Consider the following 57,671-nt stretch of genomic DNA (forward strand, 5'->3'; position numbering starts at 1 on the left):
GCGACAAAATTGCTGACGTAAGCAGCAAGTCGCAGGAAATTAGAACGAAGGCAGACTCCGTTGCGCAGGTATTCAAAGCCAACTATGAGGTTATCGAGGCTTTGGTGGAAATCAATCATCGCAGCGAGTCGGAGGTGCGCAACATTTCCGAGGTCACCGCGCAGCTAGCGGAAAGCTCATCGGGCATCCGCCAAATTACTGGAGCAATTTCCGATATTGCGACTCAGACGCAGCTGCTTGCATTAAATGCCTCGATTGAAGCAGCAAGAGCTGGAGAGCAGGGCCGCGGCTTTGCAGTCGTCGCCTCGGAAATTCGCAAGCTGGCGGAGCAGACCTCGCTGCAATCCCAAGATATTAATAAAATCGTCGCCCAGACGATTGAATACGTAGAGCGAAGCGATCGCAGCGTGAAGGCGATAGAGTCCATCTCGGAGCAGCACAACAGCAGTGTGCAGCAGACGCAGCAGACCTTTGGCTACATTACCGATAATATTCGCGAAATTATTGAGCAGGTATCCGCTTCCGTGGAGGAAGTAACAGCAACGGTACAGGAGCAATCGGCAATGGTACAGAACCTTGCGGAGATGGTTGAAACGATCGAAAGCTTGAGCAATGAGCTGGCGCAAGCAGCTGGCGAATTTAAAGTAGAATAACGATACAGCCCCCTAAACACCCCTGTTCTATTAGTAGAACAGGGGTGTTTAGTTCGCCTAAATAAAGGAACTCATAGAGCGTGAAAATAAGCTATAATATAACAATAATCGATAAATATCGGGTTGAAGCGTGTGCGCTAGTTGCCTGCCAGGCAGGAAAACAGTTTGTTGCGAAAAGGAGATTGCGGCGGTGGATCACTTCAAAAATTTATTTGAGCTATCTTTTGACATGCTTGTGGTCATGGACTGCAACGGCCGCGTTGTGCACTATAACAGTGGCTTGCAGAAGATGCTGGGCTATCCTGTCTTATTGAATAGTATGAAAGATTTTTATTCGTATATGCATCCCGACGATATAGCTTCAATGGATGCTTTGGTCCCACAATTAATACAGGGTAGAGAGCTGAGCGGATACTTGAATCGATTCCGCTGCGCAGACGGCTCTTATAAATGGCTGCAATGGAATGTCTCGCTGGATCAAATCAATATGTATTTTTATGTCATAGGTCGCGATGTGCATCATCAGAAAAGCTTCGAGCAGCATCTGGCGGCACAGGAGCTTTGGTATCGTTCCTGCCTCGACAATTTGCTGGATGGCTTCAGCTATTACAAGACAATCCGGGATGAATTCGGCGATATTATTGATTATCGGTCGGAGTACATGAATGATACCTTTTGCCGCATGATGAATTATTCGAAAGATGAAGCTGTGGGCCGGCTGTGGTCGCAGCTTTTTCCTGATTTTACAGAAGAGATCAGGGCGGTTCTGAAGCAGGTGACGAGCAGCGGCAAACCCGTTTTAAGGCAGGAGCGGGTATACAATAAGTGGCTGACGGATGAGGAAAGCTATGATGTGCTCTATTATAAAATGGGGGATGGCTTCGCCTGCAGCTGGCGCAATGTGACGGAATACCGCCGGGCGCAGGAGCATCTGGAGCTTTCGAACCTAAAATTTACGAGTGCCTTTCACACGAATGCAACAATGAACTTTCTAATAGATTTGGAAACAGCGACGATTATAGAGATGAATCAGAAGTTCTCGCAGACGATTCGGCGGGGGCATTATTCCCATTTTGTAAGCAGTATTATGCAAGCGATTCCAGCTCAGGGGTTATTAGAGAATATTGAGCTTCCCTTCCTGCGGCAGTCTGGAGATACGGGCTATGGCGTTATATCGGGCGAGGTGCTGGAGCTGAAGGATAAGCGTTATTTTCTCGCCTTTGCTATCGATATTACGGAGCTGCGCAAAGCCAAAAAGCATCTTCTACTCATGGACAAGCTGAATTTGCTGAGCTCTATGGCGGCAAGCATTGCCCATGAGGTACGCAACCCGATGACGACGATTAAAGGATTTTTACAGCTGATGCAGAAAAATACGACGCTCGCCTCTTACCGCGATACGTTGAATTTAATGATTAGCGAGCTCGATCGCGCTAACGGCATTATTTCAGAATATTTATCGCTGGCGAATACCCGTTTTGTGCAAAAAGAACAGAAGCAGCTGGATGTTCTCGTTTCGAATATACTGCCGCTGCTGGAAGCGGATGCGGCCTACTCCAACATTTTAATTGTGCTTGATCTGCATGCTACGTCTCCGGTTAACGTGGAAGAAAAGGAAATTCGCCAGCTGCTGCTGAATTTGACGCGTAATGCGATAGAGGCGATGGAAAGCGGCGGCGAGCTTACCATTCGGACGAGAATGAATCAAGGCAGCGTTATACTGGAAGTGGCCGATCAAGGCCATGGCATCCCGAAGGAGCATATTGAAGCGATTTTCACTCCCTTTTATACGACGAAAGAAACGGGAACCGGGCTTGGACTTGCGGTGTGCCGCAGCATTGCGGAGCATCATGGCGCCGATATCGAGATTGAATCAAGCGAGGAGGGGACGACATTCCGGGTCGTATTCTAGCGGCCCCGCCAAGCAGCGTACAATCTCATGATAAGCAGCCAATCGTTTGGGTGGATTAGGATATTTTCCCACACTAACGTTTTTTTGCTGATGAATGGTTTCGTCTTAGCCTATATATAGAAGAAATCCCCCTGATTACGCGAAAGCGTCCAGGGGGATTTCTTGATTTGACGTAATACGGGCTATAGAGACGAATCAGCCTTAACCCTCTTTCATAATCTCAGCAATTAATTCAAAAGAGCGAAGACGCGCTTGATGCTCATAAGCAGAGCCAGTTATCATCAACTCATCAGCGCCTGTTTTTTCAATAATGTCGGCGATTCTACTGCGAACCGTTTCCTTGCTTCCGGCTGCGCCGAAGCTGAATTTGCTGCGGACGACAACCTTCTCCTGCTCATTCCACAGCTCATCCATATTCGCAACGGGCGGTTTCAGCTTGCTCGTCTGGCCGCGGATGAGGTGCAGGAACTGCTGCTCCTGCGAGGAAGCGAGGAAGCGAGCTTCTTCATCTGTATCGGCGGCGAGAATATTTACGCCAATCATGACATGAGGCTGCTCCAGCGCCGCCGAAGGGCGGAAGCTGCTGCGGTACAAATGCAACGCCTGCATTAAATAGTCTGGCGCAAAATGGCTGGCGAAAGCAAACGGCAATCCCAGCTGCCCCGCTAGCTGAGCGCTAAAACCGCTGGAGCCTAGCAGCCAGATCGGAATATCGAGCCCTTCGCCGGGGAACGCGCGAACCGCAGGAACTCCTTCTTCTATAGAAGGGTTTAGAAAATGGCGAAGCTCGCCAAGCAGCTCAGGGAAGTCTTGGCCGTTATTGCTATTAAGTCCACGGCGCAGCGCGCGGGCAGTGGCCTGGTCTGAGCCTGGCGCACGCCCGAGTCCAAGATCAATGCGTCCCGGATACATTGAGGCGAGTGTGCCGAATTGCTCGGCTATCATAAGCGGCGCATGGTTGGGCAGCATAATACCACCGGAGCCGACGCGGATCGTGCTCGTGCCTTCGGCCACATAGCCGATGAGTACAGAGGTAGCAGCGCTGGCAATGCCTTGCATATTGTGATGCTCAGCCAGCCAATAGCGCTGATAGCCCCAACGCTCAGCATGCTGGGCGAGATCGCGTGTATTTTTGAAAGCGTCGGTTGCATTGCCGCCTTCAACAACGGGAGCGAGATCAAGGATAGAAAGAGGAACGGTATGTGAATGGGTCATAATAACAACAACCTCCTATACTGTAAATTGACTTGTAGGTCATACTCTCCATTATATCATAATGAACGCCAAGGATAGAGCAGACAGGCTGGTGTGAAAAAGGGGATGAAAAAAGTTACGACAAAAGCTTGCAATTTATCTTTAATTGTAGTATCTTAAATTTAAGATAATAAATGCAAGGAGGTGAGGGCAATGAAAGAGGCAGCCAGCAAGATGAAAGTGTCACAGCAGGAAGCCGAAGACAGTGCTTTGAAGCTCTACATTGCGCTCAACCGGGCCAGCCAATGGATTAACGCCCACGGCGACCGGGACATTCGCAAGCATGGCTTGAATCGTACGGAATTCGGCGTACTGGAAATGCTGTATCACAAAGGTCCACAGCCTTTGCAGCAAATTGGCGGCAAGGTGCTGATGAGCAGCGGCAACATTACCTACGTCATAGATAAGCTTGAGAAGAAGCAGCTTGTGCAGCGTAGAGCTTCAGCTGATGATCGCCGGCTCATCTTCGCAGAAATAACGAGCCAAGGGACGCAATTTATTGAGGAAGTATTCCCGGCACATGCAACCATTATTACAGAAGCGGTTAGCGGCTTGACGACAGAGGAACAGAAGCTGGCAAGCGAGCTGCTCAAGAAGCTCGGCAGACACGCGCAGGATGCTTTTAAGTAGAAGAGGCTTGGTATCCTGTATCGTCACTTCTTTCTATCACTCAGCCCCAATATCTTAATTTAAAGATTCTCAAATCCATGATATAATAGAGGAGTGTTTATAATGACACAACAAACAGCAGGCATTCACCACATTACAGCTTTCGTATCGAACGCACAGGCAACGGTTACTTTCTATGCGGGCGTACTTGCCCAACGGCTCGTGAAAAAAACAATCAACTTCGATGCTCCAGAAGTGTATCATCTGTATTTCGGAGATCAAGCCGGCAGCCCAGGCACGATCATGACCTTCTTCCCTTTTGCACACGGTCGTAAAGGTGTGATTGGCGGAGGACAGGTTGGGGTAACCACTTATGTTGTTCCTGCGGGGGCGCTTGATTTTTGGAAAGAGCGTTTGGCAAAATATGAGGTTCCGTTCACCGAAACGGAGCGGTTCGGCGAGTCGTATGTACAGTTCGTTGACCCAGATGGCTTGCAGCTTGAGCTTGTAGCCCGGGAGGAAGGCCCGCTAAGCGATTGGTCTTACGCAGGAGTGCCGACAGATAAAGCCATTAAAGGCTTTGGCGGAGCGATTTTGTACAGCTCGGCTCCAGAGAAAACGTTCCGTTTGCTGGAACAGGTGATGGGACTAAGCAAAATCGGTGAGGATGCTGGTTATGCGCGTTTCAGATCATCCGCAGATATCGGCAATATCATTGATCTTCCGATTGAGCGTGTGGAGCCCGGACACGGCGGCTCCGGTACGGTCCATCATATTGCATGGCGTGCGAAAGACGATGTAGAGCATGCGCTGTGGAGAAGCCATGTGGAGACTAATGGCTACCATCCTACACCAATAATCGACAGACAATATTTCCATGCGATTTATTTCCGCGAAGAAGGCGGCATATTATTCGAGATTGCAACTGATCCTCCAGGCTTTGCACGTGACGAGGAGCCGGAACATCTCGGTGAAAAACTGATGCTGCCAGAATGGTTTGAACAGCATCGCGAGGATATTGTGCGGCTGCTTCCGCCTATCCAAGTACCGTGAATGAGAGGAGAATGGACAATGAAACATATTTATCAGCAAGGCACGAACGCAGCAGCGCCAGTTTTGGTGCTGCTGCACGGTACCGGAGGAACGGAGCGCGATTTGCTGCCGCTGGCTGGCCGAATTGACCCTACAGCATCGGTGCTAAGCATTAGAGGCAATGTACTGGAAAATGGGTTGTCCCGTTATTTCCGCAGACTAGCCGAAGGAGTTTTTGACGAGGAGGACTTGGTGCTCCGCACGAAGGAGCTCCATGATTTTCTGGACCAGGCGGCAGTCGACTATGGCTTCGATCGTGAAAATCTCGTTGCTATCGGCTACTCCAATGGAGCCAACATTGCGGGCAGCCTGATGTTCCATTACAAGGATGCTTTCCGCGGAGCGATTTTGCATCATCCGATGGTTCCGCTTCGCAGCGTAGAGCTTCCCGATATGACCGGCATTTCCTGCTTCATCGGAGCTGGCCGCAATGACCAGATGTGCCCGCCGCAAGAGACGGAAGAGCTGCAAGCGATGCTGTCCGGCGCGGGAGCTGCGGTTAGCGTACATTGGGAAAACTACGGCCATCAGTTGACGGGCAGCGAAGTTGAAGCAGCCGCAGCTTGGTATGCCGAGGTCATTTGCCCATGATGGTAACGATTGATCCGTCTGAACGCTCGGCCCGCGACAATTATAAGCTGCTTTCGGGCAGCATTATACCACGGCCAATTGCTTTCGTGACGACGCTGTCTTCAGGCGGCGTACTCAATGCTGCGCCATACAGCTATTTCAATATCGTATCGTCCAATCCGCCGCTGCTATCGGTTTCGGTACAGCGGAAGCAGGGCGGACAGCAGAAGGATACTGCCCGCAATGCAATAGAGGCAGGGGCGTTCGTCGTGCATATTGCCGACCAATCGTATATTGAACAGCTGAATGTAACGGCGGCTAATTTGCCGCCAGAGGAAAGCGAGGTTGCAGCAGCAGGGCTTACGCCGGTTCCGAGCGTGAGGATTGCCGTGCCTGGTGTAGCTGAAGCGAAAATCCGGATGGAATGCGTCTTGGAGAAGGCCATTCCGCTCGGCGGAACGGACGATGCGCCTGCCTGCGATTTATTGATAGGCAAGGTCGTATTTTATCATCTCGACGAGACGGTTTACGATGAGCGCGGTTATATTGACGCCGACCAGCTTGCGCCTATTGCCAGACTTGCAGGCAGCGATTATGCAGGGCTCGGCGCACGTTTTTCCATTGACCGTCCAACCTCGTGATGGAATACACATATGCAGATATTCGTTGTATCTGTTTGACCAAAAATGGCAGCAGATGAGAGCTGCAAGCTTGACACTTGAAACTGCAAAGTAAAAGAACCCTCGACTACACCGTATCGGTGTAGAGCGAAGGTTCTTTTACTTTTGAAATTGTAAGCTAATGCTGCAGGAGCTCTATTAAGCTTCTGCTTCCGCAAGCTTAGCAATTTCCACGATGACCTGAACGGCTTTCAGCATATTGTCGACCGAAGCGTATTCGTAGCGGCCATGATAATTTTCCCCACCGGTGAACACATTAGGCGTAGGAAGCCCCATGTAGGAAAGCTGCGAGCCATCGGTGCCGCCGCGAATCGGTTTAATATCCGGCTTAATGCCGAGATTCTCCATGGCCAGCTTCGCTTGATTTACGATGCCGATAACCGGTTCAATTTTATCGCGCATATTAAAATATTGATCCCGAATGTTCAGTTCTATGCTCGACTCGCCATATTTAAGCTTTAGCCCGCTGACGATGTCCGCCAGCTTCTGCTTGCGTCCCGCAAAGCCTTCTTGGTCAAAATCGCGGATAATATAGCGCAGCTCGGACTTCTCCACATCGCCGCTCATTTGAATCAAATGATAGAAGCCTTCGTAGCCTTCGGTGAACTCCGGCGCTTCATCGGCAGGAAGCTGACCGTGCAATTCCATGGCGATTTTCGCCGAATGGACCATTTTGCCCTTGGCCGTGCCAGGGTGCACGTTCGTGCCTTTGCAAATAATGTGGGCGGCAGCTGCATTAAAGCTCTCGTATTGCAGCTCGCCAAGCGGCCCGCCATCCATCGTATAGGCATAATCTGCACCGAATGCGGCAACGTCGAAACGATGCGGCCCACGGCCGATTTCCTCATCCGGGGTAAAGGCGACGCGGATTTTTCCATGCTTCACTTCAGGATGCTGAATCAAATACACCATCGCTGTCATAATTTCGGCAATGCCCGCTTTATTGTCTGCGCCCAGCAGCGTCGTGCCATCGGTCGTAATTAGCGTATGTCCCACATATTGACTCAGCTCAGGCGAAGCGGACGGAGACAATACGATAGACAACGCTTCGTTCAGTACAATGTCGCCGCCGTCGTAATTATCGACCACTTGCGGCTTTACATTTTCACCGGTGAAATCCAGCGCAGTATCGATATGGGCGAGAAAGCCAATCGTCGGCACCGTTTTGTCCGTATTGGCAGGCAGTGTAGCCATCACATACCCGTTCTCATCCACAGTTACCTCCTCCATGCCGATCTTCATCAGCTCTTCCACCAACTGGTCGGCAAGTACCAGCTGACCCGGGGTCGTCGGACAAGTCTCGCTGCGGTCATCCGATTGCGTGTTCACTTTAACATAAGAAATAAAGCGTTCCATCAGTTCCTGTTTCATGCTTCCATGCTCCTTTTTCCTCTATTTCAAAATATAAGAATTTATAAGTTTACACGTATAAATAGGCTTATATTTCACCCGCGAAACGGAAGCTTTGCCGCCAAAAGACGGCTTCAGCCGTTTACGCTTGAAATATAAGAAAGTATAAGTTTTCTCTTTATACTTAGCTTATATTTCTCGGACTGAAACGCGCCGCGCCGCCAGAGGACGGCGACAGCCGTTTCACCTTGTCTGTATGTATCTCTAGGTTTATTTCTATTTTATCACAATTACAGCAGCGTTCGCGCGCGGGGCCGTACATGCTATACTTAGGATTATTGAGAAGAGGGCAGGTGCTGTTGGATGGCCATTTATATAGCGTTGCTTCGTGGCATTAATGTCGGCGGGCATAAATTGATTAAAATGCAGGATTTGCAGCGGATGTTCGAGCAGCTTGGCTTGCAGCTGGTCAAAACGTATATTCAAAGCGGCAATGTGCTGTTCGAATCAGATGCTCCAGCAGCTCAGCTGCGCCTGCAAATCCAGCAGGAAATTACGGCTGTATTCGGATTTGACGTTCCAGTCGTCTTGCGTACCCATACAGAGCTGGCCGCGATTGTCGCAAACAGCCCTTTTGATGCCGATCAGCAACAGGTGGGTGAAAATATTTATGTAGCGCTGCTCGCGGACACGCCTACGGAAGAAGGAAAGCAGCGGCTGCTCGCATGCAGCAGCGAGGTGGACGACTATCGGTTGCAGGATAGCGAAGTGTATATTTATTGCCGCCAAAGCGTGCGCAAATCGATGTTTTCGAACAATTTGCTGGAAAAAAAGCTGGGCGTAGCTGCCACTTCGCGGAATTGGCAGACGATGAACAAGCTGCTCAGCCTCGCTGCAGGCATGCAGAAGCTGCTCAAAGGCGAATAAGCCTGGGTAGCGTTACGATAGACTTTCCTATATTTCAATAAGAAACCGCCAGCTTGGCAGCAAGGAAGCATAAAGCTTCCCTGTCCAAGCTGGCGGTTCGTTGTATGAGTTGAATAATAAGTGCTAAGCGTGCTGTTTCAGCCATTTGGCGATATCGGAAATGACGGGTTCAGCAAAGCTGCCTGGATGGTTGTATTCGGCTAACGTGCCTTCTCCTTCACCGCTGTAATCGACGAAAAAGTGGTTAAGGCCTGGGTACAGCTTGAAGGAAGCATTCGATTTCCCTTTGAACAGCTCCTCCCACAGCACATAGTCTTTATTCGCAAATACTTGGAAATCATCCTTGCCCTGCAGGACAAGCACTGGTTTCGTCAGTTTTGCGGCATATCCGCTCGCGGGATGATTGTCCATTTCCTTAAAGTAATAGGCGGGCAGGGAGAAAACCGTCGTCGCCTGCGCCTGCGCATCGGTCAACGTACCTAGCGCTTGCGCCTTCTTGTATTCGGCTTCTATAAGCTGAGCATTTGCCGCTTTGGCGGGATCTTTATCATCCATGGCAGCGATAAAAGCTTGGTTCTGGTCATAGACGATTTCCCACAGCGAGCGTGGCGAGCCCGCAAGCAGCACGAGCCCGGCAAAGTCGCCGCCTTCTGCATCAATGCGCGGGGCAAGCATGCCGCCAAGGCTATGTCCAATTACATACACTTTGGAGGCGTCAATCCGTTTATCCGCCTTTAGCAGCTTGGCTGCGACAATGGCGTCATCAATGGTTTCTTCCTTCACCGTCATTTTCATAAAAGCTTCTGTCGTCATGCTGCTGCCGTAAACAAATGTGCGTTTATCATAGCGCAGCACGGCAATTCCTTGCTCAGCTAGTCCCCAAGCGATGTCGCGAAATGGCGTATAGCCGCTTACCGTCTCATCGCGATCGGATGCGCCCGAGCCTTGGACCAATACGACCGCTGTCAGCGGGCCAGTGGCATTTTTCGGAAGAGTCAACGTTCCGCCGAGCGCATAAGGAGTACCCTCGCCAACGGTAACCTCTTCTTCAACAATCGTAGCTGGAGCTTCTTTGTCGATGGGCTTTGGCGTAATCAGCATGCCTTCGAGCAGCCCGCTCTTTGTATTAACGTAAAGGGTGAAATTAAAGCTGGTTTTTTTGAAAACGGCGGTTGCCGTAATAATCGTCATGCCGCTATCGTCACTGGCTGCGGCAATTTCCTCCGCACGAACGAAGCTGTCAGCCTGTGCAGTCGTGCTTTTCCACACGCTGCCTAGCGCCTCGACAGAAACTTGTGCTTTTAGGTTATTCGAGAAATAGTCGTCAGACAGCTTCTGATAATCTCCTTTGTTCAGCAGCGAGATGACGCGATTAATCCAGCTTTCAGCTTCGTACAAGGGGCTTGCGATTGCGATCTCCTTCTTCGTGCTGTCATAGCCGGCCTGATATCCTAGTGCCTTGCTGAAAAAAGCGAGCGGGACATAAAGGCGTCCTTGCCGCTGAACCGAAGCGGTGTCGAAGGTGCGCTTCTCCCCGTTCACTAGTGCTTCGGAGCTGCCGGAGCTGAACGTGACCTTGAGGTCTTGTCCTTCAAGCAGAACGTTGCTGCTCGCTTTATTGTAGCTGACCTTTAAGCCAAGTCCTTCGGCTGCACCTCGGAGTGGAATCATGACGGCGTTTTTGCTCGTGTAAGGCTGGTTGTCGTTAGACGTCGTGATGACTTTGCCATTAACGAGCAGCTTGAGAGTTTCTGCGGCAGCTGTCATAGCGGGAAATGCAGCCATGAGCAGCAAGGAAAATACGATCGTAGATGCCAAATGCTTTTTCAAAATAAATTCAGTCCTCCTTTAGAGTGTGCCTGTCCCATCGAGGGAATCAGGCATAAGATGCTGTAGAAAAATAGCTGGATGCATGGGGTGAATTATGTAGGGCGGTTAAATAACCGCAGCTCTATTTCATACGAATGGAGCTTGTTCATGGTTTCCTAATTGTTGGACATCTTAGTTTGGGGGCTTAATCGGATTCAAGCACAGTTTCCGTGCGATTATGGAAAAAAGAGAGCGCCAGCCGATCGCCGCCGCATTCCGCCGAAGCTGACACGACGCCAGACGGCTGTTCATGGCGGAATGCTGGCTGACATTAAATCGTGTGCGCGGCTTTATTTCGCGAGCAGTTTCCGCGTAATGGCGTCCGCTGCCGCCGCTGGCGGAAGCGTGCTGGATAGCGCATAAATATGAGCCAGCCTGTCGCTGATGCGCTCCACCTGGCTGCGGGCATAGGTAGCGGAGCTGCCGTCAAGTTCAGCCGCCGTAACAATAATGCCGCCCGCATTGATGGCATAGTCCGGCGCATACAAAATGCCAGCCTGCTGCAAGGCGGCATCATGCTTGGCATTCGCCAGCTGATTGTTGGCGGCGCCCGCAATGATGGGGCACTTCAGCTCCGGAAGAGTCACGTCGGTCAATATGCCGCCGAGTGCGCAAGGCGAAAAAATATCGCAGCTTTGTTTATGAATGCTGTTGACGGAAACAGCTGTGGCCCCGAACTGTGCGGCCGCCTGCTTGACTAGCCCGTCGTTCAAATCAGCGACAATAAGCCGAGCTCCTGCTTGATGCAAATAGCGGCATAAGGCGTAGCCAACCTTGCCAAGGCCTTGTACAGCGACCGTTCGCTGCTGCAGCTGCTCAGAGCCATATTTTTGCTTAAGCGATATACGGATTGCGATATATACGCCATAGGCGGTCATTTCCGCTGTGAAATTTCCCGTTGCTCCCAGCGAGCCGGTAACATCGGTCACATAACCTGTTTCTTTTGCGATCTCATCCATGTCGCCCGGAGTTGTGCCCAGATCCATGCCGGTAATATAGCGTCCGTTAAGCCGCTCAATAAAACGCCCGAGCGAGCGGAACAGCTTGCTGCTTTTGTCTGTGGCAGAATTGCCGATAATGACGGCTTTGCCTCCCCCGTAGGGGATATCGGCAAGCGCCGCTTTGTACGTCATGCCGCGCGCCAGCCGAAGAGCGTCGCTGATCGCCGCCTCTTCAGAGGCGTATGTCCACATTCTGCAGCCGCCCAGTGCCGGACCAAGCTTGGTCTGATCAATGGCAATAATCGCTTTGAGCCCGCTAGATGCATCCTCCATCACGTCCAACTGCTCGAATCCTTCGAAGCTTGCGCTCACGCTATGCCCGTCCATAGATAGCAGCCTCCCTTTTGCTGAAGTGCATAGCCGTTATGCCGTTTACTATTGATGTATTCAACAGCAGCATAACTTGATACCGATACCGCATATGCACGAGTCGGGGGAAATACATAGCTTAGAAGGGCGCAGCGTGAACAAGAAAAAAGCCGCTTGCACCAGCTGTCTGGAGTGATGAAGCGGCCCCTTTCAAGTAAGCTTTTATATCGTTGATCTTCTAAGCAAAAGGAAGGATAGCAGAGCATTCAGCAGGATGAAAGGAAGGAGCCACAGGGAGAGGCCAAGTGCGGTATGCTTGGTGAGCCACGCCCAAATATCGAGCCATCCATGATTTTGAGTAATGATATAGGAGCTAAGGGTGAGTACGACACCGGATGCAAGAAACAAAATCAGCATGCCGGTTTTCTTGAATTTGCGATAGAAGCTGCCTAAGGCAAAGCCCCACAAAAACAAATGCAGAGCGATCAGGAAAAGGGTAAGCAGCTGTACGAGCAAATTTCCGTCACTCAAATACGGCAGGTAGAAAAAATACAAGCCCGACCACCAGTGGTTCGTAAGCTGATTTTCAATAATAGACATAAGCAGCAGCAGGAGTGCCGAGCCGAAGCTGATTATTAGAGCCATTACGATGGTACCTGCAAAATAATTGAAGCGGCTAATGCTGAAGCTAATCGCAAATGGAAAGGTCTGTGCGACGACGATAATGCCCAGCACGAATATATAGACCAATACAGATGAGATTCCGCCTGTATACATGTTCTCCGTATCGGAGATCAACCAACTAATGAGCAAATTCACAACAAAACTGGAGCCGAGAATGAGGAGGGGAATGAAAAACCAGCTAAATCGATCGCGTCGATGCAGCTTGATCACGCTTAATGTGCGATTCATAACCAATCAGCCGCCTTTCGTTCGGTTTTGCCATTCGTCAGATGAATAATCAGCTGCTGTAGAGATACGGAGCCAAACTCCAGCCCTCTCGCCGTCGCCTGCTTGCGATCACCTGAGCTGAGCGTGCCGTCTACTGTGGCAGAGAGCAAGGCGCCAAAGGGCTCGCGGGAAATAACGGTTTTGCCGATGAGAAACGATTCAACCTCAGATGCAGAGCCAGCCACTGTGTAGGCGCGACCCCGCAGCAGCTCGGCGTCCTCGTTAATCAGAATGCTGCCCTTGTCGATGACGATTACATGCTCCAGCAGCTGGCTGACCTCATCAATGAGATGGGAGGACAGCACGACCGTGCGGGGATGCTCGGCATAATCGGTGAGCAGATGATCGTAAAATAAATTTCGGGCCACGGCGTCGAGTCCCAAATAGGGCTCGTCAAAAATCGTCAGCGGGGCGCGGCTCGCGAGTCCGACAATGATGCCGACAGAGGAGTGCATGCCGCGCGACATTTTTTTGATTTTACGCTTCAAGGGCAGCTGGAATTCCTCGACTAATGTATTAGCGAAGGTGCGGTCCCAGTTTGGAAACAAAGAGGCGGATAGCTCTAATACATCGAGCAGGCTGTAATTGTCCGGGTATTTCTGGCTCTCCTTAATGAAGCAAATTTGGCTCAGTACACGGTTGTTTTCATAAGGGGCTTCGCCGAAGACCGTCAGCTCGCCGCTCGTCGCGAACAACTGGGCAGTCAGCATATGCATAATCGTCGTTTTCCCGGCGCCGTTGCGTCCGAGCAAACCGTATATTTTATCCGGCTCCAGCACGAAGCTCACTTCGTTTACGGCATTGAAATTTCCATAAGCTTTCGTTACCCGCTTCAGCTCGACAATTGGACTCATGGCTTGGTTCCTCCTCTTCTGATCATATCTGACAGCTGCTCCGGCGTAATGCCCAGCTTCTCGGCCTCATGCATCATCGTCACCACATACTGCTCGAAAAACTGCTCACGCCGCTTTTCCATCAATAGCGCTCTGGAACCTGTTGCGACAAACATGCCAATCCCTCGTTTCTTATAAAGAATGCCTTGATCCGCTAATTGATTGACGCCTTTCGCTGCGGTGGCGGGGTTGATCTGGTAAAAGGCTGCAAATTGATTTTTCGAAGGCACCTGCGACTCTTCCGGCAGCAGGCCTTGAATAATATCGTCTTCGATGCGCTCGGCAATTTGCATGAAAATGGGTCTGCTATCGTCGATGCTTATGCTCACATTGTCCACCACCAAACTGGTTAGTTACTCATGTAACCAACTATACATGCGATCAACCAATGCGTCAATAGGCAGCCGATATGAAAAAACACAAAAAAGGATAGAAGAGGCAGTAGGGTATCTGCTCTTCTATCCTTTTTGGGGTGAACTGGGCCGGCTGCCCTCTGTTAAATCGGCTGCTGTGCAGCTTCTATTTTGCCAAGCAGGTCTCGTACCTGCTTATGAATAGCATGAAGCTCCTCGGGTGTAATGTCCAGGCCGCCATAAACGCGTTTCGGAACGTCGGCAACCCGTTTTTTAAGCTCGCGGCCATCGTCCGTCAACTGAATAACGAGATTGCGCTCGTCGGCTTTATCGCGGATGCGGGTAATAAGGTTCATGCCTTCCAGCTTCTTAAGCAGCGGGGTCAGCGTACCAGAGTCGAGCAGCAGTCTCGCGCCCAGCTCTTTCATCGTCACCTTGTCCTGTTCCCATAAGGACAGCAGGGTGACATATTGCGTATACGTTAAGCCAAGCTCCGTTAGTACAGGACGGTAAAGCTTTGTTATTTCCCGCGAGCAGGCATATAAGGAAAAGCAAACTTGATTATCGAGCTTCATCCATTCATCTTCATTCATGTTAGTTGTCTCTCCCTCCGGACCAAGGTTATGCGCAGCAATCAGTTGTGTGCAATTAATTAAGTCATTGTAGCATTGCCTGCGGAACCTGTCAAAAGAAGATGCGGCGTGCGCAGCAGCAAATTTCAGCAAACTGATTTGACAATTGAAATTAAATTGTATAAAATTAAATTTATCAAAATCAATCGCTGTATTTTCAGCCTGACCGTTGTTTTTTTAAATTTGAAGGAGGTTATTATGATGTCCATTTATGATATCGAAGTGAAGAAGATTACAGGTGCGCAGGAGACGCTGGCTCCCTATAAAGGCAAAGTGATGCTAATCGTAAATACAGCTACCAAATGCGGCTTTGCACCGCAATTCAAAGGCTTGCAGCAATTGCAGGATACGTATGGCGAGCAAGGGCTTGCAGTTCTAGGATTTCCAAGCGGGCAGTTTATGAATCAGGAGCTGGAGGGCGATGCGGAAATTGCGCAGGCTTGCGAGCTTAACCACGGGGTATCCTTTCCGCTGTTTGGCAAAATCGATGTAAACGGCAGCAGCGCACACCCGCTGTTCCAGCACCTGACGAATGAGGCTCGCGGGGTGCTGGGCTCGAAGGCGATCAAGTGGAATTTTACGAAGTTTCTAGTGGATCGGGATGGCAAAGTGGTCAAGCGGTTTGGGCCGAATGATAAGCCGGAAGATCTCGTAGAAGATATCAAAAAACTACTCGGCTAAGCCAACTCTGCAGCGGGCGAAGGCTCCGCTAATCGCTTCCTTATAAGTGAAGTCGGCGGTATCGCCTACCGTAATTTGCAGCCCGCCTTCAGGCAAATAGTCCTGCTCGCTGCGATAAACGCCAGTATAAGGCCCATCCGGCAAATAAGTTGGGCATACGAGCGTCCAATTTAATGGCTCGGCAGATGCCTCCAGCAGGCGCAGTACAGCATGATGCTCCTCGGCAGCCCGTGTAGACCGGCGTTTCGATTCGCTGGATTGATAGCGCAGCAGGCCAGGCTCGGTGCGGCTCTCCAGAATACCCGCCGTTCCGACCGTCACCAGACGATGGATGGCTTGCTGCTCCATAACGGCAAGAAGGCCCGGAAAGCAGGAGGAGAGCGTATCTCCTCCGTCCGTGCCCAGTGCGCTAATAACTAAGCTGCTGCCTGCAACAGCTTGCTTGAGCATAGCTTCTTCGCGGGCATCGCCAACGATGGCTTTCAATTGCGGATGCGAAAGCTCAAGCTTCTCTATCGAACGCACCAAGGCATGGACGCTATGTCCATCTGCAAGGGCGCGCAGCATGACTTCGCGCCCGACGCGTCCTGTGGCGCCTAATATCGTAATTTGCATGTGATGTCCCTCATTTGCTAAAAATATGAACGGCATTGCGTCCCATATGCTTGGATTGGTACAACGCCTTATCAGCCTCGCGAATCATCTCGTCCAGTTCAGCATGCTCTGCAATTGTTATGCCAGCTGCGCCGAAGCTTGCTGACAATGGAACGGTGCCGGCTTGTGTCTGCAACGGGCTGCCAGCAAGGGCCCGGCGCAGCTTCTCGGCGAGCTCCCCTGCTTCTTCGGGCGCAGCAGATGGAAGGCAAATAATAAATTCCTCTCCACCGTACCGCCCGAATAAATCGCTATCGCTAAGCTGTTCCTGACAGACCGCTACGACATGACAAAGGGCTAAATCGCCAATGTCATGGCCGAAGCGGTCATTTATCGTTTTAAAATGGTCAATATCAAACAAAATAAGTGAAAACGGCTGTTGATTCAGCAGCGATTGATGAAGCAGCAAGCGGGCTTGCTCTAAAAAGTAAGCGCGGTTGTATATGCCAGTCAGTCCATCTATAGTAGCCATTTGCTTCAGCTTCTCTTGCAGAATCGCCTTCTCCGTAATATCCATCAAGACAATCGTCCTCCCGATCAGCTCGCCTTTGCGGCTGTGGACAGGGGATGAGCGCACAAGGTAGAACGACGGCAGGCTCGTATGCAGCTGAATCCACCTTACTTCCCGCTCATGATGCTTGAATTCCTCATCATAATGAATAAAATCAGCAGCTTGTCCCGTATGGAACAGCCATATATCCTTGAATGCCGTCCCAATCGCCGTAGGCCTCAGCGATGCGATCATCTGCGACGCCGACCGATTATAATCTACAATCCGCCCGCTCATATCCAGCACAATAACGCCGTCGCGCATGCTTTCGAAAATACGTTCTCTGGCAATTGGCGCAGCCTTCAAAATATTTGACGTCAAAATCGCCCAAATGTTCAAAATCGACGTGATAAACATAAGCGGAGGCACGATGTCCATGCCGTGTGGCGTAAGGTCAAGCAAATACATAAAGGAGGCAGTCATGGGAATAAAAATGCCGGCTGCCATCATTAAAAGCTGCTTGCGGTAAATCATCTTGGCGTGATTCCATTGACGCAGCAGCAGGTAAGCACTTACGACCAGACAGCCGAACGTAAAGCTGCCATTAATAATATACCATTCTCCAAAGACGATATCGGCGACAATAACCGATTCATTGGGACGGAGAAATATCGAACGGTAAAACATATGATGCCATTCATTTGTGACGACCAGCAATAAAGTAATAAAGGGAATCGTAAAGAGCCAGATTAGCATCTTACGGGTAACGAAGCGATCCATTCCAGTAAAGTACAGAATGAGCACTAGCGTAGCGGGGGAGATGAATGGCAGTCCCAAATATTCTATGCCAATCCAGAAGCGAATTTCGGCTAACGAATCGCTTGCCAATTCAAAAGCAAAGCCGAAGGTGTAGATAGCTGAGCAAATCGAGGTCCAGATATAGGCTCTCATTCCGGCAAAGCTGGATTTTATTAAATATCCGTAAATGGCAAGCAAGGCGCTGAGCACGCTGGAAATCGTTACAATAACAATATAATTGGAGATAGTCATATTCATCAGTTGTATGGCTCCAGTTGGTTAGAGACTGCGACGAAATAAAGTACCGCTAATTTCCTCACAGCTCCTTAGTAATTAGGTATTGCTGCAATGAAGCGCTCTCAGGTTGCTAAACAATCTATTTAGAATGGTATCACATTTTTTGCCTTTAAGGATACGCGATTTGAATGGTAATGTTAAGCATAAACCGCTTTCATCCTTCTTGGGTGGCAAAAGGCCGATAAAACCCGCTTTAGAGACTGCGACGAAATAAGGTACCGCTAATTTATTGACAAAACTCCTAAAACCGTGGAGATTTTGTCAATAAAAGCGGATACTAATTTCCACGCAGCTCCTTAGTTCGTGCATTTGCCAGTCAAGTATGCTAAGATACCTTGAGTTTCTTAGAAATATAGGAAAGTATATGATTTTTTCATCCTTTCTCTATATTTCATCGCGAAACGTTAGCTTTGCCGCCAGAGGATGGCGACAGCCGTTTACGCTTGAAATATAGGAAAGTATATGATTTTTTTTCATCCTTTCTCTATATTTCTCGGAATGAAACGCGCCACGCCGTCAAGGACGGCGACAGCCGTTTCACCTTAGGATTATGAGCTGGAGAAGGTGACATCTTGGGATTTAAGCTGGGGGTTAAGCGGGATCGGGACAATAGTCTCTTTTTCTTGACTTGGCCGATATTTTTGGAATTATTTTTGTTTATGATGATGGGAACAGCGGACACATTCATGCTCAGCAAGCTGTCCGACAATGCCGTTTCCGGCGTAGGCGCATCCAATCAATATTTGCACATTATGCTGCTTGTTATGGAGGTTATCGGCAACGGCGCTTCGATTGTTGTCGCGCAATATATAGGCTCGCGGAAGCTGGTTGAGGCTGCACAGCTGTCAGCGCTGGCGATTTCGCTTAATCTGTTGGCGGGCTTGCTGATGAGCTTATCTTGTTTGTTGTTCGGCAATGTTATTCTGCAAGGCTTGCATCTGCAAGGGGAAGTATTGGCCTATGCGCAAAGCTATTTGCGAATTGTAGGCGGCTTTATTTTTTTACAGGCGATTATTAATTCACTTTCTGCAATTATTCGGGTATACGGCTTCACGAAGGAAGCCATGCTGGTATCATTGGGAATGAACATTATACATTTGGTCGGCAACTACGTGCTGATCTTTGGCAAGTTCGGCTTTCCCGAGCTTGGGGTGGAAGGAGCAGCTATTTCGACGGTTGTCAGCCGCTTGCTGGCGATGCTGGTGTTTTTCTGGCTGATGAATCGGGTTATGGTATTTAAGGTGAAGCTGCAATATTTTTTCAAAATGTCGAAGGAATTTATTCGCAAAATATTAAAGATCGGCATTCCGTCGGCTTTTGAACAGGTGATGTACCAGAGCTGCCAAATGGTCTTTCTGTATTATGTGACGTTTCTCGGTGATGCGTCCTTGTCGGCCCGGCAGTACGCCTCGAATATATCGGTGCTAATCTATTTATTCGCGATGGCGGTCGGCATGGGTACGGCAATAATGGTAGGCCGCTACGTCGGCGGCGGACGCAGCGACGCTGCGTACAAACAGGTATTGGCAAGCGTGCTGTGGGCCAGCGGAGCGACGATGGTGATGCTGGTGTTCGTGCTGCTGTTCCGCGAGCGGCTAATGGGCTTGTTCACGGATGATGCCGACATTATTCGGCTGGGGGCGAACGTCCTGCTGTACAGCATTGTGCTGGAGACGGGGCGAACGATCAATATTATATTGGTCAATTCGCTGCGGGCCTCCGGGGATGCGAAGTTTCCGCTCTGGATCGGGATGGTTACGATGGTTGGCATAAGCGTGCCGCTCGGTTATTATCTTGTTTTTCATCTGGATATGGGACTGGCGGGCATTTGGCTGGCTATTGCGACGGATGAGTGGTTGCGCGCGGTCATTATGTATTTCCGGTGGAAGAGCCGGAAGTGGGAACGGCATGCGCTGGTGAAACCGGACTTTGTAGAGCATACGGCCTCGCATTAATGGCAGAATGGGTCTTGCGGGCGGACATACGCTTGCCGCTCATCCTGTTATGAAGTGTTGAGGCTGCGAAGCTAGGGAGGCTGGCTACGTATGGATTACGCTAACAATGATGGTCAGGATATTGCGAGCATTTGCTTGCTGGCGGGCAAGATTATTTTGCAAAATGGCGGGGAAACGTACCGGGTTGAGGATACGATGGTGCGGATCGCCGGGGCTTACGGCGTGGCTAATGCTTATAGCTATGTGACGCCCACGGGCATTATTTTTGCGCTGGATGGCGCTGCGCAGTCGACGAGGCTTGTCCGGATTTCGGAACGCTCGACGAATTTGAAGAAGGTGACGCTCGTCAATGATATTTCCAGGCGCATCTGCCAAGGGAACCTTCAGCGTCATGAAGCTTATAAGCAATTGCAGGATATTGAGCAGGCGGCGGATGATTATCCGGCGTGGCTCAAGGTGCTGGTTGCCGCTATCGCAAGCGGCTGCTTCCTAATTATGTTCCGCGGCAGCTGGAACGACTTTCTTCCGGTGGCGCTTGCGAGCGGCATCGGCTTCTTGTGCTTGCTGACGCTGCACCGCATTATGCCGATTACTTTTTTCGCGAGCTTCTTGTCGGCGGTTATTAGCGGTTCGCTGGCTGTCCTGATGGTATGGCTTGGCTTTGGGCACAATTTGGATAAAATCATTATCGGCTCAATTATGCCGCTTGTGCCCGGCCTTCATATTACGAATGCGGTAAGGGACTTAATGGCGGGGCATCTGGTTTCCGGCTTGTCCAAGGGAGCGGAGGCTTTTCTCATTGCTTTTGCCATCGGTGCTGGCATTGCTTTCGTGCTGTCCGTTTATTCGTAGCTTGAAAAGGAGGGAGAAACGATGGTTGTACAGCTGCTTGAACAGCTTGCCGTCAGCTTCGTGGCCTGCGCGGCCTTCAGCCTGATCTTCGGTGTGCAGAAGCATCGCCTGGTGCAGTGCGGTCTGGTTGGCGCATCGGGGTGGCTTGCATATACCGTGTGCAGCATGCTGGATATGAGGACGATTCCCGCGACACTGCTGGCTGTTTGTGTAGTGACGATTATTAGCCAAATAATGGCGAAGCATTATCGCACGCCAATCATCGTTTTCAGTGCGGCGGGCATTATTCCCCTTGTGCCGGGCAAAATCGCCTATGATGCGATGCGTCACATTGTGCAGGAGGAATACGTCATAGCTGTCGAGCTAGCTATGCAGGCTTTCATGATTTCTGGCTCCATCGCTATCGGGCTCGTATTCTCCGAGGTTGTTTATCTTATATTTCGCAGATCGCCGCGATCATCCTGACAATAATAATGCCTCTTGCTTATGCTGCTTCGCAGCAGGGCAAGAGGCATTTTGTATATTTGGACGCGCTTTAAACTTGCTTAGTCTAGTCTAACCTAGCCTAGCCTAGCCAAAAGTGCTACGCCTGCGTAGTTGCATAGCGTCCGCGCAGCGATTGCGCCATGGCTTCAATCTGCTGAGGCGACGGCATCTGGAGCCTAGCCGCCGCTGCGGCAAGACCATCCGCCGTCTGACCGCTGCGGATGATTTGCTTGACGGCGTCTGCGAAGCGCTCCGCGCCGCCGCCCTGCGCCAAGCCGACCAGCTCTTCGAGGCTGGCCGTGCTGCTGCTCTCTACGAGCGGATGCGCGCCGGGCTCGGCATCGCCCGCTGCCCGCTCATAGAAGGAGCGGACTAGCGCCGCCCGCTCCTGTCCTGCGCCTTCGGCGACGATGAACGCCTGCACGATATAGGCGTGGGCCTGGCGGCGCTGCGCAATGCCGCAAAACTTAAAGCCGTCGATGCTGAGGTCGAAATCGCCCGGACAATACGCCCCGGCGATTTCGCCTTTATCGACTGGCACGCCAGCCCCGGCAAGCGCGGAGCGAATGAGGCTGTACATCAGCTCAAAATCCTGATGAAAATGAAAGTCGAGCGTGTTCGCCTTAGGCAAAATAAGCGAAATATTGACGACGCCCGGATCAAGCGGCACTGCTGCGCCGCCAGAGTTGCGCACCGCCGTCTTGTAGCCGAGCGATTCAAGCCAGCGGGAGGCGTCGCCCGCCAGCGGCAGCCTGCTGTCGCGCAGGCCAAGTATAAAGGCGCGCTCGTGGCGCCAAATATGGCATATCGCTGGCCCGCCCTGCCCTGTGCTGCGGCACAGCAGCTCATCCAAGGCGAAGGGATAAAGCGGATCGGTCTGCGAATAATCGTTCATCCGGTCAAGCAGCAGCAGATTTTGCAGTCCGGGAACCGGACTTGCTGGCTGGATTGTCATCGTGAGCTGCTCCTCTCTAGGCTTCCTGTTCCTCCATCATACTAAGCGGCGGGGCTAGAAGTCCAGCCTGACTCTATAGAGGAGCGGAAGCAAAAAGGCAAGCTGTTGAATATATTATTTTAAAATATAAGTCTTTATAAGTTTCACCCTTATGGTAGGAAGGAGTGATAGAGTGGACATGGACTTGCTGCGAACGGTATTCCCTGCAAAGCAAAAGGATGGGCATACGCTAATTGGCGAATACACCGTCGGTGAACCGAATGTTTTCTCCTGGGGGGAGGGAACGAAGCTGACAGTCGGCAAATTTTGCTGTATTGCCGGTGGCGTTTCAGTCATGCTCGGAGGGAACCATCGTACGGATTGGGTATCGACGTATCCGTTTACTTCCTTTCTTTCGAAGCATTTGCACATTACCGGCCATCCGCAAACGAATGGTGATGTCGTCATCGGCAACGACGTTTGGATCTGCACGCATGCGACCATTATGTCTGGCATTACGATTGGCGATGGGGCGGTCATTGGCATGAATGCGACGGTAACGAGAGATGTTCCGCCTTATGCGATCGTAGGTGGCAATCCGGCGAACCTCATCCGTTATCGCTTCAGCGATATCGTCATTGCCAGGCTGCTGCGTATCAAATGGTGGGATTGGCCGCCGAAACGTATTGAGAAGGTGGTGCCGCTCATCGCGTCGCACAACATGAAAGCCTTTCTGGATTACTGCGATTCGCATGGCTACTAAGGAAATGAAGGTGTGGGGGAAAAGCAAAAAAAGACGCGGCAGCCAGCACGAACAGCTGCCACGTCTTTTTTTGCTGATTGTGTCTAGGCAGTGGTATGCAAGGGTTCCTCCTTGCAAATGCGAGTCGCCGCCGGCTATCCGGTCGGCGCCACATCCTGAATGACAGGCAGCCGAATTTCCACTTGCGTGCCAATGCCTTTCTTGCTTTGGAATGACATCGAGCCGCGATGATTGGCAATAATCTGATAGCATACCATCAGGCCGAGCCCATTGCCCTCCTCCTTCGTTGTGAAGAACGGCTCGCCGAGCCGCGACAGATTGTCCTCTGTAATGCCGAAGCCATGGTCGGTTATGCGGATAATGATGCCGGTCGAAGGCGTATAGGACAGGTCGATGTCGAGCTCGCCGCCTTCCGGCATCGCTTCGATCCCATTTTTAATAATGTTGACGAATACTTGCTTTAACTGATTGACCTCGCACTTCATTTCAGGTATCTCAGTATCAAAGCGCGTCGTGAACTGGACATTGCTAATGTTGGCCTCGGAATCGAGCAGCATAATGATGCCCCGCATAATTTCATGAATGTTGGCGCGCTGGAAGCGGCTGGCCTGCGGCTTGGCGAACACAAGAAACTCGCTGACGATAAAATTAATCCGGTCCAGCTCAGACAGCATCACATCGATGTAGGCGGGCGCCAGCTGCCCATTTTTCTTCATCAGCTGTACAAACCCGCGCAGCGTCGTTAGCGGATTGCGTACCTCATGGGCGACACCCGCCGCGAGCTGCCCGACGACGGACAGCTTCTCCGAGCGGCGCAGCACCTCTTCCGTCTGCTTGCGCGCTGTAATGTTGCGCGAAATCGTCGCAATCGCAATAATCTGTTCCTGCTCATTGCGAATGGAAGAGACGGTGATGCTCACATCGAGCAGCCTGCCGCTTTTGTCATAACGCATCGTATCGTAATCGGCAACGGAGCCGCCCTGCTGGATGAACTCCAGCATAAAGGTGCCTTCCATTGCAAGCTCTGGTGGTGTGTTGTTAAGCGGTTGGCCAAGGAGCTCCTCCTCCGTCCAGCCATACATTTTCTCAAACGCTTTATTCATCTGAATGACAGAGCCGTGCAGATTGGAGACATGAATTGCATCGGAGGTATGATTGACGAACGATTCCAAATACTGCTTCGTCTGCCGCAGCTCTTCCGCTGATTCGGTCAGCCGATTCATATACGTATGAAGGTTTTGCCCCATGGCATTCACGCGATTAGCTAATACGCCGAATTCATCATTGCTCTTTAAGGAAATACGGGCGCCGAAGTTGCCATTGGAAATTTCATTGACCTTGCTGACGATTTGATTGAGCGAGCGCACCATGAAGCCGGAAATAAAGTAGCTGCACAGCACCGTCGCCAAAATCAGGCCAAGAGATATTGCGCCTTGCGTCAGAACCTGACGCATCAGCGTCTGCTGCAGGGCCGAGTTGTTGAAGGTAATGCTAATGACGTACGGCTTCGATCCCTGGACGGGAATAAAGCTCTTGATGACCTGCTTGCTGTTCAGCTTGCTTTCAATCGTAACGACTTCGTTTTTCTCAATCGCTTTCTGAGTATTTAGGTGATCATTATCCGAATCCTTGTAATAATATTGGCCAAAAATAATGTTGCGAACATCGAGATTATAGACAACGGCCCCATTTTTAATGCTGACAGCAGGCGCTTTGCCGAAGTAGGCAGGATCGAAGCCGGTCACTTCGAGAATATTATTTTTATCACGCAAAATCTGCGCCACGATGGCATCCGCACCATATTTCTTTTTGCTATCCAAAAAAGTTTGCGCATGAATATAAGGATTGATCATATAGTTGGTCGTGCCGTCATAATAGTTGCCCCATTTAAACACTTTTTCGGGGTCGGAGGTGCCGAAGTTGATCGGTCCCGCCCAAAAATGCTCCAGCTTCTGTCCTTCGGGAATCGTGACATTATGCTTCTCGAATAGCTGGGTAAAGGCGGTATACCAGTAGTTCCACGTTTTCGGACTCATATAAAGCTCATCGGGGTTCGTCGAGCGTACCGATAAAATATCGTCTTTCGTCTTGATCCACAGTGTAATGTGATCAACGCCCAGCTCCTTGCTCAGCTGAACCAGCTCACTGTTGCGGACATTTTTAATATCGGGATCGAGCTTGCTTTGTATGGCAATCGCGACAGCGCGCAGCCGCTCCCCCAGCGCGTCCTCCGTCAACTGGCTGTTCTGCTCGGCCGAGGCGATGGAGACGGCTATCTGATTGCCAATAAAGCGCATTTGCTGCTCTGCGTTCTGTTGCAGCTCACCCTTGGAGGACATATAGTAAATCGTAATATTGAGTAGCAAAATCACGGTAACGGTAACCGATATGAGGCAAACGAGCTTCGCTCTGATCGACAAATCCTATTCCTCCTGGCCATGGTCGCGGATGCTTCTGTATTATTTGACATCTTTAAGGCAAATTCCTTGTTTGTGAGAGGAGATAGAGACTATTTTACTGCTTAAAATAAATTTGGAAAATAGTTATAAATGCTCTATATTGGTGTCAAAGAGTCATAAACGGGGGGAGTTGCACGATGTTTAGGCTGAAGAAGAACAATGTCATTGTTTTTCTGCTTGTAAGCGCCATTATTGTTTTGGCAGATGCTCTGCTTATGCAGTCGCTATTATTCGTTCAGCATGCTGAGGTGCTTGGCACTGCCATCGTAGCAGATTTTGTGCTGGTCATACCACTGCTGCTCTATTTTCTTGTCTATCGAAAAATAAAAAAGCCGTTGCTGGGCGTGCTGCCCCTCGCCATTGCAGGCTATTTCGCAATTCTGATGCTGATGCCGAAAACAGACAATGTGGCTGTTGTGATCGCAAAGTATACGCTGCTGCCGCTGGAGCTTGCCTTCATCAGCTATGAGCTATATAAGCTGTACCGTATTGTTAGAGCATTCAAGAGCAATTGGCAGCCGGATGTTCATCCGATGGATACTATGAGGATCAGCCTGCAAACTGTTGTTCGTTCTCCACGCTTAGCCGCATGGCTTCTGCAGGATATATCCGTCGTTTATTACGCCTTTCTCACTTGGCGACGAAAGCCGTATATCCGCTCGGAGACAGCTGTTTATACTTATCATGAAAATTCCAACTCACTCATTATTGTATTGTTTCTCTCAAAAATATTGCTGCTGGAGGGCGCAGTGGTTCACTTTCTGTTGGCGCAATGGTCGCCTTTGGTGGCTTGGGTACTTTCTATAGGAAATGTTTGGTTTATCATTTTGCTGGTGGCAAACTACCGTGCAATGCGCCTGAGCCCGATATTAATGAATGATCGAAGCATCCATATCCAGTACGGCATTCAATTGCGGGTGAAAATCGACATCAATAATGTAGCGTCCGTAAAATTGGTATCGCCAGAGGAGTTGAAGGAACGGAGAGAGAAGGAAGGGCAGGCAGCCATTCAGCCGCACGGTGTGGAGCCGAATGTAAGTATTCGCTTGAAGGAGAACTTAGTGGCCTACGGCTTGTTTAGCAGCCAGCGGAGCGTTCGTGAGGTTTATATCTTTATCGATCAGCCGCAAGTGTTTCTGGCGGATTGCCTCTTTCGCATGAGCATTGCGGAGGATTCGCTGCACGTGGAAGGTTAGAAGGGCTAGCAGCATCAGGCATAAAAAAACCGGCTCCGCTGGTGAAGGGCGATCCCTTCAAGCGGAGCCGGAGGCTCTGGTCTATGCGATTATTGCTCTTTCTTGCGCGACAGCATCGCGAAAGCTCCTACGATAATAAGGGCAATGGCGAGCAGCGGCTGTACGGTGGCAAGTTGTCCCGAGGCAGCGCTCAGCGAGAAGACACCGAAGAACAGCAGCGATAGGACAGTTAAAATGTTGATCGGGATAAGCAGCCACTTGTTGCGGCTGCCAAACCAATAAAATTCAAACAAGCCGACGGCTACCGCCATAATGAAGCCTGGCCACAAAATATGCCATGCCGAGAATAACGTAGAGAGCTGGCAGACGAGTCCAACAGTGAACAAAATGCCTCCCGGAATGAGCAGGCCGACCCCTTTGCCACCTGTCACGCCGAAATACAGCCAGTGGAAAAATAGTCCCAGCGGGATGATGAACATGCTGGCCCAAAAATTTGCGAACACAGCGCCCGCTCCAAATGACTGACCTTGGTTGAAATAAAGAAATACACCAATCAGCATAAGGACAGGGCCGATAATCGATCGCTTTAACATTTTTTGTTATCTCTCCTCTTTTAATTATTTATCCGTTGCTTTTCTTAGCAACAATAGCATAGCACAGGCCCCCGCAGCATGTCGTCATGCTAGAGGTAAAGCCGCAAACTAGACTAAAGTCTAGGCAGCTGGAGGAAACGTCACGGTGTCGACTCTTTTTCACCAAATTTCCTAACAGATATGAGCGAAAAAGCAGCGTCATGGGCCAGCCCATGTTCGCATATTTATCATAATATGCTACGATGGGCATAGGCATGTAGCTTCTAGCGGAGCTTCTGGCGAAGTCTCGGGACGAAGCCGGGTTAAATTGATGGAAAGAAGGAACGGAAATGATCATTATTAAGACCGAAGCGGAAATCAACCGCATGCATGAGGCGGGTAAAATATTGGCGGAATGCCACAGGCAAATTGCCAAGCTCATTCAGCCTGGCATCACGACGCATGAAATCGACCAGTTTGCGGAAAAGTTTATGAAGCAAAATGGCGCAACGCCGGAGCAAAAAGGCTATAACGGCTATCAATACGCGACCTGCGCTTCTACAAACGATATTATTTGCCACGGCTTCCCGAAGAAGGAGAAGCTCAAAGAAGGCGATATCGTGACCATCGACATGGTCGTCAACCTGAATGGCTGGCTTGCGGATTCCGCATGGTCTTATGCGGTTGGCGAAGTGAGTGATGAAGCGAAGCATTTGCTGGCGGTGACGGAAAAATCGCTGTATCTCGGCATCGAGCAAGCGCTGATCGGCAAGCGGATTGGCGATGTGTCTCACGCGATTCAGTCTTATGCTGAGGCGGAAGGCTTCTCGGTCGTGCGTGATTTTATCGGCCATGGAATTGGGAAGGACATGCATGAAGACCCGCAGGTGCCTCACTATGGACCACCGGATAAAGGGCCAAGAATTAAAGAGGGCATGGTATTCACGATTGAGCCGATGCTGAATGCAGGCACGTATTTCAGCAAGCTGGATTCCGATGGATGGACGGCGCGGACGCGCGACGGAAGGCTGTCGGCCCAGTACGAGCATACGATTGCGATTACGAAGGATGGCCCGCTTATTTTGACCCAACAATAGAACTTTACATGTATGTAACGCGAAGAGGGAGAAATCCCTCTTTTTTTGCATGACAAAAATGGTTAATTCATCTAAAATAAATGGAATGATGGGAATGATCGTCCAAAAGCTCGACCTACATAACGTGATCATTACATGATTTTAGTCATTTTGGGGAGGGTATTCATTTGTTGAGATCGTCAGTCGTATGGAGAAATGCTCTATCTATTGCGGTTACTGTAGGCTTGGTCGCAATGCCCTTTACTGCAACAGCGGCATCTGAGAACAGCAGCACAGTGAAGCTGCGTATTATGGAAACGACCGATTTGCATGTGAACATGGTGAACTATGATTATTTTGCGGACAAGCCGACCGATGAGTACGGCTTTGCCAAAACAGCGACGCTCATCAAGCAGGCGCGCGAAGCGGCGACGAACAGCTTGCTTTTTGACAATGGCGATCTGATTCAGGGCAACCCGCTTGGCGATTACACGGCGGTTATCAATCCATTGAAGCAGGGCGAGACGCATCCGGTGTATAAAGCGATGAATTTGCTCGATTACGATGCTGGGAATTTGGGCAACCACGAGTTCAACTATGGGCTGGATTTTCTGAATAAATCGCTTGCGGGGGCAGATTTTCCTTACGTCAATGCGAACATCTATGTGGATGACAAAGATAAAGACGAGTCAAACGATAAAAATCTGTTCACGCCTTATTTGATTTTGGACAAGGAAGTGAAGGATGAGAGCGGCGCCACACATAAGCTCAAGGTGGGCGTTATCGGCTTCGTTCCGCCGCAGGTGATGCAGTGGGACAAGGCGAATCTCGAAGGCAAGGTCATTGCCAAGGATATTATCAAAACGGCGGAGAAATTCGTTCCGGAGATGAAAGCGAAGGGCGCGGACATTATTGTAGCGATTCCCCATTCCGGCTTTGAGGATATTCCGCAGGCTGAAAATATGGAAAACTCCGTGCTGTATCTCAGCAAGGTCAAGGATATTAACGCAATTTTGTTTGGCCATGCCCACAAAGTATTCCCGGACAAGTCGTTCGAGGGCAAGCAGGGCGTTGATTTGGAAAAAGGAACGATTAACGGCGTGCCTTCCGTCGAGCCTGGCTTCTGGGGCAATAATCTCGGCATTATTGACCTTGATCTGTTGCTCACAGACGGCAAATGGTCGGTTGTGGACTCCAAGGTGGAGGTTAAGCCGATCTTTGATGCGGTGAACAAGCAGCCGCTTGTAGAAGCGGATCAAGCGGTGCTGGACGCCGTAGAAGATGACCATGAGCATACGCTCGATTACATTCGCGGCCCAGTAGGCAAGACGACGGCGCCTATCAATAGCTGGTTCGCGCTCGTACAGGATGATCCATCGATCCAAATCGTAACGAATGCGCAAAAATGGTACGTAGAAAAGCAAATGCAAGGCACGGAATACGAGGGTATTCCGGTATTATCCGCAGGAGCGCCGTTCAAGGCAGGCGGACGCCAAGGCCCGAACTACTACACAGATATTGCTGCAGGCGATATTGCGATCAAAAACGTAGCCGATCTGTATCTGTACTCCAACACCGTTAACGCTGTATTAGTAACAGGCGCCGAGCTGAAGGAATGGCTGGAATGGTCCGCTGGACAATTCAACCAAATCGATACCAAGTCGACAGCGAAGCAGGAACTGGTCAATCTGGATTTCCCAACCTACAACTTTGATGTCATTGACGGCGTAACGTACCAAATTGACGTGACACAGCCAGCCAAATACGATGCTAAAGGCACAACCGTTCATGAAAAATCGAGCCGGATCGTCAATCTGCAATTTGGCGGCAAAGCGATTGATCCGAAGCAGAAATTCATCGTAGCGTCGAATAACTACCGGGCATCGTCGAGCAAGTTTGCTAACCCGGATGGCAAGCGAATTGTTTTGGCATCGCCGGACGAGAACCGTCAGGTTGTCATTGATTACATTCGCTCCAACAAGACGATTAACCCTGCTGCCGACGGCAACTGGTCGCTTGCGGCGATCAAAGCGGACGTCAACGTTTCGTTCAAAACGTCGCCTGCTGCCAAGACGCTCGCGGATTCGCTCGACGCGCTGTCGTATGTAGGTCAAACCGATGATGGTTATGCGGAGTTCAAGATTAATTTGTCAGCTGGCGCGACAACGCCAACGACTCCAACAACACCAACAACGCCTACGAAGCCAACTGAGCCGGGACCAACGAAGCCGACAACGCCAACGACACCGACGAAGCCTGCTCCGACGACGCCTACCAAGCCGGCGACCGGTACGACGCAGGATACGGTGTATATCGTGAAGAGCGGCGACACGCTGTACCGCATCGCGCTGAATCATGGCACGACATGGCAGAAGCTTGCCGCCTATAATAAGCTGGCGAACCCGGATCGCCTGTCCATTGGCCAGAAGATTTTGATTCCGGCAGCGCAATAAGCAGAGCTTAGTCTCGCTTGCCTGGGGGCTAGCCATTTGAGAAGAAACACCCTTTCGACATTCGTCCTTGCAGCCCCTGGGTTTCCACGGCTGTTTGGATGAACGCTCGAAGGGTGTTTTTTAATTGTACAAGGGAAGTCCGCTCAAAGCGGAGTCTGGTCTGGAGGACACAGATGACGTTATTTTGTCTAAACCACGGGGTTTGCAAGTGTTCGCGGACTCAGGAGCCGCTATTGGTTCCCAATTCCCTGTTTTAACGCCATGATCAAGGGATTAGCGGATTTCCTGTCCGCTCATATGCCAAAATCGCTCGAAACGCTCAAATAGCGGAATGTCAGTCCTCCAAGAAAAGAGAGAGAATCGTGTCCGTGTAGCTGACAATAATCGGAGCCTCTACGGTAGGGATATATGACTATAATCATTTTAATCATCTTGATTTTCTCCCTAAGGGGGAGTTGAATCCAAGCGCTGCCGTTTCTCCAGATGGCCAATGTAAAATTCGGACTTATTACTATAATGGGCTATTTTATAGAACGGCGCGAGCCGAAGCTGTGGATATAGAGAGTGGGAAGAGCAAGACTATCTACTTTAATGATTATGATCGCAGTCCGGCTGTTCAGTGGATAGGCAATAGTGTGGTGAAAATTGGCAGAGAAACGTTAGATGTTTCGAAAAATGAGGTTTTTGACTTTCGCGATAATTTGCAAGCAAGTAAAACGCTGCCCCCGCAAGGAGGAATATAGCGCTTTGAGGCGCGCTGAAAAACAGATGATCTAGAGCTAGATAGCTCTAAATCATCTGTTTTTTGTGGAGTGGCTATGCCCGTGGGGCTGGACTAGCTCGTCGTTGTGAATGAAAAATGCTTATTCATATTGTTGTCATCCGTCCATTGGATGGCGTCGGCGCCATTGTCGGAGGAGCCGCCCGTAATGTAAAGCACTTTGCGGCTTTTGACGTTCATGATTTTGAAATAACCGCTTCCGGCGCTTAAAATGCGGAATTGCTGATTGAGCCCGCCGTTGCTCGTATATTGAATGACAGTAGCGCCATCAGCAACCGAGCTGCTGGTAATATCCATGACTTTGCCGCTGTTGCGGTTCTTGATCGTGTAATAGCGTCCTCCAACGTCAGTGAACTGCCAGTGCTGGCTTGTCCAACCGCCATCGGTGTATTGCTCGATCTGCACGCCGTCCGTCGTGCCGCCGCTAGTGACGCCAAGGAGCTTGCTGCTGGCGCGATTCGCGATTTTGTACCAGGACGTTGTATTGACAGGCGGCGCTACAGTACCGGTGGCGCTGCCTGTCGCCGCATCAATCGTAAGCTGGTCGGCCCAGTCCAGCGTCATGGTAGTAGACGAAGGGAAGGTAATTGGCAGCCACACATACTCTGAGGTGTTGACCGCACCGCCCCAAGCGCCAGCCCAGCGGTCGCCCATGTAAAGAAACGAAGTAGTGGATGAGCCCTCAATAGGCAGCACATACGTAGATTGCGAGTTGTAGGTATTGCCATTGCCGACGTTCGTCAGGCCGCTCCAAGTACCGGAAATGCTGCTGGCCGTCGCATATTTCGCCTGGTTCGGCGCCCAGCCAGTCGCTCCGGAGGTGACGAGGAAGTAGGTGCTGCCCCGCTTGAACATGGCAGGCGCTTCGCGGTATTGGCCAACCCACAGAGTGGAGACGAGCGAATCTACGCCAAGGAAGTCGGAGGTCAGGCGATAAATATTTAAATCGGCGTTGACGCGGGTAGCGGAGATGAGATAGGCGGTGCCATTGTCGTTGTAGACCGTCATATCACGGGAATCGTAGTTCAGCGGACGGAAGCTGCCGTGATACGTATAGGGGCCTTCAATGTTGGTGGAGGAAGCGACAGCGACCTGTGCATCGCCGTAGTCTACGCCGTTTTCCTTATGCATCCACATCACATATTTATTCGTAGCCGCATTATAGATGACTTTGGGGCGCTCAATGTTGGCGGTTGCCAGCTCGGGCGACGAGGTTTTGCTGAGAACATTGGCACGAAGCTCCCAGTTTTTCAGATCTGCTGAGCGATAGACGGAAACGTAATTGACGCCGTCGCGATTTTCGCCAAACCAGTAATAATAGCTGCCTGATTTGAGAATTCCGCCTCCATGAGCTTGAATCGGGTTGCCAGCGGTGTCTTTGAACTGAATGCCATTGTCGAACGTTACAGGAGCAGCGGCCGCAGGAACGGTCATAAGAGTAAGAGCCAAAGCGACGGTGAGCACATACGCGAGCAAAAGCCGGGACTTGCTTTTCATCATAAAAAACCTCCTTGGAATGTGATGAGGCAATCGCAAGCATCGGCGTAAGCATGGACCGCATAGCTGCTCGGAGCCCGGCTTAGGCTTAACTCGGGTTATGGGGTTGATTAGGTGAATAACGAGAAAAAGTAAGCGCTTGCAAATAAAATTGTACAACGACGATGAGGGAAAAGCATCCTATTATTTTTACTTATTTTGGTGGGTAAGCAGTGTATGGAGGGGCATCGCGGCATTTGACGTGAAACCGCTATCGCGGTACGCTAAAAGCAAAATAAAGCCGCCATGCGGTACGGCGATGATTGAGGCGGACAGGGGAGCAGAAGGATGGGAAACAGCCGCGCGAATTGGCGCAATGTCGGGATTTTCGCTCATGTCGATGCAGGCAAAACGACGACGACGGAGCATATGCTGTATGTCAGCGGACGCACGCGGACGCTAGGCAGTGTCGATACAGGAACGACGATAACGGATTCCATGGAGGTTGAGCGGGCAAGGGGCATTTCGGTACGGGCAGCGATGACCGCATTGGAGTGGTGCGGTACGCATGTGCAGCTGGTCGATACGCCAGGACACGTCGATTTTCTCTCGGAGGTGGAGCGTGCGCTGCGGGTAATGGATGGCGCTGTCCTGATCGTGTCCGCAGTGGAGGGCGTGCAGGCGCAGACGGAGCTGATCTGGAATGCTCTGCGCAAGCTGCGCATCCCTACGCTGATTTATATCAATAAAATGGACCGCGTCGGCGCTGATTGCGAAGCGGTGCTTGCCGATATTCGCAGCTATTTGACGGCGGATCTGCTCGCGGTGCAGCGTCCGCTTGGCAGCGAGCAGCAGTTCGCTGGCGCGGAGGATTTGTGGGCGGAGGGCGCGGATGCAGATGCGCGCACGGCGCTCTTTGAGGCGCTGGCGGAGCAGGATGAGCGTCTGCTGGAGCGGTATGTCAGCGGCGAGGCAGTGCCGCTGGCGGAGTGGCGGGCGGAAGCCGCCGCGAAGGCGCGCCGTGCGGAGGTTTATCCGGTGCTGTACGGCGCATCGAGCAAAGGCATTGGCGTGCAAGCGCTGCTGGACGCGATGATCGAATATTTGCCAGCGCCGGGCGGAGAGGCGGAGGCGCCGCCTTCAGGCATTGTTTTTAAGATTGAGCGTGACAAGGTGATGGGCAGGATGGCTTACATCCGGCTATATCAAGGGAAAATCCGCAATCGCGATGTCGTTCGCAATTTTACGCAGCAAATGGATGAGAAGGTGACGCAAATTCGCAAAATGGACGGCTTCCGCTCCGAGGACGCCGGAGAGCTTGCGGCTGGCGGCATTGCTGCCGTATGCGGCATGTCGCATGTGCGGATCGGCGATATTATCGGCAGCCCGGATGCCGTTCCCGAAGAGGCGCGGCTCGCTGTTCCGCTGCTGACCGTTCAAGCCCATTGGGGCGATGCCCAGCATTATCCGGCAATGGTACAGGCGCTTACGGAGCTGTCCGATGAGGACCCGCTGCTCAATGTGCAGTGGCTGCAGGACGAGCGGGAACTGCATGTGAAAGTAATGGGCCCGATACAGCTGGAAATATTGACGAGTGTTATCGAGCAGCGGTATGGACTTGCGGTGCGCTTCGGTCAGCCATCTGTTATTTATAAGGAAACGCTTGAGGAAGTGGGGGAAGGGTATATTTCCTATTTAATGCCCAAGCCTTGCTGGGCGGTATTGCGGTTTCGGATGGAGCCGGGCGAGCGTGGAAGCGGGCTGCAATATGCTTCGGTAGTACGTTCCGAGGATTTGCTGCCGCAATACCAGAGCGAGGTGGCGCGGCGCGTGCCGGAGGCATTGGAGCAAGGGCTGTACGGCTGGGAGGTCGTTGACCTGAAAGTGACGCTGATTGAAGGGCAGCATCATGTGTGGCATACGCATCCGCTGGATTTTGCGGTGGCGACGCCAATGGGCATTATGAATGGGCTCGCTTCGGTAGGCACCCGTCTGCTGGAACCGATTCTCCAGTTCCGCATCGTCGTGCCCGAGGAGGCGGGAGGCCGGGTAATGAACGACCTGTCGTTAATGCGCGGCACATTCGGTGCACCCGTGCTGCATGGCGACAGAATGATTATCGAAGGGCGCGTACCCGCAGCGACTTCGCTGGAATACGCGGTGGAGCTCAGCTCGCTGACGAAAGGACGCGGGACGATTGCCACCTTTTTCGCTGGCTATGAGCCCTGCCCGCTTGATGTGAAAGCCGAGCGCCAGCGGCGCGGTGTCAATCCGTTGGATCAGTCAAAATATATTTTGAGCGTGCGCAAGGCGCTGCAAAATTAGATACGCTAGAGCTGATCAGATTAAGGATTCAGATTGAAGATGCAGATTAAAGGATCAGATTAAAGGTTCAGATCAAAGATGCAGATTAAGAATTCAGATTAAAGGTTGAGATTAAGAAGACAGATTATGAAGTCAGGTTAAGGATTCTGCTTAAGGGTTCTGTGGAGCAGAAAAAAAGGATAACCTAAAAAGTCCTCACCCCTTTATGTAAAGAAGGGGCGGGGATTTTCATTGTTCGGCACTAGGGCTAGGGCGTGTATGCAAACGTAAACGAGGCAGACCCTGTTAGAAAACAGCGTCAAACCTAATTTTTCTACTACCGGGTATATCACACCTCATGAATGTGACCATTCGTGCCGATGGACTGCTCTCTGCTCTTCGTTTAAGAGGGATGCACCCTGCACAAAGATAGATTTGGCGGACACAGCAGCAGCTATTTCATCTAAATCAAGGGCTATGGCACAGTCTGCGGACTCAGGAGCCGTTAATTCGCTGCAAATGGCCATTTTGCTGGGGTGAAGAGGGTAATAACGGATTTCCTGTCCTCTTACGGCCAGAAATCCAATCATAAGCCAGAATAGCGGAACCTCAGTCCTCCAAAAAAGGAGTGAGCATCCTAAGCTGCGTACCAACTGGGTACCAAATACGTACCAATGGCGGCCAGGCTGCATACAAGCTGCGTACCAACTGGGTACTAACTGCGAACCAACGGCGGTTAAGCTGCATACCAGCGGCATACAAGCTGCGGGATCCAAGCAAACGTGTTTTCAACTGCATTTGCATCTTGTGGCTACCTAGCCATGATCGTCTGATGATATTGGCATCGAAAAAGCGCAAAGCAAGGCGCGGCAGGCTGAATCTGGTTTGCGCACGCCCCCTAGCGCCACATGATGAACAGCAAAGACAATATAGACAGCAGAATCGACGTTATGGTCATGGCGAGCAACGGGCGAAGCGCGCGGGAGCGCAGCTCCCTCAAGTTGACGTTCAGCCCTAGCCCGACCATAGCCATCGTCAACAGGATGGTTGTAATCGTGGACAGGATGCCTAAGGTCCGAGCGGAAAGTTCCAGCGTCGTGCCTGCAGTCATACTCCCGAACAAGCTGAGGGCGATGAAGCCGAGCAAAAACCATGGGAATTCAGGCTGGGCCTTCATCTCTTGGGCGCTAGCCCCCATCCCGCGGTGGCGGCGGCGGTTCATGATTGCCATCAGTATGAAGCTGACGGGAACGAGCAAAAACACGCGGCTCAGCTTCGCCAGCAGCGCCAGGGCGACAGCATCTTGCCCGGCCGGCTCTGCGGCAAGCGCCACATGGGCAATTTCATGCAGGCTGATGCCTGCCCAAATGCCGTATTGCTCCGCAGTCAGCGGCAGCAGCGGCTGGAGGGCGGTGTAAGCGAGTGCGGCAATCGTGCCGACCAACGCAACGAGCCCGACGCTTGCGGCTGTGTCCTCGCCGCGAGCTTTAAGAATCGGCGATACAGCCGCAATGGCTGCCGCACCGCAGATGCCTGTGCCGATTCCGAGCAATAGCGACAGCGGCATATCGGCTTTGAGCTTGCGGGCGACAAGCAGGGTGAAGAGGGTGGAGAAGAGAATGGTGGCTGCGGCTTGCAGCAGCAATCCGGTCCCCTGCTCCAGCAAAACGGTCATATTCAGCTTGAGCCCAAACAATATAATCGCAAGCCGCAGCAGCTGCTTGGAGGAAAATTGGATGCCAGCGCGGAGAAAAGCCGGATATCCAACGACTTGGCGAAAAAGCACAGCAGCGATTACGGCAATCGCCATAGGCCCTATGCGGCTGAAGCCGGGAAGCATGGCGAGCGCATAAGCAGCGGAGGCAAAAGCAGCTGTCAGCGCAACCCCGCCCAGCCAAGCCGCAGCATGCCCCTTGGCGTGCCTGCTTAACGCTCCCTGCGGCTCCGTCTTTTCCGAAGAGGGCTGCCTCATCATCATCGCGTTTATTTCTGCTTTCATAGCTGTCACCTCATCCTTATCCTGTAAGCGAAAAGCCCGCTGCTACTTCTTCCGACGCCGATGCCGCCAATAGCGGGCGCATGCTTCCTGCTTGTTTTATAAATTAAGCATAAGGAATAGCTTACGATAAGAAAAATAAATTGTTATGATTATAATCATAACTAAATACTTATGGTATTTTCATAAATAGAAAAGACAACAGATGGAGAGAGAGGAGCGTGTTTAAACGATGGATCAATCCCTGCTCGTTTTTATTGCGGTTGCTGAGGAACGGAGCTTCACTCGCGCAGCGGAAGCGCTGCATATGACGCAGCCAGCAGTCAGTCAGCATATTCAGTCGCTGGAGGCGGATTTAGGCACCAAGCTGCTGGATCGCAGCAGCAAGTACGTCCGATTGAATAAAGCGGGTGACATCGTGTATCGCCATGCGAAGGAAATCAGCGGATTGCATGCGAAAATGCAAAGTCTGCTGGGTGACCTGCTTCACACGGCAAGCGGCGCGCTGTCGATCGGCGCAAGCTTCACCTTTGGCGAGTATGTGCTGCCGCATATGATAGCCTGTTTGCGGGTGCGGTATCCGCTTATTACGCCCACAATTACAATCGGCAACACGAAGGACATTGCGGCGCTCGTTGCAGCCCGCCAGCTGGATATTGGAATCGTAGAGGGTGCGGTGCCGGAGCAGGACAAGCTGCAATGCGAGCCTTTTGCCAAAGATGCGATGTATGTCGTTGTTGGCGCCAGGCATCCTTACGCGCGGCAGCATGATATAGAGGCTGAGGCGCTGCTGGGCGAGCATTGGATTATGCGGGAGGAAGGCTCGGGAACGCGGACGGCAATGGAAAAAATGTTCGAGCAATACGATATTCGGCCGCTTAACCCTATGGCGTTTGGCAGCACGCAAATTATTAAGGAGTCTGTGGAGGCGGGTCTGGGCATCTCTTTGCTGTCAGAGTGGGCTGTGCGCAAAGAAATTTCGCTCGGGACGCTGAACAGGCTGACCATCGATGGCCAGCCTGTTCAGCGAGATTTTTCGATTATTACGCTGCGCGATGCTTTTCATACGAAAGCGGCGGAGCTGTTCATTGAAATGGTACGTGCCCGCGAAGGCATGCCGCAGCAGCCGGCTTAGGAATACCCGGGTCCAGCAGCGATAGGGCAACATCCTCTTATGAAAAATAGCCCCTGCCACCCGGCCCATAACCGGCTGCGCTGCCTTGAGCGCACACCATGGCATGTTCCCCTTCAAGCTTATCGGCTAACTTAGCCGGTATAGCGCAAATGGCTCGCCATGCTTAAATCGCAGGCTGATTTCATCCAGCCGCTCCATGACGGCCGGCTCAGGCTGAAGGCTGGCTGAAGCCAGATTGGCCTCCAGCTGCGCTGTGCTCGTCGCGCCGACGATAACGCTTGCCACGGCGGGCTGCTGCATAAGCCAGTGCAGGGCAAGCACAGCTGGCGTGCAGCCAGCTTCGGCCGCAAGCTCGCCGACTTGGCGGCTGAGCGTGAAGCCTTCGCCGGTGAAGAAGCGGGCGAAGTCCGGATTTTTGTCCAAGCGCGACCCTTCCGGCGCGCTTTGCTGCTCGCTGTATTTTCCGGTCAGCAGGCCGCCGGCAAGCGGAAAATAAGGGATAATGCCGACGCCTTGGTCGAGGCATAGCGGCGTAATGTCGCGCTCCGGCGTCCGGTCGGCGAGCGAATAGCTGGTCTGAATCGACACATAGCGATTCAGGCCAAGGCGGTCGCTGATGCCGAGTGCCTTCATCAGCTCCCAGGCCGCATAGTTCGATGCGCCGATGTACCGGACTTTGCCGGCGCGCACCATATCATCGAGCGCCCGCAGCGTTTCTTCCAGCGGCGTCTCCGGATCGAAGGTGTGGATTTGGTATAAATCCACATAATCCGTCTGCAGCCGTCGCAAGCTTTGCTCCAGCTCCAGCTGCAAATGATAGCGGGACGAGCCGCGCTCATTCGCACCGCTGCCGCGCGGCAGCCCGGCTTTGGTGGCAATGACGGCCTCATGCCTCCGTCCTTTAAGCGCTTCGCCGATAATCGTCTCGGATGCGGTGCCCGAGTAAATATTGGCAGTATCCAGAAAGTTTATCCCACTGCCAAGCGCAGCATGTATAATGGAAATAGAGTTTTGCTTATCCGCCCGCGAGCCGAAGGAATTAGTTCCAAGGCCAAGAGAGGATGCTTTCAGTCCACTAGTGCCAAGACGTTTATAGATCATAAGCTAAAGTCACTCCGTTCAACATTTAATTGGTTCCTTTAGGCAGTAGCTTGCTCTTCTGCTGCTCCAAGGCGATCTTTTTAAATACAATAATTTATAAGTTCTTTAAAAATACGATTTTATTTCACTATAGCATAAGAATGCGGGGGACGACGATGCAAAGAGTGATAGCGCGGGCACAGCTGCTTGCAGATGAAGAAATGAAAGCGCTCGCTTCTGTAGAACGCTTGAGAGAGCAGCTGCTTCCTTGGATTGAGCAGGGCAAGTTTATGACAGCTGCTTTATTTAAATGGGAGCGTAATCTTTTCTTATACGTAGAGAGTCTGATCGATGAACCGCCAGCGCCCGAGGAGCTCATGCGTGATTTGAGCCGTTACTTGGAGCCATGGCCGGGCCAGGCTGAGAAGCGCTTATGGATTCCGATGATTGATGTTTTTCATTTCAATGCGCCAGCAAGCCCGGAGCATTGGCGGCGCAAGGAAGCGGTGGAGCGGCGTGTCGGGCGCGTGGCGCATTTGAAGCCGGAGATGGTGGCGAGCTACATTTATTATCACTACCAGCTGCAGGAGGAGCATGCATTTCATGGACCCAAATATGAAATCATCGCGCTGCACGAAAATTTGCTATTCGGTTATCAGGAGTTTCCAGCTATCGTGGAGGAGCCGGTGCTGCCGCGCAAGCTGAAGACAAACGGAACGCCTGCGGACTGGAGCGAATCGCGAATGGATTTGCATTTTCAGCCATGGCCCGATGGTCATTTGTATTTCAAGCCGGTGGAAACTTGGTTTGCTTTGGGTGAATAAGGAACAAACTGACAAAATTCATCATAATTTTATGAAAAATGATTAGTTAGAATTAAGGGAATCTTAAGATAAATCATGTATAGTAAAGGTACAAGCTGTTTAGGCAGCATTCGAAGCCGGGAGGGGACCTGTTATGCGTGAGCCAGTCACTTATTCCGTAGTCATTCCTGTGTATAATGATGAGCAAATGCTTTACGACACCTACAAGCGGCTAAAACGAATTATTCCGCCTATTGGCGAGAATTACGAATTGATTTTTGTAAATGACAACAGCACCGACCGCTCAGCAGATATGCTTCGAGTCTTTTGTGCAGCCGATATTCGGGTACGTGCGATCCATTTCGCCACCAGCTTCGGCTATGAGGCGGCTGTTGCCGCAGGAGCCGATCATGCCTCTGGCGAACAGAAGATCGTTATGGAGGTATCTGACCGCTTCCGCAGCGTTAGTGCAGGATTGCAAGGTGCTTCTCCGTTTTATGTTGTACGGGCTAAGGAAGGCTTTACCCATTCCCCTCTTTGGGATTTTGCTTCGGAGAGTGCCGCATGCTAATAAATAGAACAGCTGGATGGTTTTTTGTTCGCAAAAAATAACCCTCGCCTTATTAGGCGAGGGTTATTTTTAACTGGAGTGATGCCATTTATGCATATGCGCAGGTTTGTCCTGATGTGCCCCGTAGAAGAGCGGCTGCTGCGGATCTATTATTGTTCAATGTAAAAGCCGAATGAGTGCAGGTTGTCCGCATTATTGGTCATGGTTAGCGCTTCCGGCAAATCGATTTTGTCAAAGGCGTTGTAGTAAGGAGTTCCAGCAAGCAGCACAATAGCAATGGCAATAGCGAGTCTGCGCACCAACCGCTCGCTTGGGCGGCGATTGAGCTTCGCCTTCGGCAAGGTCACTCTGCTGCTGCGCTCGCCATGAATCATCCAGAGGATGGCAGCGGCGAAGCCAAGCATGGAAAGCGGAATAGTGAGCGGCATCGAATGCAGCGATACGGCGACTGATAAGGTCAGGTAAAAGATCGTTAGCGTACAGAGCGACAACAGCTGGTAGGGCAAAATGAATGCGGGCTCTGAAGCGCGATACAGCATGCGCACAGGCAATGGATCGCTGGACTTCCGTCCTGTGTTTTTCCGCATTCTGAGCAGCTTCGGCATGCTTCTGACCCACAGCAGCGCTAGTGACAGAGTCAAGATCGGTACACAGATGAGCATGCCCAAATCGTAATCCGGAGGGAGCTTGACGGCCATGGTGACGACTCCGCCCAATGCGGCTGCTGTTGGGATGGACAGCACAATTGTCCAAATTAACAAGTTTTTGGCACGCTGGTGCAGCTGCTGCTCGGATTTGCTGTAGAGCAGGGAGGAGGCCTTATTGCCGGCAATCCAAGACAACAGCAGCGCTAGGAATAAACAACCAAGCGTAAGATGAACCAAGGTGATATACAAAATAGCTTACCTCCCAGTATAATAATAACTAGATATATTTTATCGCCTGCGAGCTCCTCGCTATAACAGTCTCTGGTTCAGGTAGTACCTAGACTTTAGACGAGGGAATATCAGGAATGGTTGCTTTATACTACAAGAGTAACCGATTTGAGTCTGGAGGTGAAGAAGCTGCTCGAGCTGCATGATATTATACCGTATTTTTTCTCTGTAAGCATTATCTGCACGTTCGCTTATGCAGCGTATTTCACTTTTCATGCTGCAAGCGAACCGTCCCGCTGGTCGAAGGACAAGGTCCATACGCCAGCACCTGAGCGTATTTTGCCAACTGTTCAACGGGCTCATACCGTTGCGCTCTGGCTTGTACGAAAAGTAAAAAGAAAAGAAGCGCCTGATGGTGATCCCACAGATTGCAGCTCCTCGTTTGTGAAGCAACATCCAAACAAACGAGGAGGATATATATGTTATCTAAATATACAATGGAAATGCTTAAAAAATACCGCTTTATCCTTATTATCGGGCTGCTGCTCATCATTAGCGGCTGTGGTGCGCCGAATGGAACGATTGATTCAGCGACGCCAGGATTTTTCAACCATTACGTTGTTTTCCCCATCTCTTATTTAATTCAACACATTGCGCAGTTTTTTAACGACAGTTTTGGCATGGCGATTATTGCGATTACGTTGCTTATCCGTCTAGCCCTGCTTCCGCTTATGCTTCGCCAATCCAAGAGCCAGCAGGTGATGAAGCAGAAGATGAGCGTTATGCAGCCGCAGCTGAACCAAATTAAGGAAAAATACAAAAACGACAAATCGCCTGAAGCACAGTCGAAAATGCAGAAGGAAACGATGGCGCTGTACGGCGAGCATAAGTTTAATCCGCTTGCCATTGGCTGCCTTCCGATGCTCATTCAACTGCCAATTTTGTCAGGACTGTATTATGCGATCAAAATGACGCCGGAGCTGGCGCAGCATTCCTTCCTCTGGTTCCAACTGGGCGCGCCGGATCACATCCTGCCGTTTCTCGCCGCTGCTATCTATTATGTGCAGTTCCGCGTGTCTCAAATCGGGATTGACCCTGCCCAGCAAAAACAGATGGCGCTGCTTGGTTACATTTCACCGATCATGATGGGCATTTTCTCTTTTACCGCGCCTGCTGCTGTACCTTTGTATTGGGTTGTAGGCGGCGTGTTTATGATTTTGCAGACGATGCTTTCCAAGCGGCTTTACCCAATGCCGACAGTGCCGGCCGCTTCGGCAGTTGAGGCCGCGAAGCCAGCGCCAGTGAAATCCAAAAACAAGAAGCTGCCAGCCAAATCTTAACCCGGTTATGGAATAGACGCTCCAGAGGGCTCTCAACCCTCGGGGCGTTTGTTTTTATTTTTTTGAAGGCATAAGAAAACGGCGGGCAGAAGATTATAAGTCGAAAATCCTATAAAGCACTTTATTATGATACAATAAGTGTAAGGTTTAGTTTGGCATGCGGACAATGGAATGGAAAAAGGAGGCCTTGCACGATGATTAAGCGTTATCCTGCGAACGAGCGGAACTTTTTTGATATTGGTTGGTTGAGGGGCTCACGCAGCTTCTCGTTCGGTGATTATTATGATCCCGATAACGCTCAGTTCGGCGTCATGCGTGTATGCAACGAAGATGAGATTGCGCCGGGCCGCGGCTTCGGAGCGCATCCTCATAGCGACATGGAAATTGTCACCATTGTGTTGAAAGGCCGCCTCAAGCATGAGGATAATTTGGGCAATATGGAGGTTACCTCTGCGGGAGAAATCCAGCGAATGACAGCGGGCTCCGGCATTGTCCATGCAGAATACAATGATTCGGATACCGAAGAAGGACATTTTCTTCAACTGTGGTTTATGCCTCGCGAGCGCGGGCTGACTCCTTCCTATGAGGTGCATCGGTACGATCAGGAGAAGCTGGTCAATGCTTTTCTGCCGATTGTCACGCCGGAAGGAACGAATGGCACAGCGATGATTCATCAGGACATGTCGATTCATCTGGGCCGCGTTGAGGCAGGGAAACGTTTGTATTACAGCCAAAAGGCAGGCCGGCGTGTGTTTCTCATGCTGATTGAGGGCGCTGCCGATGTGAACAATCTTAATATGGTGGCGAAGGACAGCCTTCGTGCGGAGTTTGAACCGGAAATTCTAATCAAGGCGAAGGAAGATACATTCGTCATGCTCATTGATATGCCATAAGGACGGAAGTTTCTGCGCGAGGAGGAGAAAGCGATGAAGGAAACGTTATTAATCAAGCATGCGGTTGGAGGAAGAACCTTTGTAGATTCCAGCAAGCATGGCGTTCATTATCACATTGAGCAGGCTGCTGATTTGTGGGCGTTCACGGTCACTGTGCCGCCGGAGCTTGATTTGGCTAACCTGCTTGCGTGGAAGGAAGAACTGAACGTCTTTCTTTTCCAAGAGCATGAGGATAAGCCAACGGTCAAAATTTGGTTCTATGTACAGGAACAATCTGTCAGCTTTCAAGCTAATGAACGCAAGCTTGCGTTCAAGGCGAAGGCGATGATTGAATATATTCCACACAATTACGGCTACAAGCTGTAAAGCAGGGCCAAGGTGAAACGGCTTAAGCCGTCCTTTGGCGGCGTAGCGCGTTTCAGTCCGAGAAATATAAGCGTATTTATAGATGTAAAACTTATAAATTCTTATATTTCAAGCAAAAACGACTTCGTCGTCCTTCTGTGACGAGCGAAGAGCTTTGCCCTAGAATTCTAAGCGGATATAAGGAGCAAACTTATACATGCTTAGAATTCAAGGTGAAACGGCTGTCGCCGTCCTCTGGCGGTAATGCTAACGTTTCGCGGTGAAATATAAGCTAAGTATAAAGAGAAAACTTATACTTTCTTATATTTTAATAAAATCGCTCGCTGCTGCATATACATCCTTTATGCGAATGAAGGACAGGGTGCCTTGGCTTGACTTATTTAGGCGTACCGATCAGTTGTACAACGATTCATTGCTTGGGCTCGGGCGGCTGGTAATAAATTGCGTCCAATTCCTATGTATGGAATTTCGCGAATTATCAAACGCTAGGAGCAGGAACAGGATTATCATGGCAATAGCATGTCCAATTAAAGGAGGCGTTGACGATCTATAGTCGGAAAAAGTTTCAAGAGGAAGTCCCTGAGGTCAGCACGAAAATATGGGCTTGTACGAGTGATGTTTGCAATGGCTGGATGCGTGCAAACTTTTCGTTCGAGCAGTCGCCTACTTGCCTGCAATGTAATTCTCCTATGGAAGAATCGGAGAAGATGCTGCCACAGCTCGTCAACTCCAATGATATAAATCGGGCGAAAAACAGCATACCCGTTACGGAATAAACCGAATAAATGGTGGATTCAAACAAAGGGCGCCCATTGGGCGCCCTTTGTTTGGGCAAACCGCCGAAGAGCGTCTGCTGCTGTTCATGCATTGACACCTATCGCGAGTTGTAATTATAATTGTTACATCATGAAGGGACGCAAATGGAAGATAGAAATGGAGAGATAGCTCGATGAAACAACAGGTGCTGGCATCACAGCAAAAACCGGCTTCTTCGGCACGAATAGGGATGGCGCTGCTGCTTGGCGCTTTAACGGCCTTCGCTCCGTTATCCATCGATATGTATTTGCCGGCATTGCCGGAGCTGGCAAATTATTTTGGCGCGAGCACCTCCATGGCGCAGCTGAGTTTGACGGCTTGCTTGCTCGGCATTGCTGTAGGCCAGCTCATCATTGGCCCTCTTAGCGATGTTTATGGCAGGAAAAAGCCGCTTATTATTGGACTCATCGTATACGTTATAGCCTCCGTGCTATGTATCGTCGCGCCGTCAATTGAGACCTTCGTGCTGCTGCGGCTCGTTCAAGGCTTGGGCGGGGCAGCGGGAATTGTGCTATCCAGAGCGATTGTGCGGGATATGTATGAGGGGCCCGAAATGACGAAGTTTTTCGCCCTGCTTATGCTGGTGAACGGTGTAGCTCCAATCGCTGCGCCCATAGCAGGCGGCCAGCTGCTGCAATGGACGTCATGGCGCGGTGTTTTCCTCGTGCTCGGTGCGATTGGACTTGTTATGCTGCTTGCTTCATGGCTCGGGCTTAGAGAGACGCTGCAGGAGCAAAATCGATTGAAAGGCGGGCTTCAAAGTACGCTGCGTACTTTCGGCACATTAATCCGGGACCGCGTATTTATGGGCTATGCGCTTTCTCAAGGCTTTGTAACCGCGGCGATGTTTGCTTATATATCGGGCTCTCCGTTTGTCCTGCAGGAGATTTTTGGCGTATCGCCGCAAATGTTCAGTTTATGCTTCGCAATCAATGGTTTGGGCATCATTATTGCCAGCCAAACCGCAGGCAGGCTTGCTGGCAAGGTCAGCGAGACGAAGCTGCTTATCGTCGGGCTCAGCATGGCATCTATTGGCGGTGTAGCGCTGCTGCTCGTCATATTAGCCGATCTCGGGCTGATTGCCGTACTCATTCCGCTATTCTTCGTCGTATCCAGCGTCGGCGTCATCCAGACGGCGAGCTTTACGCTGGCGATGCAAAGCCAAGGCAAAGCAGCCGGAAGCGCTTCGGCGCTGATCGGCTTGCTATCCTTCGTCATCGGCGCAATTGCAGCGCCGATGGTAGGTCTGGGCGGCAGCCACACGGCGCTGCCGATGGGCCTTGTTATTGCAGCATCGAGCATCCTTGCTGTGCTGTTCTATGTGCTTATGGCGCGTAGAGGGAACGCAAGTTAGCTGGAAGCTCACACAAAAACGACTATCCGAGCAAGTTATCGGATAGTCGTTTTATTTTTGCCGCTATTTTTCGATTCATAGAGGGCTTGATCCGCTTCCTGGAAGCTCGTTCCTTTGGATTCGCCAGGGAGATGCTCATGCAGGCCGATGCTGACGGTGACGGAATGGTTATCCATTTCAGCGATTTTGGTCTGAGAGATGGAAACGCGAATTTCCTCCACGAGCGCAAGCGCCTTCTCCAAACTCTCTTCATGAAGGATGAGAATAAATTCCTCACCGCCATAACGGGCGGCAAAATCATCGGTTTTCAAGTGCTTCAGCAGCGTCGCCGCCATCTGCTTCAGCGTAATATCGCCAACCCAATGCCCATAGGTATCGTTGACATGCTTGAAGTTGTCGATGTCTATAATCGCTAGCTGGAAGTTGAACGGATTAGCCTCTTGGTACTCAATGAGCTTTTCCGCATATTCGTGAAACGTTTTATGGTTATAAAGATCGGTGAGCGGGTCGATTTTCGACATCCGATCCATCACGATATTTTTGATCAGCAGCTCCTGCTCTGATTTCAGCGTCCGGTTGAGCGTGACAAGCAAGCCTCTTGCCCGTTGAATAATGGCGAATCCTACTAGCGCTGTCGTAATTAGAATACCCGCGAAGAAGAAGGCGTCGAGATCTGTAAATCCTTCATCATAATAATAAGAAAAATAAATATAAAACAGGTAAAGCATCGAGACGAGCAGCGAAACAAATAAATAATACGGCCGCAAAAATAAAATCGTAATCAGCATCGGAAGCAGCAGCAAGGCGGGTGCCGTTAAAAGCTGTGCATTTAAAAAAAATAAGAAGCTCATCGTAATGAGATGAGCGCCGATAATGAGTGCTTTTTCGATAAAGCGGTTCGCATAGCGGATAATGACTTCAAGGGATACCATAACGACAAGCAGAAATATGTTTTGCGCCAGGATGTCATAAGTAAATAGTCGGTTTGTGAAAAAGGTATCTTCCGTTGAAGTATTTTGGAGAGCAAATATCGTGTATTGACAAGTAAGCGCTAGTATACATAACACCCAATACACATTGAGCATAATGCGGTACCAGCTTGATGAATCATGTCGGGGTAATGAAGATAGACTGAACATATCTGCCTCTTTTCCAAAATGGTGCCTCCGTTAGATGGCTAGCTGAATAGCTTCGACAGACCATTCCTTCTATCCTGCAAATTCGACACTTATTCATGCGAAATTTAGAGGTTTGCTGTAGAAAATTGTTTATTAAGGTAAAACGAACCTTGAAAACCCGTAAAATGGGCACAACTATTTTACGTATAAGGTATTGACAGCATTTACAAGCGGTGATAAAGTGGCAGAAGATTAAACAAATGGAAAGGAGGATTATGTCTCATGCGTAAATTTACTGTACATCTAGGAAAGAAATTTGATTTTGTAAATATGAATTTAATGAGCGTAATCCATCCGTGCGTTAATTCTCTTTGATGAATAAGGGAGCTTTCCCATAAATCAAAGGCGTATGGTTGCGTTCGATGCAGCCGTGCGCCTTTTTCAATGCTTTTCGACCCGCCAGAGGTCGGTGATGCATGTGAAGGAAGCGTATCGTGTAACCGATGCGTTTCCTTTTTTTTATGGGAAAAATAAACGTTTGGATGGATATGGGGAGGTATCAAAGCAGCGCTATGTTTATCGTACTTAAGAAGCTTGGATGGTTTTTCAAAATGGATTGGAAGCGCTACGCGATAGCGGGCGTGCTGCTGATTTTGGTTGGCGTACTGGATATTATTCCGCCTTGGATGACGGGCTATGCCATCGATGGCATTTCGCAAGGCTCACTTGCTGACAAAGAGTTTTATTTCATCATTGGCGGCTGGATTGCCATTACCATTGTAGGCTACATCATGTCCTATATTTGGTTTTATCAATTGTTTGGCGGCTCGTTCCTTCTGGAGCGCATTATGCGTTCCCAGCTGATGAAGCATTTTATGAAAATGTCGCCGACCTTCTTTGAGCGCAATCGTACTGGCGATTTGATGGCTCGGGCAACGAACGATTTGAAGGCGGTGTCGAACACAGCGGGCTTCGGCATATTGACGCTCATTGACTCGACCTTCTTTATGGTGACCATTCTCGCGGTTATGATCGCTACAATCAGCTTCAAGCTGACGCTGGCTGCGCTGCTGCCACTGCCGCTTATGGCACTGGCGATGAGCTATTTCGGCGGCAAAATCCACCACCGCTTCATGGAAGCGCAGGATTCCTTCGGCGAGCTGAATGACCAGGTGCTGGAGGCGGTGTCTGGCGTGCGCGTCATTCGCGCCTTCGTACAGGAGGAAGCGAGCCAGCAGCAGTTCAGCCGCAAGACAGACGAAGTGTATGAGAAAAATATTGAGGTTGCCCGCATCGATGCGCTGTTCGAGCCAACGATGAAAATTCTCATCGGCCTCAGCTATTTAATCGGTCTATGCTATGGCGGCTACATGGTGTTCAAGAGTGAAATTACGCTGGGCGAGCTGGTTTCGTTCAATATTTACTTGGGGATGCTCATCTGGCCGATGCTTGCGATCGGAGAATTGATTAACGTTATGCAGCGGGGCAATGCTTCGCTTGATCGGGTTAACGAATCACTGAACTATAAACCGGATGTAAAGGATGCTGCAGATTTAGTCGCAGTGGATGAGCCGGAGACGATTGCATTCCGTAAGGTGACGTTCCGCTATCCTTCGTCGAAGGTCGATAATTTGGTCAATGTTTCCTTCGCGATCCGCAAAGGCCAGACGCTGGGCATTGTTGGACGCACAGGCAGCGGCAAGACGACGCTGCTCAAGCAGCTTCTGAGGGAATATCCAATTGGCAGCGGAGAGATCTCCGTCTCGAATGTGCCCATCGACAAGCTGGAAATTCAGCGCTTGCTCGGCTGGATCGGCTATGTGCCGCAGCAGCCGGTGCTGTTCTCCCGTTCGATTCGCCACAATATTTGGTTCGGGAAGAAGGGTGAGGCCAGCGATGCGGATTTGCAGCGTGCGCTGGAGCGTGCTTCCTTTGCCAAGGATATTCAGTTTTTGCCGGATGGCTTGGAAACGATGGTCGGTGAGAAGGGAGTTGCCCTTTCAGGCGGGCAGAAGCAGCGTGTGAGTATTGCGCGTGCGCTTATCGCTGATCCGGAAATTCTAATGCTCGATGATGCGCTGTCTGCCGTAGACGGCAAGACGGAGGCGGAAATTATTGAGGGCATCCGCACAGAGCGTGCGGGCAAAACAACGCTCATTACGACGCACCGCTTGTCTGCGATTCAGCATGCGGATTGGATTATCGTGCTCGATGAAGGACGTATTGTGCAGGAAGGCACGCATGAGGAGCTGCTGCGAGCGGGCGGCTGGTACAGGGAGCAATATGATCGCCAGCAGCTGGAGTCGAGTATTGAGTCCTAATAAGCAACGGACGAAAAGTGAAGGAAATGGGGGGCGCTAGGGACAATGGGCTTAACAGGTAAACGATTGTTTCAATACGCCATGCTATATAAGAAGCCGATTATTGGAGCTCTTGTGCTGCTGCTGTTAGCGGTAACCGCAGAGCTCGCAGGACCGTTCATTGCCAAGCGCATGATCGACCAAAACATACTTGGCATTGAGAAGACATGGTATGAGACGGCGAAGCAGGACAGCTTCGCGGTTGAGCATAATGGAAAATGGTACAAACGCGTGGATCACCTGTCGGCTGGAGAGCCAAAGGGTGACAGTGTGCGAATATTGCAGTCGGGAAGAACGTTTTATTGGCTTGAAGGGCAGCTGCCCTTTGAGGATGGAAAGCGCAAGGTAGAGGGTGAGCAGATGACCTTCACGAGCAAAGCGACAGGAGAGGTGGTTGCTTTTCCTGTAACCGCATTGTCTGCAAAAGAGCTGTTCGCCTTCTACAAGCCAGAGACGCCTGGCATTATAAAGCTTGCGGCGCTTTATTGCGTGCTGCTGCTCATAGGCGGATTTTTGACTTATGGCCAAAGGCTGCTGCTGCAAACGTCAGCTAACAGCATCGTCCGCCGCATGCGTAATGATGTATTCGAGCATACGCAGCGGCTACCCGTCAATTATTACGATACACTGGCCGCAGGCCAAGTCGTATCACGGATTACGAATGACACCGAAGCGGTACGGGAGCTATATGTTTCGGTATTGGCGAACTTTTTCTCGGCCATCATTTATATGTCGGCGATTTATGTGGCATTGTTCCTGCTCGACTGGCGTCTGGCGTTGTTCGCGCTGCCGCTTGTGCCGCTGCTGCTCGTGTGGATCAAGGTATATCGCCGTTACGCGGCGTATTACAATAAGGTTATTCGAGCTAAGCTGAGCGAAATTAACGGCATGATCAATGAGGCCATTCAAGGAATGCCGATCATTCAAGCTTTCCGCCGCCAGAAAGAGATGATGGAGGAGTTTGATGAGCTGAATGATCATTATTTTAAATTTCAAAACAAGCTGCTTCATTTAAACTCCATCACCTCGCATAATATGGTTCAGGTCATCCGCAACATTATGTTTCTTGTGGTCATCTGGATGTTCTGGGGCAATTGGTTCGGCACAGTGCTGCTCGTCGGTACGCTGTATGCTTTTATAGATCTCATGAACCGGATGTTCCAGCCGATCGTCGGCGTGGTGAACCAGCTCTCCAATCTGGAGACGGCACGCGTATCGGCAGAGCGCGTCTTCAAGCTGATGGATGAAGAAGGCATTGATGTTGCAACGGGCAAAATCGAGCGCTACAAGGGCGAAGTGCAGTTCAAGGACGTCACCTTCGCCTATAAAAAAGAAGATTATGTGCTCAAGAAGATTTCCTTCGTTGCTCGTCAGGGCGAGACGGTAGCGCTTGTGGGGCATACCGGCTCTGGCAAAAGCTCGATTCTCAACCTGCTGTTCCGGTTCTATGACTTAAAACAAGGCAGCATCTTAATTGATGGCCGCGATGTACGGGAAATTCCGAAGCAGCAGCTGCGCCAGCATATGGGCATCGTGCTGCAGGACCCGTTCCTGTTCACGGGAACGATCGCGTCGAACGTCAGCCTAGGCAACCCGGAAATTAGCCGGGAGCGGGTAGAGCAGGCGCTGCGCGATGTAGGCGCCTACGAGATGTTTATGCAGTTCCCCGGCGGCATCGATGCGCCGGTTATCGAGAAGGGCAGCACGCTGTCTGCGGGACAGCGCCAGCTGATTTCTTTTGCAAGGGCGCTCGCGTATGACCCGGCGATTCTGATTTTGGATGAAGCGACTGCGAGCATCGATACCGAGACGGAAGCGATTATTCAGAAGGCGCTGGATGTGCTCAAAAAAGGGCGCACGACGTTCGTTATTGCCCATCGCCTATCGACGATTCGCCAGGCCGATCAAATTTTGGTGCTGGATCATGGCGAGATCGTTGAGCGGGGCAACCATGATCAATTGATGGAGCATAGCGGCAAATACTTCGCGATGTATCAATTGCAGCTGGGAGCGCCAGTAACGGCGTAGGGCTGAAAGCTTTATTTTCAGCAAGAGTAGGGAACAGGATCGTATAGAATGCAGGGCGGAGCTGATGAGGCTCCGTCTTTTTTTGTTGAAATATAAGAATTACTTTGCCGCCAGAGGACGGCTATAGCCGTTTACGCTTGGTTTTCTGAATAAATCCTCACGATTTTCAGGTAATATTCAGCTAGGTTTATAACTGAGCTAATAATGGATGCCTATGATAGGAAATGTAAGGCAAATTCAACTGAAAGGTGGAATACAGTCATGAAGGGTACGAAAACGATCGTCGCAAGCGCAATTGCATTATCGCTGGTGGTAGGCGGAGGTGCGCTGGCTATACCGGCCATCCATGCAGCTTCAACGGATACAAGCACGCAAAGCGCCGCGGATGGAAGCGGAGCAACGCGTGAGGCAGGCAAGCACAAGGGCGGATCTTTCGGCTTTGGACAGTGGAAAACGCAGCTTGCTGAATATTTGAAGCTTGATGAAGCGACGCTGGATACGCAGCTCAAAACGCAAACGCTTGCCGAGGTCGCCTCCGCTCAGGGCGTAGACCGCGAGACGCTGAAGGCCAAGCTGGTGGAATGGATGGATGCGGCGGCTGCTGCCCGCAAAGAAAAGCTTCAAAGTGAAGATCCAGACAAAGCGTCCGATGCGACAAAAGCAGACAAGCAGTGGGATAGCTCGGCAATAGCTGATAAAATATTAGATTCAAATGGCCAAGCTGGTCTTGGCGGTGAAGGCGGCCATCGTGGCGGTGGCAAAGGCGGATTCGGCAAAGGCGGCTTCGCAAGCGAGGAAACGGCTGCCGTTCTTGGCGTGACGGTCGATGAGCTGAAAACGGAACTGAAAGCTGGAAAATCGCTCGCTGACGTCGCAGCTGCAAAAGGCGTTGATGTGCAGAAGGTCATTGATCAGAAAGTCAGCGAAGAAACAGCTAGACTGGATCAAGCACTGGCTGATGGCAAGCTGACACAGGAGCAATATGATGCGAAAATCGCTGAGCTGACCGCGCGTGTCACCCAGTTCGTAAACGGCGAGTTCAAGAAGCCGGAAGGCGACGAAGCGGGACATCAAGGCAAGCATGGGAAGCGTGATGCCGCAGCTGAATCTGCGGAAGCAGCTACTTCCATGAGCGAGTAGACGGCTTAATAAGACATACAGTATAGGGTAAAACTTGAGAGTTAAATAAAGGCTGCGTGAAGGTTCATAACAGAACCTTTACGCAGCCTATTTGTAATGAGGGATAGAAATTTTTTTTGAGTAAGTATTCTAGTTCCGGGTAAATGCTGAGGTGATATTTCCAAACAAGAATGGTGAAGTAGTATTTTCCTTGATTTTGAAGCGTATTCTCAAATGTAATAAAACAAAATCTAACAATTTATATTTTTCAAATACCTACTCCTTATGGGCAAATAAGTTCCGATTCAGATCATATTAGTAGCTTTCAAAAGAGCACACATCTCTTTGAAGGATAAAATCCGCCGTTATTCGACAAAAAAACAGAAAAATATACAAAATAATACTATATAACTATATGGAATATGATGGTATGATTGAACAGGATGGATTTTTCTTAATTTCCAAAATTAAGTACTGTTAATAATTTTAAATTAAAAAAGGTGGATATAATGATTAATGTTGATAGTTCCAATAGTTCTCACCGAAAATTTTTGAAAGAGCCAAATAACTTTGATCTTAATATCGGTGATTATGCAACTAATTTGCTAATTGATTCTGAAAAAAATGTTTATCTCTTTGATCTCATTAAAGATAAAAAACATATGATGGCGGTTTTCTTTAATACAGAATGTTCGACATGTGAACTAGCAATGGAGACATTAAAATCATACGCTATAAAAAAGCCGTATCTTAATATAGTTGCCTTTATCCACACTTCCTCAGACATATTTAGTTTGTTATGTGACTACTTCTCTTCAACTTTGAATTTGTATCATATACCAAAAAAGGTTATGAATGAAGGAATGAGAATCTATTCATTTCCTAAAGCTTTTACTCTAAATGAAGTTGGCCAAGTTCTAAGTCTTGAAGTTTGTGGGGAAGAGTTTATTTATGATATTCTCGTTCTTCCTTTAAGGAAGATACTCCAAGGTAATGAGGAGGGGCGCATTTAAATGAAGAGTCTAAGCGAAATTTTAAAACTGGCAAGAAATGAACATGATAAGCAAAATGAAAATAAAACCAAAGAAATTATCTCATTTTCAGAAGCCTATGAACTTCCTTTTGATAAGGCGAAAAAATCCTTATTTCTTGTTTTATCATTGAGTTGCGCACACTGCATAGAGTTAATACCTGAACTATCTATTTTTAACAATGTTGACGGGTTTTATCTTATTACAGATGGTGATGAAGAAGATAATCATGAAATAAAAAAAGAATTTGAGTATGAATTTACTTTGTACTCATTTAAAAAACCTCTGGATCGAGTAAATGTATTTAAAACTCCTACAAGTCTTCTTGTTAATGAAGAAGGTAATATTATAGAAAATAGCTTCACACCGAGTGTGTTTGATATTTCGATCTTTCATAGTAAAAGAGAAAAGATATGATATTTCTATTTTTCATTAATTTGATTTTTGGATTTATATTTTCAATGTCGATTTACGCCAAATTAACTGATATAAAAAATATACGAGAAGAAGTAAGAACTCTAAAATTAGTGCCTATACCAATTACGAATTTAAGTGTCAATGTTCTGATAGGAATAGAAATTCTCTTAGTAATCAGCTTTTTATTTAATATATTAAATCCGTGGAAAGAATTATTTTCTATAGTATTGCTTTTATTTTTTTCTTATACATTATTATTAAAGCGGAAAATAACAGAAGTTTCAGAATGTTCTTGTTTTGGAGAAAGTAGCTTTTTGAATAAGAGACCGTTACTGAGGAATATGTTCTTAATAGTTTTATGCATTGTAAGTCTTATATTGCCTTTGAGAGTTTCTCCTTTCCAAAGTTACATAAGTGTTCTTCTAGTCATAATTTATATTTTGAGTATTACCCTTGTGAAGAAAATTGATAATTTTAATAATACGAGGAAAATACATGACAATATTTAATTTTTTATTATATATTTTAATTTTTATAATGATAATATTGTTTATTTTTATAGTTATATTTATGGTATTGCAAATGAAAATTGAAAAGAGAATTTTTGAGAAAATATCTAAGGAATTTAATCAAGATTTTGTGGTGTTATTAGATTATAGGGATCCGAAATATAAGGAAGTAGATAAATATCTAACTGAAATACACCGCCAAACAAATGTGATTATTTTTATTTCTTCTTCGTGGCTTTTTAAATTAAAAAGGAAGACATGGCTTTCAAAAAACGTTGTTTTTATCGATTCCGGTTTATTGAAAAAAAGAGCGAATTTTAAGATGCTATCGCGGACAGAACAAGGAGATATTCGTTCGATAAAATGGTATAGATAACTACAAGAGGGACAGGGGAATAGAATGCACATTAAAGGTAGTTTGTTAGTGGCAGAGAGGATTCAGTTTGATTCGTTTATTAACGGTCATTCCGCAAAAAATATACTAAATATTATGGAAGTTAAGTTATTTCCAAGTGCAGTCGTGACAGATGTATTAATTAAATTTTTATTGCCCATTCATAGTTTCAATGCTGAAGCATATGTAGAGGTTTATGCGCCTGATGGAGTTATTGTATTCTATAGTAAATTAATAGAAATTAAAAACTATAGGTTTGTAAATGCTTCTCCAGGTATGGATGCGTGTTTTAATGCGAGGTTTGCTGCTACGGAAGAAGGTATTTATGTATATAAGTTAATTATTGAAGAGAAAATGGTTTCCGAGTATCCCATTTTTATTTTTCAGAGTAGGTTACATAATGACGATTAAAAGGTTTATTGATTTTCTTCAACTTTATGTGTTTATCTTTAAAATCATTCAGAAGGGTTCTCGTTATAGATTTATTATATATATTTGTATTTCAATTATAGAAGCTTTTATCCCAGTGCTGCAGGTCTACGTATTAAAAGTATTAACAGATACGATTGTACTTTTTTTAAGTGAAGGACAGTCTTTAGTCAATACTATTTTATTAATATTTGTGCAATTAGCTCTCTTTATATCAAGTTTTCTACTCATGAATTTAAAAGGCCTAATAAAAACGAGACTTACACAATTTTCAAACTATAATATGGACTATTTAGTGGTTAATAAACTTAATAGGTTACCTTTGATATTTTTTGAGGACACAGAAAATCATAATCTAATAGAGCGAGTTGCAAGTGGTATGGGAGGGAAATCCATATCTAGTTTTATTTCAATTATAGAGATTGTTAAATGTTCAATTATGATTTCAGGGTATATTTTACTTTTATTTAAGCTGCATTGGTCACTTTCTTTTTTGCTTTTATTTCTTTTAATACCATCAATATACACAAACATAGGGATATCAAAGAGTCAGTATTTACAAAGTCAATCGCAAACTCATGGTATTAGAAGAAGTAATTATCTCTTTAGTTTATTCAGCAATAGAGTTGTGCAAAAGGAATTAAAAATTTTTAGTCATGGTAAATATCTGTTAGGAATATGGAAGCAATTTTTTTGGAAAACAGCGAATGAGCAGTACGAGCTTGAAAAGCGAGGGGTAAAAAAGCAAAGCTATAATGTGATATTTAATCAAATAGTAAATGTGCTTTTTATGATCTGTCTTATTTGGTTTGGGAGAAATATCATGACGATTGGGGATTATGTAGCCTATTCACAAATACTTCCTCTCGGTATAGGGTGCCTTCAACTTATATCTGGTGCAGTGGGAAGTCTGTTAAATCAGAGTCTATTTTTGACAGATTGTAAATCATTTTTGGAGCAGCAGGAACACAGTTCTGGATCGAGTCAATTAAAACTTGAAAGTAAATTGACTAAGGGAATTGCTTTTAATAACGTTTCTTTTAGATATCCTAATAGTGATAAATATACTCTAAACAATATTTCCTTTACTATATCACCTGGAGAAATGATAGCAATAGTAGGAGAGAATGGTTCTGGTAAGAGTACACTTGTGAAATGTTTAGCAGGCTTATATACTCCGCAGGATGGCGAAATATTTTACGATGGAATAGATCTAAAAAAAATCCCCCATTCAGAATTATTTGAGAAAATTTCAATTCTTTTTCAAGATTATTTTAAGTATGACTTATCAATTGAGGAAAATATAGGTTTGACAAATGTGGTTACTGAACATCAAATGCTACGATTTAAATTGGCCGTTGAGCAGTCTGATCTAAATTATTTAATAAATAATTTACCTGAAAAAGAAAAAACGCATTTAGGTCCAACGTTAGACAATGGTATTGAATTGTCTGGGGGGCAGTGGCAAAGAGTTGCATTGAGCAGAACTTTATTTAAAGGAGCAGAAATAATTATAATGGATGAGCCAACCGCAGCGATTGATCCAATTGCGGAAGTTAACCTACTAAATCGTTTTAAGGATATTTGCATCGATAAAACTTCTATTATTGTAACACATAGGTTGTCAAGTTGTTTGTATGCAGACAAAATTATCGTACTTAAGAATGGTGAGATAGTAGAAATGGGTACTCATCATCAGTTAGTATCTGATAATAATTTGTATTCAAAGATGTTTAATTCTCAAGCGAATAATTA

Annotated in this window: 53 protein-coding genes (2 of these 53 running past the window's edge); 34 read left to right on the top strand and 19 right to left on the bottom strand. The window is 49.2% G+C overall.

Annotated features, from left to right (window positions below; translation table 11 throughout):
• Both AC50X8_RS19070 and AC50X8_RS19075 read left to right on the top strand, forming a co-directional pair.
• Positions 1 to 653 carry the 3' portion of a methyl-accepting chemotaxis protein gene (locus AC50X8_RS19070; protein WP_494880924.1) on the top strand. It extends 334 nt beyond the left edge of the window, so 653 of the gene's 987 nt are visible here — the last part of the coding sequence; the start codon falls outside the window, past its left edge; the stop codon is at positions 651 to 653.
• A gap of 190 nt (positions 654 to 843) precedes the next feature.
• A complete protein-coding gene (locus AC50X8_RS19075) occupies positions 844 to 2,565 on the top strand; it encodes an ATP-binding protein (RefSeq protein WP_494880926.1) in 1,722 nt (573 codons plus the stop codon).
• 201 nt (positions 2,566 to 2,766) lie between these two features.
• On the opposite strand, the gene AC50X8_RS19080 is transcribed toward AC50X8_RS19075, so the two are convergent.
• Positions 2,767 to 3,780 (bottom strand): LLM class flavin-dependent oxidoreductase, encoded by a 1,014-nt coding sequence (locus tag AC50X8_RS19080; protein WP_056036486.1) that lies wholly within the window; start codon positions 3,778 to 3,780, stop codon positions 2,767 to 2,769.
• Between the two features lie 192 nt (positions 3,781 to 3,972).
• Here AC50X8_RS19080 and AC50X8_RS19085 point away from each other — a divergent pair, with 192 nt between their 5' ends.
• The 4 genes from AC50X8_RS19085 to AC50X8_RS19100 all read left to right on the top strand — a co-directional run bounded on the left by AC50X8_RS19085 (position 3,973) and on the right by AC50X8_RS19100 (position 6,731).
• The gene (locus AC50X8_RS19085) at positions 3,973 to 4,449 is read left to right on the top strand and encodes a MarR family winged helix-turn-helix transcriptional regulator (protein WP_235533183.1); all 477 of its coding nucleotides are present in this window, start codon (positions 3,973 to 3,975) and stop codon (positions 4,447 to 4,449) included.
• Between the two features lie 102 nt (positions 4,450 to 4,551).
• Positions 4,552 to 5,481: a ring-cleaving dioxygenase gene (locus AC50X8_RS19090; RefSeq protein WP_056036488.1), complete on the top strand. Its 930-nt coding sequence runs from the start codon at positions 4,552 to 4,554 to the stop codon at positions 5,479 to 5,481.
• 18 nt (positions 5,482 to 5,499) lie between these two features.
• Complete coding sequence (locus AC50X8_RS19095; protein WP_056036490.1) at positions 5,500 to 6,111, top strand: alpha/beta hydrolase; 612 nt, start codon at positions 5,500 to 5,502, stop codon at positions 6,109 to 6,111.
• On the top strand, positions 6,111 to 6,731 hold the full coding sequence (locus AC50X8_RS19100) for a flavin reductase family protein (protein ID WP_494881098.1): 621 nt from the start codon (positions 6,111 to 6,113) through the stop codon (positions 6,729 to 6,731). The genes AC50X8_RS19095 and AC50X8_RS19100 overlap by 1 nt, the downstream gene beginning before the upstream one ends.
• Before the next feature lie 177 nt (positions 6,732 to 6,908).
• On the opposite strand, the gene pepT is transcribed toward AC50X8_RS19100, so the two are convergent.
• Positions 6,909 to 8,141, bottom strand: a complete 1,233-nt coding sequence (gene pepT, locus AC50X8_RS19105) for a peptidase T (protein ID WP_056036492.1) — start codon at positions 8,139 to 8,141, stop codon at positions 6,909 to 6,911.
• A gap of 342 nt (positions 8,142 to 8,483) precedes the next feature.
• Here pepT and AC50X8_RS19110 point away from each other — a divergent pair, with 342 nt between their 5' ends.
• Positions 8,484 to 9,047, top strand: coding sequence for a DUF1697 domain-containing protein (locus AC50X8_RS19110; protein ID WP_494880929.1), 564 nt, complete (start codon positions 8,484 to 8,486; stop codon positions 9,045 to 9,047).
• A gap of 123 nt (positions 9,048 to 9,170) precedes the next feature.
• Here AC50X8_RS19110 and AC50X8_RS19115 read toward each other — a convergent pair whose 3' ends face one another.
• The 6 genes from AC50X8_RS19115 to AC50X8_RS19140 form a co-directional block, all read right to left on the bottom strand.
• On the bottom strand, positions 9,171 to 10,877 hold the full coding sequence (locus AC50X8_RS19115; protein ID WP_081418844.1) for an alpha/beta fold hydrolase: 1,707 nt from the start codon (positions 10,875 to 10,877) through the stop codon (positions 9,171 to 9,173).
• Between the two features lie 329 nt (positions 10,878 to 11,206).
• Positions 11,207 to 12,244 (bottom strand): Leu/Phe/Val dehydrogenase, encoded by a 1,038-nt coding sequence (locus AC50X8_RS19120; RefSeq protein WP_056036495.1) that lies wholly within the window; start codon positions 12,242 to 12,244, stop codon positions 11,207 to 11,209.
• Positions 12,245 to 12,448: 204 nt separating this feature from the next.
• Positions 12,449 to 13,138, bottom strand: a complete 690-nt coding sequence (locus tag AC50X8_RS19125; protein ID WP_056036498.1) for a hypothetical protein — start codon at positions 13,136 to 13,138, stop codon at positions 12,449 to 12,451.
• On the bottom strand, positions 13,135 to 14,031 hold the full coding sequence (locus tag AC50X8_RS19130; protein WP_056036500.1) for an ABC transporter ATP-binding protein: 897 nt from the start codon (positions 14,029 to 14,031) through the stop codon (positions 13,135 to 13,137). The genes AC50X8_RS19125 and AC50X8_RS19130 overlap by 4 nt, the downstream gene beginning before the upstream one ends.
• Entirely contained in the window at positions 14,028 to 14,399 is a 372-nt protein-coding gene (locus AC50X8_RS19135; RefSeq protein ID WP_056036502.1) for a GntR family transcriptional regulator, read from the bottom strand. The genes AC50X8_RS19130 and AC50X8_RS19135 overlap by 4 nt, the downstream gene beginning before the upstream one ends.
• Before the next feature lie 167 nt (positions 14,400 to 14,566).
• Entirely contained in the window at positions 14,567 to 15,016 is a 450-nt protein-coding gene (locus tag AC50X8_RS19140; RefSeq protein ID WP_056036504.1) for a MarR family winged helix-turn-helix transcriptional regulator, read from the bottom strand.
• Between the two features lie 240 nt (positions 15,017 to 15,256).
• Here AC50X8_RS19140 and AC50X8_RS19145 point away from each other — a divergent pair, with 240 nt between their 5' ends.
• The gene (locus AC50X8_RS19145) at positions 15,257 to 15,736 is read left to right on the top strand and encodes a glutathione peroxidase (protein WP_056037050.1); all 480 of its coding nucleotides are present in this window, start codon (positions 15,257 to 15,259) and stop codon (positions 15,734 to 15,736) included.
• Here the strand turns inward: AC50X8_RS19145 and AC50X8_RS19150 are convergent.
• Together AC50X8_RS19150 and AC50X8_RS19155 are read right to left on the bottom strand one after the other, a co-directional pair.
• Positions 15,725 to 16,351 carry an NAD(P)-dependent oxidoreductase gene (locus tag AC50X8_RS19150; protein ID WP_494880933.1) on the bottom strand — a complete coding sequence of 209 codons (627 nt, stop codon included), beginning with the start codon at positions 16,349 to 16,351 and terminating at the stop codon, positions 15,725 to 15,727. The two genes, AC50X8_RS19145 and AC50X8_RS19150, sit on opposite strands and share 12 nt — an antisense overlap.
• A 10-nt stretch (positions 16,352 to 16,361) precedes the next feature.
• Entirely contained in the window at positions 16,362 to 17,936 is a 1,575-nt protein-coding gene (locus AC50X8_RS19155) for a histidine kinase N-terminal 7TM domain-containing diguanylate cyclase (RefSeq protein ID WP_056036507.1), read from the bottom strand.
• A 611-nt stretch (positions 17,937 to 18,547) separates the two neighbouring features.
• Between AC50X8_RS19155 and AC50X8_RS19160 the strand changes: the two genes are divergently transcribed.
• From AC50X8_RS19160 to AC50X8_RS19170, 3 genes are all read left to right on the top strand, one after another.
• On the top strand, positions 18,548 to 19,930 hold the full coding sequence (locus AC50X8_RS19160) for an MATE family efflux transporter (RefSeq protein ID WP_235533184.1): 1,383 nt from the start codon (positions 18,548 to 18,550) through the stop codon (positions 19,928 to 19,930).
• Between the two features lie 90 nt (positions 19,931 to 20,020).
• The gene (locus tag AC50X8_RS19165) at positions 20,021 to 20,782 is read left to right on the top strand and encodes a threonine/serine exporter family protein (protein WP_056036511.1); all 762 of its coding nucleotides are present in this window, start codon (positions 20,021 to 20,023) and stop codon (positions 20,780 to 20,782) included.
• A gap of 21 nt (positions 20,783 to 20,803) precedes the next feature.
• Entirely contained in the window at positions 20,804 to 21,247 is a 444-nt protein-coding gene (locus tag AC50X8_RS19170; protein ID WP_056036513.1) for a threonine/serine exporter family protein, read from the top strand.
• Between the two features lie 118 nt (positions 21,248 to 21,365).
• On the opposite strand, the gene AC50X8_RS19175 is transcribed toward AC50X8_RS19170, so the two are convergent.
• Positions 21,366 to 22,223 (bottom strand): lipoate--protein ligase family protein, encoded by an 858-nt coding sequence (locus AC50X8_RS19175; RefSeq protein WP_056036515.1) that lies wholly within the window; start codon positions 22,221 to 22,223, stop codon positions 21,366 to 21,368.
• Between the two features lie 178 nt (positions 22,224 to 22,401).
• On the opposite strand from AC50X8_RS19175, the gene AC50X8_RS19180 reads away from it, so the two are divergent.
• Positions 22,402 to 22,965, top strand: coding sequence for a CatB-related O-acetyltransferase (locus AC50X8_RS19180; protein WP_494881100.1), 564 nt, complete (start codon positions 22,402 to 22,404; stop codon positions 22,963 to 22,965).
• Positions 22,966 to 23,099: 134 nt separating this feature from the next.
• On the opposite strand, the gene AC50X8_RS19185 is transcribed toward AC50X8_RS19180, so the two are convergent.
• Entirely contained in the window at positions 23,100 to 25,385 is a 2,286-nt protein-coding gene (locus AC50X8_RS19185; protein WP_494861174.1) for an ATP-binding protein, read from the bottom strand.
• A gap of 176 nt (positions 25,386 to 25,561) precedes the next feature.
• Here AC50X8_RS19185 and AC50X8_RS19190 point away from each other — a divergent pair, with 176 nt between their 5' ends.
• Positions 25,562 to 26,620: a hypothetical protein gene (locus tag AC50X8_RS19190; RefSeq protein ID WP_494861171.1), complete on the top strand. Its 1,059-nt coding sequence runs from the start codon at positions 25,562 to 25,564 to the stop codon at positions 26,618 to 26,620.
• Positions 26,621 to 26,709: 89 nt separating this feature from the next.
• On the opposite strand, the gene AC50X8_RS19195 is transcribed toward AC50X8_RS19190, so the two are convergent.
• Complete coding sequence (locus AC50X8_RS19195; RefSeq protein WP_056036522.1) at positions 26,710 to 27,213, bottom strand: hypothetical protein; 504 nt, start codon at positions 27,211 to 27,213, stop codon at positions 26,710 to 26,712.
• Positions 27,214 to 27,542: 329 nt separating this feature from the next.
• Between AC50X8_RS19195 and map the strand changes: the two genes are divergently transcribed.
• From map to AC50X8_RS19210, 3 genes are all read left to right on the top strand, one after another.
• Complete coding sequence (gene map, locus AC50X8_RS19200; RefSeq protein WP_056036524.1) at positions 27,543 to 28,289, top strand: type I methionyl aminopeptidase; 747 nt, start codon at positions 27,543 to 27,545, stop codon at positions 28,287 to 28,289.
• A gap of 233 nt (positions 28,290 to 28,522) precedes the next feature.
• On the top strand, positions 28,523 to 30,721 hold the full coding sequence (locus AC50X8_RS19205; protein WP_494881102.1) for a bifunctional 2',3'-cyclic-nucleotide 2'-phosphodiesterase/3'-nucleotidase: 2,199 nt from the start codon (positions 28,523 to 28,525) through the stop codon (positions 30,719 to 30,721).
• 383 nt (positions 30,722 to 31,104) lie between these two features.
• Positions 31,105 to 31,464, top strand: coding sequence for a DUF5412 family protein (locus AC50X8_RS19210; protein WP_268795443.1), 360 nt, complete (start codon positions 31,105 to 31,107; stop codon positions 31,462 to 31,464).
• 92 nt (positions 31,465 to 31,556) lie between these two features.
• Here the strand turns inward: AC50X8_RS19210 and AC50X8_RS19215 are convergent, their stop codons facing one another.
• Complete coding sequence (locus AC50X8_RS19215; RefSeq protein ID WP_442952535.1) at positions 31,557 to 32,999, bottom strand: RICIN domain-containing protein; 1,443 nt, start codon at positions 32,997 to 32,999, stop codon at positions 31,557 to 31,559.
• Between the two features lie 327 nt (positions 33,000 to 33,326).
• Between AC50X8_RS19215 and AC50X8_RS19220 the strand changes: the two genes are divergently transcribed.
• Entirely contained in the window at positions 33,327 to 35,303 is a 1,977-nt protein-coding gene (locus AC50X8_RS19220) for a GTP-binding protein (RefSeq protein ID WP_494880940.1), read from the top strand.
• Between the two features lie 588 nt (positions 35,304 to 35,891).
• On the opposite strand, the gene AC50X8_RS19225 is transcribed toward AC50X8_RS19220, so the two are convergent.
• Together AC50X8_RS19225 and AC50X8_RS19230 are read right to left on the bottom strand one after the other, a co-directional pair.
• The gene (locus AC50X8_RS19225) at positions 35,892 to 36,086 is read right to left on the bottom strand and encodes a hypothetical protein (RefSeq protein ID WP_494880944.1); all 195 of its coding nucleotides are present in this window, start codon (positions 36,084 to 36,086) and stop codon (positions 35,892 to 35,894) included.
• 94 nt (positions 36,087 to 36,180) lie between these two features.
• The gene (locus tag AC50X8_RS19230) at positions 36,181 to 37,281 is read right to left on the bottom strand and encodes a YeiH family protein (RefSeq protein ID WP_494880946.1); all 1,101 of its coding nucleotides are present in this window, start codon (positions 37,279 to 37,281) and stop codon (positions 36,181 to 36,183) included.
• Between the two features lie 229 nt (positions 37,282 to 37,510).
• On the opposite strand from AC50X8_RS19230, the gene AC50X8_RS19235 reads away from it, so the two are divergent.
• A complete protein-coding gene (locus tag AC50X8_RS19235) occupies positions 37,511 to 38,413 on the top strand; it encodes a LysR family transcriptional regulator (protein WP_494880948.1) in 903 nt (300 codons plus the stop codon).
• 126 nt (positions 38,414 to 38,539) lie between these two features.
• Here AC50X8_RS19235 and AC50X8_RS19240 read toward each other — a convergent pair whose 3' ends face one another.
• Positions 38,540 to 39,514, bottom strand: a complete 975-nt coding sequence (locus AC50X8_RS19240; RefSeq protein ID WP_494880950.1) for an aldo/keto reductase — start codon at positions 39,512 to 39,514, stop codon at positions 38,540 to 38,542.
• Positions 39,515 to 39,669: 155 nt separating this feature from the next.
• Between AC50X8_RS19240 and AC50X8_RS19245 the strand changes: the two genes are divergently transcribed.
• Positions 39,670 to 40,317: a hypothetical protein gene (locus AC50X8_RS19245; RefSeq protein ID WP_056036535.1), complete on the top strand. Its 648-nt coding sequence runs from the start codon at positions 39,670 to 39,672 to the stop codon at positions 40,315 to 40,317.
• Positions 40,318 to 40,450: 133 nt separating this feature from the next.
• Positions 40,451 to 40,867: a glycosyltransferase gene (locus AC50X8_RS19250; protein ID WP_056036537.1), complete on the top strand. Its 417-nt coding sequence runs from the start codon at positions 40,451 to 40,453 to the stop codon at positions 40,865 to 40,867.
• Between the two features lie 149 nt (positions 40,868 to 41,016).
• Here AC50X8_RS19250 and AC50X8_RS19255 read toward each other — a convergent pair whose 3' ends face one another.
• Positions 41,017 to 41,763: a hypothetical protein gene (locus AC50X8_RS19255; RefSeq protein WP_494880953.1), complete on the bottom strand. Its 747-nt coding sequence runs from the start codon at positions 41,761 to 41,763 to the stop codon at positions 41,017 to 41,019.
• 458 nt (positions 41,764 to 42,221) lie between these two features.
• Here AC50X8_RS19255 and yidC point away from each other — a divergent pair, with 458 nt between their 5' ends.
• The 5 genes from yidC to AC50X8_RS19280 all read left to right on the top strand — a co-directional run bounded on the left by yidC (position 42,222) and on the right by AC50X8_RS19280 (position 46,511).
• Positions 42,222 to 43,082, top strand: coding sequence for a membrane protein insertase YidC (gene yidC / locus AC50X8_RS19260; protein ID WP_056036542.1), 861 nt, complete (start codon positions 42,222 to 42,224; stop codon positions 43,080 to 43,082).
• 194 nt (positions 43,083 to 43,276) lie between these two features.
• Positions 43,277 to 43,975: a pirin family protein gene (locus AC50X8_RS19265; RefSeq protein ID WP_056036544.1), complete on the top strand. Its 699-nt coding sequence runs from the start codon at positions 43,277 to 43,279 to the stop codon at positions 43,973 to 43,975.
• A gap of 33 nt (positions 43,976 to 44,008) precedes the next feature.
• On the top strand, positions 44,009 to 44,341 hold the full coding sequence (locus AC50X8_RS19270) for a hypothetical protein (protein WP_056036546.1): 333 nt from the start codon (positions 44,009 to 44,011) through the stop codon (positions 44,339 to 44,341).
• A gap of 539 nt (positions 44,342 to 44,880) precedes the next feature.
• Entirely contained in the window at positions 44,881 to 45,117 is a 237-nt protein-coding gene (locus AC50X8_RS19275; protein WP_442952533.1) for a cold-shock protein, read from the top strand.
• Between the two features lie 173 nt (positions 45,118 to 45,290).
• Positions 45,291 to 46,511 (top strand): Bcr/CflA family multidrug efflux MFS transporter, encoded by a 1,221-nt coding sequence (locus tag AC50X8_RS19280; protein WP_494880955.1) that lies wholly within the window; start codon positions 45,291 to 45,293, stop codon positions 46,509 to 46,511.
• A gap of 35 nt (positions 46,512 to 46,546) precedes the next feature.
• Here AC50X8_RS19280 and AC50X8_RS19285 read toward each other — a convergent pair whose 3' ends face one another.
• Positions 46,547 to 47,596, bottom strand: coding sequence for a GGDEF domain-containing protein (locus AC50X8_RS19285; protein ID WP_056036550.1), 1,050 nt, complete (start codon positions 47,594 to 47,596; stop codon positions 46,547 to 46,549).
• 605 nt (positions 47,597 to 48,201) lie between these two features.
• Between AC50X8_RS19285 and AC50X8_RS19290 the strand changes: the two genes are divergently transcribed.
• The 9 genes from AC50X8_RS19290 to AC50X8_RS19330 form a co-directional block, all read left to right on the top strand.
• Positions 48,202 to 49,950, top strand: coding sequence for an ABC transporter ATP-binding protein (locus tag AC50X8_RS19290; RefSeq protein WP_056036552.1), 1,749 nt, complete (start codon positions 48,202 to 48,204; stop codon positions 49,948 to 49,950).
• Between the two features lie 45 nt (positions 49,951 to 49,995).
• Positions 49,996 to 52,017, top strand: coding sequence for an ABC transporter ATP-binding protein (locus tag AC50X8_RS19295; protein WP_056036554.1), 2,022 nt, complete (start codon positions 49,996 to 49,998; stop codon positions 52,015 to 52,017).
• Between the two features lie 261 nt (positions 52,018 to 52,278).
• Positions 52,279 to 53,157 (top strand): hypothetical protein, encoded by an 879-nt coding sequence (locus AC50X8_RS19300; protein ID WP_494880958.1) that lies wholly within the window; start codon positions 52,279 to 52,281, stop codon positions 53,155 to 53,157.
• A gap of 488 nt (positions 53,158 to 53,645) precedes the next feature.
• On the top strand, positions 53,646 to 54,149 hold the full coding sequence (locus tag AC50X8_RS19305) for a hypothetical protein (protein ID WP_494880960.1): 504 nt from the start codon (positions 53,646 to 53,648) through the stop codon (positions 54,147 to 54,149).
• Positions 54,150 to 54,584 (top strand): hypothetical protein, encoded by a 435-nt coding sequence (locus tag AC50X8_RS19310; protein ID WP_494880962.1) that lies wholly within the window; start codon positions 54,150 to 54,152, stop codon positions 54,582 to 54,584.
• Complete coding sequence (locus AC50X8_RS19315) at positions 54,581 to 55,093, top strand: MauE/DoxX family redox-associated membrane protein (protein WP_494880964.1); 513 nt, start codon at positions 54,581 to 54,583, stop codon at positions 55,091 to 55,093. Before AC50X8_RS19310 ends, AC50X8_RS19315 begins: the two co-directional genes overlap by 4 nt.
• Entirely contained in the window at positions 55,080 to 55,469 is a 390-nt protein-coding gene (locus AC50X8_RS19320) for a hypothetical protein (protein ID WP_494880966.1), read from the top strand. Before AC50X8_RS19315 ends, AC50X8_RS19320 begins: the two co-directional genes overlap by 14 nt.
• Before the next feature lie 24 nt (positions 55,470 to 55,493).
• Positions 55,494 to 55,898: a hypothetical protein gene (locus AC50X8_RS19325; RefSeq protein WP_494880968.1), complete on the top strand. Its 405-nt coding sequence runs from the start codon at positions 55,494 to 55,496 to the stop codon at positions 55,896 to 55,898.
• Positions 55,888 to 57,671, top strand: the 5' portion of a protein-coding gene (locus AC50X8_RS19330) for an ABC transporter ATP-binding protein (protein ID WP_494880970.1). It continues 34 nt past the right edge of the window; the window shows 1,784 of its 1,818 coding nt (coding positions 1-1,784); it begins with the start codon at positions 55,888 to 55,890; its stop codon lies beyond the right edge, outside the window. Before AC50X8_RS19325 ends, AC50X8_RS19330 begins: the two co-directional genes overlap by 11 nt.

This window comes from Paenibacillus sp. JT22N15 (genome assembly GCF_059383755.1).

What these genes read in the sequence shown, in the direction of transcription:
- AC50X8_RS19240 (WP_494880950.1), bottom strand. Translation starts at nt 39,514, where the DNA reads ATGATCTATAAACGTCTTGGCACTAGTGGACTGAAAGCATCCTCTCTT.
- AC50X8_RS19280 (WP_494880955.1), top strand. Translation starts at nt 45,291, where the DNA reads ATGAAACAACAGGTGCTGGCATCACAGCAAAAACCGGCTTCTTCGGCA.
- AC50X8_RS19085 (WP_235533183.1), top strand. Translation starts at nt 3,973, where the DNA reads ATGAAAGAGGCAGCCAGCAAGATGAAAGTGTCACAGCAGGAAGCCGAA.
- AC50X8_RS19325 (WP_494880968.1), top strand. Translation starts at nt 55,494, where the DNA reads ATGCACATTAAAGGTAGTTTGTTAGTGGCAGAGAGGATTCAGTTTGAT.
- pepT (WP_056036492.1), bottom strand. Translation starts at nt 8,141, where the DNA reads ATGAAACAGGAACTGATGGAACGCTTTATTTCTTATGTTAAAGTGAAC.
- AC50X8_RS19095 (WP_056036490.1), top strand. Translation starts at nt 5,500, where the DNA reads ATGAAACATATTTATCAGCAAGGCACGAACGCAGCAGCGCCAGTTTTG.
- AC50X8_RS19165 (WP_056036511.1), top strand. Translation starts at nt 20,021, where the DNA reads ATGGATTACGCTAACAATGATGGTCAGGATATTGCGAGCATTTGCTTG.
- AC50X8_RS19130 (WP_056036500.1), bottom strand. Translation starts at nt 14,031, where the DNA reads ATGAGTCCAATTGTCGAGCTGAAGCGGGTAACGAAAGCTTATGGAAAT.
- AC50X8_RS19285 (WP_056036550.1), bottom strand. Translation starts at nt 47,596, where the DNA reads ATGCTCAATGTGTATTGGGTGTTATGTATACTAGCGCTTACTTGTCAA.
- AC50X8_RS19220 (WP_494880940.1), top strand. Translation starts at nt 33,327, where the DNA reads ATGGGAAACAGCCGCGCGAATTGGCGCAATGTCGGGATTTTCGCTCAT.
- AC50X8_RS19270 (WP_056036546.1), top strand. Translation starts at nt 44,009, where the DNA reads ATGAAGGAAACGTTATTAATCAAGCATGCGGTTGGAGGAAGAACCTTT.
- AC50X8_RS19195 (WP_056036522.1), bottom strand. Translation starts at nt 27,213, where the DNA reads ATGTTAAAGCGATCGATTATCGGCCCTGTCCTTATGCTGATTGGTGTA.
- AC50X8_RS19235 (WP_494880948.1), top strand. Translation starts at nt 37,511, where the DNA reads ATGGATCAATCCCTGCTCGTTTTTATTGCGGTTGCTGAGGAACGGAGC.
- AC50X8_RS19110 (WP_494880929.1), top strand. Translation starts at nt 8,484, where the DNA reads ATGGCCATTTATATAGCGTTGCTTCGTGGCATTAATGTCGGCGGGCAT.
- AC50X8_RS19310 (WP_494880962.1), top strand. Translation starts at nt 54,150, where the DNA reads ATGAAGAGTCTAAGCGAAATTTTAAAACTGGCAAGAAATGAACATGAT.
- AC50X8_RS19250 (WP_056036537.1), top strand. Translation starts at nt 40,451, where the DNA reads ATGCGTGAGCCAGTCACTTATTCCGTAGTCATTCCTGTGTATAATGAT.
- AC50X8_RS19100 (WP_494881098.1), top strand. Translation starts at nt 6,111, where the DNA reads ATGGTAACGATTGATCCGTCTGAACGCTCGGCCCGCGACAATTATAAG.
- AC50X8_RS19120 (WP_056036495.1), bottom strand. Translation starts at nt 12,244, where the DNA reads ATGGACGGGCATAGCGTGAGCGCAAGCTTCGAAGGATTCGAGCAGTTG.
- AC50X8_RS19155 (WP_056036507.1), bottom strand. Translation starts at nt 17,936, where the DNA reads ATGAATATGACTATCTCCAATTATATTGTTATTGTAACGATTTCCAGC.
- AC50X8_RS19090 (WP_056036488.1), top strand. Translation starts at nt 4,552, where the DNA reads ATGACACAACAAACAGCAGGCATTCACCACATTACAGCTTTCGTATCG.
- AC50X8_RS19170 (WP_056036513.1), top strand. Translation starts at nt 20,804, where the DNA reads ATGGTTGTACAGCTGCTTGAACAGCTTGCCGTCAGCTTCGTGGCCTGC.
- AC50X8_RS19315 (WP_494880964.1), top strand. Translation starts at nt 54,581, where the DNA reads ATGATATTTCTATTTTTCATTAATTTGATTTTTGGATTTATATTTTCA.
- AC50X8_RS19125 (WP_056036498.1), bottom strand. Translation starts at nt 13,138, where the DNA reads ATGAATCGCACATTAAGCGTGATCAAGCTGCATCGACGCGATCGATTT.
- AC50X8_RS19145 (WP_056037050.1), top strand. Translation starts at nt 15,257, where the DNA reads ATGTCCATTTATGATATCGAAGTGAAGAAGATTACAGGTGCGCAGGAG.
- AC50X8_RS19230 (WP_494880946.1), bottom strand. Translation starts at nt 37,281, where the DNA reads ATGAAAGCAGAAATAAACGCGATGATGATGAGGCAGCCCTCTTCGGAA.
- AC50X8_RS19320 (WP_494880966.1), top strand. Translation starts at nt 55,080, where the DNA reads ATGACAATATTTAATTTTTTATTATATATTTTAATTTTTATAATGATA.
- AC50X8_RS19150 (WP_494880933.1), bottom strand. Translation starts at nt 16,351, where the DNA reads ATGCAAATTACGATATTAGGCGCCACAGGACGCGTCGGGCGCGAAGTC.
- AC50X8_RS19175 (WP_056036515.1), bottom strand. Translation starts at nt 22,223, where the DNA reads ATGACAATCCAGCCAGCAAGTCCGGTTCCCGGACTGCAAAATCTGCTG.
- AC50X8_RS19190 (WP_494861171.1), top strand. Translation starts at nt 25,562, where the DNA reads ATGTTTAGGCTGAAGAAGAACAATGTCATTGTTTTTCTGCTTGTAAGC.
- AC50X8_RS19140 (WP_056036504.1), bottom strand. Translation starts at nt 15,016, where the DNA reads ATGAATGAAGATGAATGGATGAAGCTCGATAATCAAGTTTGCTTTTCC.
- AC50X8_RS19300 (WP_494880958.1), top strand. Translation starts at nt 52,279, where the DNA reads ATGAAGGGTACGAAAACGATCGTCGCAAGCGCAATTGCATTATCGCTG.
- AC50X8_RS19180 (WP_494881100.1), top strand. Translation starts at nt 22,402, where the DNA reads ATGGACTTGCTGCGAACGGTATTCCCTGCAAAGCAAAAGGATGGGCAT.
- AC50X8_RS19215 (WP_442952535.1), bottom strand. Translation starts at nt 32,999, where the DNA reads ATGAAAAGCAAGTCCCGGCTTTTGCTCGCGTATGTGCTCACCGTCGCT.
- map (WP_056036524.1), top strand. Translation starts at nt 27,543, where the DNA reads ATGATCATTATTAAGACCGAAGCGGAAATCAACCGCATGCATGAGGCG.
- AC50X8_RS19245 (WP_056036535.1), top strand. Translation starts at nt 39,670, where the DNA reads ATGCAAAGAGTGATAGCGCGGGCACAGCTGCTTGCAGATGAAGAAATG.
- yidC (WP_056036542.1), top strand. Translation starts at nt 42,222, where the DNA reads ATGTTATCTAAATATACAATGGAAATGCTTAAAAAATACCGCTTTATC.
- AC50X8_RS19225 (WP_494880944.1), bottom strand. Translation starts at nt 36,086, where the DNA reads ATGCAAATGCAGTTGAAAACACGTTTGCTTGGATCCCGCAGCTTGTAT.
- AC50X8_RS19290 (WP_056036552.1), top strand. Translation starts at nt 48,202, where the DNA reads ATGTTTATCGTACTTAAGAAGCTTGGATGGTTTTTCAAAATGGATTGG.
- AC50X8_RS19080 (WP_056036486.1), bottom strand. Translation starts at nt 3,780, where the DNA reads ATGACCCATTCACATACCGTTCCTCTTTCTATCCTTGATCTCGCTCCC.
- AC50X8_RS19205 (WP_494881102.1), top strand. Translation starts at nt 28,523, where the DNA reads ATGCCCTTTACTGCAACAGCGGCATCTGAGAACAGCAGCACAGTGAAG.
- AC50X8_RS19295 (WP_056036554.1), top strand. Translation starts at nt 49,996, where the DNA reads ATGGGCTTAACAGGTAAACGATTGTTTCAATACGCCATGCTATATAAG.
- AC50X8_RS19305 (WP_494880960.1), top strand. Translation starts at nt 53,646, where the DNA reads ATGATTAATGTTGATAGTTCCAATAGTTCTCACCGAAAATTTTTGAAA.
- AC50X8_RS19265 (WP_056036544.1), top strand. Translation starts at nt 43,277, where the DNA reads ATGATTAAGCGTTATCCTGCGAACGAGCGGAACTTTTTTGATATTGGT.